Source organism: Lactonifactor sp. BIOML-A5, assembly GCF_009677585.1.
Classification (GTDB): Bacteria; Bacillota; Clostridia; order Lachnospirales; family Lachnospiraceae; genus Lactonifactor.
The window spans coordinates 1-47,488 of the sequence record NZ_WKYV01000033.1 but is presented as its reverse complement, the minus strand read 5'-3'; the positions used below and the strand labels follow the sequence as shown (position 1 = coordinate 47,488).

Genomic DNA, 47,488 nt, shown 5'->3' with positions numbered 1-47,488 from the left:
ATAATTTTCAGGGGCAGGCGTGATTCGTATGAATCACGCCTGCCCCTGTGTAGGGCTATCTATTTCCCGACAGCCCCTTTTAATTGAAAGTAACGTTATACTCGGCATCTTAAAACACACAAAAGCCTAATATACTTATATAAAAAGGCGGAATTATATATGTCATATAATGAGAAACAAAAAAACTCCTGCCCACTCTTCCGGCACTGCAATCCTTCCAATGTCATCCAATATTCGTATTTTCCTTTCGCCAGTAGGCTCACCTTCTTTCTCTATATAGAAAAAGAGCCACTATAGTGTGACTCTGTTCTTAGCCATCATTTCTACATTAAATCTAAAAATTCTTTCTTTTTCTTTTCAAATTCTTCTTCTGTTATTAAATTAATATCTTTCATTCTTTTCAGTTCCATCATTTTTTCAGTTACACTATTGCCAGAATTATTTTTAGTGATATTTATATTTTCATTTTCTCCGCTAATTGGTTTCTTTGTACACCATACAATTAACGCTATCACTCCTACTAACAGCATAACTAGCCCTGCAGCTATACATATTTTGTAACTTAGAATATGTCCAGCCCATATACCAGCTGTATCAAAATTCCCAAATTCTACAGCTATATTATACTGACCTTTGCCTTTATCTAATTGTACAAACCCATAAATTGATACCACAGTTCCAATGCCTGCTGCGAAAGCCCCTATAACCTTTAAATTTGTGTCTTTCATTTAGTCTCCCTCTCTATATACTATTCTTCTATGATACAGTAAAACGCCCTATATTTCTACGAAGCGCCTCAAATAATTTGTTTATGTGGAAGCATAAAGACTAACTAATGCATATTCTAGCCTATTAATAAGCATAGTAAAGGCACCCTAAAGGATGCTTAGTAAATACTACCTCCTCTCTTTTTATCCCATATACAACAAACTGCATAAATAATCGCCTGAAATAATTCCAGAAGAATAAAATATTGTATGTGCATTTTAAATAACATTTTAAGAATTAACCCGATTGCAAAGAAACCACAGTTAAACGACAAAGCCATGCTTATTGCAAGATTGACATTATCCTTACCGCAAAACGAAAATAGTATGGTTACAATATATAGTATACATGCTGGTGTTATTGATATAGAGCACCCAAATACCAGTAATTTTATAATATCCATTCTTTCAAATAACCCAATGTCAAATGCGGCTATGGTTAATATACCAGGTGCAACTATTCCTATGCTTATCAATACTGCTGCACTTAGATTTTTCGTTATATACTTAAAGATTACTTCCATATTTCTCCACCCCCATGGTATATTCTATCAATACCACAAGATAATTGCAATAAAATACGTACTATTTCAGAGATGTAAAAGTACCCTGTATCTCTACTGATCGCTCATGAGAGGGGATAGTGAATGTTTAACCAGACTATTTACCTATAAGTGTACTTCTTTCATATCTTTGGATTATACGGCAGCGTTTTCCATATAAGCCGCCGCCCGTAGATACAATAATCAGGATACACACAGTCGCTCTCTGGTAGTATCATAAAAAGTGTATTATCCGACGCAAAATTACCACGTTAGACTAATGTTAGTCAAATAAAAAAATCGCCCTTTTCAGGGCGGTAATTTTTACTCTTAAACATACAAAAACCCGCATACCTGCGGGCCTTTCGCAAAAGCTGGAAAAGGGACTTGAACCCTCGACCCCTTCATTACGAGTGAAGTGCTCTACCGACTGAGCTATTCCAGCTTGTGTCAAACACAATTGATATTGTATCACATTTTGGAAAAATTTCAACTCTTTTTTTGAAATTCTGCATGACATTTTGGACAGGTGACGCAGATTTTCCCTTTTCCCTTCGGCACTCTTATTTTCTGCTGGCAGGATGGGCAGGTATAAATATGAAAATCCTTTCGCTGGGACATCATATATTTCTCTTTTTTAAACTTTCCGGTAACCTTTCCTTTCAATTCCAGATACTTCTGATTCTCACTGTATCTGGCACTGTAATTTCTGGAAAACATCCTGAAATAACACACTCCCAGTAAAAACAGCCCCGGCAGCAGCAGGATATTTTTTCTGACAAAGAGATCCAAAATTAAAAAAGCCATAACAACAATCAGAATAAACCGGTTCAGTTGATCCGTACCATATCTTCCTGACATAAAATTCCTCAATTTTTCTTTCATAATCAGCAGTTAGCTCCTTCCCCAGACAGCTTCTCAAATACTGAATTCACAAAGACAGCCGCCTTTTCCATGTCATCCCTGTCCGGATGAAGCATTGCCTCATCAAAATTTCGCAGCAGGGCCTCTACCTTAGCGTCATTTTCTCCATTCTTCATAGATTCATAACGCTCCCTTATCTGTATCGGCATCTTTCCCTGGCACATAAAAGCCCCCAGATACTCATTGTCATCTCCGATAAAAGCTTTCACATTCTCCTCAATGCGCTGAAAGTACTTTTCATTTCCGCCAAATCCACAGGTTCCGAAAAGTGCGATTTTCTTATTATGAAGTTCCCCTAAATAATCCAGGATCTCAAAGCTTGCAGTCCCCTTATCAGTCCAATACCCTATAAAATATACGTCTCCCATATCATAATTCTTCTGTCCTTCCAGCCGCTGAATATCTTTATCCGGATCAGGGATAGCTGCATAGATAGCCTTTGCCAGCTTTTCTGTATTACCAGTTTTGCTTTTGTACAGTACCTGCACTTTCATAGAATCCTTCCTCTCCTGTTAATCCTTCTGATACATACCTGTATCATAGCACACAATGAGAGAAAGAGATATTTTTAAACTCTAAAAAATTGTAAATTGTCTATAAAATATAGTAAAATCCAGAAGGAACCGCTTCCTAGTGTCTATCAGTTCTCTGCCTAGTGACGCGGTTCCCCTTTTATTCTTATATATACGTCTTACTCTTCAGAAACAGGCGTCTCTTCCGGAGCATCGGCAGGTGTCAGTTCCATATATATCTCTGACTGAGAGTATTCCGGTGTCTCCGGACTTACTTTTAGAACACCAGTTGCCTCTATTCTGCTGCCATCCTCGTAATCCTCTCCTGTAAGCTGAATCTCTTTAATTTCCGCCACGACAGTATCGCCTGATCTAAAGCCTGCCATCTGATCCAGTACTAAAAATTGCGCTGTATACTGCTGTCCGGAATCCGACCAGGTAACCTCTTTTACAGTTCCGGCTAATGTAGATTCCTGTTCCAGTTCATACTCTGTATAACCTGGGATGCGCTTGCCATCCTTTCCCACATAGGTTTCTTCAATCCACTGGCTGACGGCCATAGAACCGTCTTCCGTAAGATAGTAATCTCCAACCCACCGGGATGTCTGAAGAGCCCCTGAGGCGTGCAGATAATACCAGGTATTATCTACCAGTATCCAGCCCGTAAGCATAACCCCGTTTTGATCCATATAATATCTGGTATTTCCCACATCTGTCCAGCCTACTGCCATAGCTCCGCTTCCCTGGAGATAATACCAGGTGTTCCCCTGCTTCAGCCAGCCCGTCTGCATCGCTCCGCTTCCGTCTGTATAATACCAGGTTCCTCCGTCTTTGATCCATCCGGTCTTCATGGCCCCGCTTCCCGGAGCGAAATAATACCAGCTTCCGCCTGCTTTGGCCCAGCCTTCGGCCATGGCTCCGCTTCCCTGGAGGTAATACCAGGTATTCCCCTGCTTCAGCCAGCCCGTCTTCATGGCTCCGCTTCCGTCTGTATAATACCAGGTCTCCCCGTCTTTTAGCCACCCGGTCTTCATGGCTCCGCTTCCCGGGGTCAGATAATACCAGGTTCCTCCAACTTTTGCCCAGCCTTCAGCCATGGCTCCGCTTCCTTTGAGATAATACCAGGTGTTCCCCTGCTTCAGCCAGCCCGTCTGCATCGCTCCGCTTCCGTTGGCATAATACCAGGTTGATCCGTCCATAAACCAGCCGGTTTTCATACTGCCGCTGCCCGGAGTCAGATAATACCAGGCTCCTCCAACCTTTTCCCATCCCTCGGCCATAGCACCGTTTCCTTTGAGGTAATACCAGGTAGTACCCTGCTTCAGCCAGCCTGTCTGCATGATACCGTTGCTGTTGGAGAAGTACCAGGCAGAGCCGTCTTTAAACCAGCCGGTCTGGAGAACGCCTTTCGAATTCAGGTAATACCAGTTATTGCTTCGTCTCAGCCATCCTCTTAGACGGACTCCGGACGCATCGCAGTAATACCAGCCTCCAGTGGTCAGCACCCAGCCGGTTCTCATATATCCGTTCTTGTCAAACACATACCATTCGCCATTTATGTACTCCCAGGAATTCACAGGCCAGGAACCGTCACTTTTCTTAAACCACCACCCCTTGGAATCCTTTACCCAGGTTCCTTTTGTCTCTGCTGCCCTGGTTTCACTGAGGGCTGCGGGTACAGGCAGATCACCGGCTTCCTGACTGCTGCCGGCATCTTTTTCCACAGCTTCCTTTGTAGTATCTCCAAACACCTGAGCAGGTACGGTACTCATTATCATAGCCGCTGTAAGCGACAGGGCTGCCAGTTTTATTCTTCTATTTTTCATTATTTATCTCCTCACTCCTATGTTTCATCACAGAATTAACAGATTTATTATAACATTTTTTCTTAGAATATCCATGGATTTATGAAAAGATCACTAAAAATTCACACACTGTACCAGAAGTACCCGGTATCCAGCGTGTGAATTCTATTAATTTCCTCCCATCCAGTCGGCGGGATAGGTTACATATAAGAATCTGGCCTTGTCAGCCACGGAAAACTGAATCCTGCTGCCCTTGGGTATCAGAATCATCTCTCCGGGCCCTGCCGTGACAGACGCATTGCCCTTGTTAATCCTAAGACTGCCCTCTATTACATAATCAATCTCGTCATAATTCAGTGTCCAGTCAAAAGTAGTCTCTTTCATCTCCATGATTCCGCAGCCCAGCCGCCTGCTCTCTTCCAGAGAAAGCACATCATGGGTATATACCTGGTGTCCCGGGCTTCCTGTATCCAGTTTATCCCCGGGTGTAACCTGTACTGAGGGCAGAGCCACTTTAATCACTCCGTCTGCGTATTCTTTACAGCTGTCTCCTTCCGGCGTCAGGCCGGACAGCTTTTCTGTCAGGATTCTCTGTACTATTTTTTCTATTTCTGATGCAGTAAATTCCATTGTATGCCTCCTATTACTCAGTCATTCTTCTGGAGATGAATACCGCCAGAATAACAGCTGTGATTCCTCCAACTAGTTTTCCCACAATCATGGGGAAAATCATAGCCTGATGGAATCCCGCGGTAAATCCCAGGTGATCCCCAAATACGAACGCAGCCGATACGGCAAAAGCTACATTAATAATTTTACCTCTCTTGTCCATGTCCTTCATCATACCAAACATGGGGATACTGTTTGCCAGACTGGCAACCATGCCTGCCGCCGCCACATCGTTCATACCGAGCACTTTTCCCAGCTTCATCAGTGGTGTTCTGAATACCTTAGTAATCACATAGACCAGGGGAAACGCCCCTGCCAAAACAATAGCGATATCAGCGACTACGGTAAATCCTTCGCTGATCGGATTCATTCCGGGAATGAGGGTAATGCCTGTCAGCTGTTCTACAATACCTGCGCCCAGTCCAAGGGTAATCACTGCCACAACAAATTTGCCAAAATACGTAAATCCCTTTACCATGGCATCCGGAAATTTCCATAGCCCCAGAGCAATGAGCAGGGCAAAGAGAATAATCGGGATTAAATTGCGGATTACCATCATAACGGAATACCCTGCAACCAGACCTCCCACAAAGGATCCTATGGGAATGGTGATAACTCCTGCCAGAACTCCGGTAGCCAGATACTTCCTGTCAGATTCCTCTATAATACCCAGAGCCACCGGGATCGTAAACACGATTGTGGGGCCCAGCATGGCACCTACAATGAGTCCTCCGAAATCACCGGCATTGGGATCTATCGCCAGAGCCTGTGCAAGGGGAGCTCCGCCCATATCATTGGCCAGTATCGAACCGGCAAACATAGCAGGATCCGCCCCCAGAAAGCCAAAGAGCGGTACAATCACAGGCTTCAGCAGATTTGCTATCACCGGAGCCAGGGCTATGATTCCCACCATAGAAACGGCCAGGGCTCCAATGGCCATAATTCCTTCTTCGAACTTTTCCCCAAGCCCAAAGCGGTTGCCGATAATACGGTCAATTGCCCCAAGAGCCGCGAAAAACACCATAATATAGATAATAATCTCGTTAATGCTCATTTCATGTTCCTCCATCTTCCTTGCTGTCGGATTCCTGCAGCTCCAGGGAATCTATAATGCCTATAATCGCTGCATCTACAGGAATTCTGGAATCTCCCACCGCCTGCCGGGCGGAGTTGCCTTTGCTCACCAGAACCAGATCCCCGATTCCTGCCCCCGTAATATCCGCAGCCACCAGCAGAGAGTCTTTCTTCTGCTGCCGGTTTTTCATAATATTAACTACCAGCAGCTTCTGGCCGCTGATTCCTTCATCCTTTTTCGTGGCCCATACATTTCCTATGACTTTTCCAATTTCCAAAAGCTCACCTCTTTGCAGCTCTTCTCACATACAGGTTGTGATTCGCTATATAGTCTCTGGCTAAAGGTGTGAAAATTGCTTCTCCCCTCACTAGAATTGAGGCGGCACCTCTGGCAGGTGCTTTCATAAGATCGGATTCCCGTATCAGATGAAGCCCTGTGAGATCCAGGCTCTCTCCCTCCGGCTGAAGCTTATGAGGCAGATCGTCTGCTGCAATCTCCGAGATGCTTTCAACAACAGTAACCCCGTATTTAACCAGCTTGTCTTCGTACTCCTGATACTGGAGATAAAGATTTTTATAAGCAGTATCCCTGTATCTGTGATATTCAATTCCTTCCCGCCAGGCAAAGACCTTTTTCCCCCGGAGCAGTGCGGATAGTACACATTTTGCCTGGGGGGAATAGGGGAGACCCAGCGCAGTCTGGACCAGCAAAAGATCCGGGAGCTCCATCAGAAAAATCACATCATACCTGGAGCACTCTACCGCTTCCTTAATGGAATCCCCGAAAAAATGCAGCAGATATTGCGTTTCGAGATAGTTTTTTATCTCCGGTCCGGGCGTTCCCAGGATAAGCGCCTCCGGTCTCTTAAAGGACCCAGACTCTTTCAGCCTTTTTTCCACTTCTCTTACCACCTGCTCCACCAGTTCCTGCTGCCCTGTCATCCGCCGTTCCTCTCTTTGCCTACAATACGGCAGAAGGTGCCCTTCTGAAAACCGCAGGCATTCGCTTCATCATAGTCAATATGGACATCCGTTTGAAAATCCGGGCTGACACGGGCAATGGTGTCTTCAAATATGAGAGGTCTGCTGCCGAACACCTTGATTTTTAAAGCATCCCCATCTCTGACCCCGAACTTTTCGGCATCCTCAGGAGTAATGTGCATATGGCGTTTTGCCACTATGACACCTTTGTCTTTAATCACCTGCCGGTCTTTATAAGAGAATACTGCCCCAGGTGTGCCTTCAATGTCACCGCTCAGCCTGACCGGTGCCTTTATTCCCAGAGCCAGACAATCCGTCATAGAAACCTCTGCCTGGGTCTCCTTTCGTTCCGGCCCCAGGATTACCACATTGTGCAGAGTCCCCTTAGGTCCTCCAAGAGATACTCTCTCCTGGCAGACATATTGTCCGGGCTGAGATAAGTCCCGGACTCTTGTAAGCTGATATCCGGTTCCGAACAGGGCATCGATATCTGCCCTGCACAGGTGGACATGGCGTCCGGAAGCTTCTACCTCAACCATACAGCTTTCCTGTATCTCTTTCACCACTGCATCTACTATGCGGTCGGCTAATCTTTTTTTCTCCTCATCCCGGAGTACTGTACCGTACATTGTCCATCCCTCCATCCTTGGATCTGTCTTTATCAGATATATTATCAATTTCAGTGTACTGCCAAATGATACTAGTATTTGCCGGCGAGATATTTAAACATCATAATCCAGAACAGGGAGGAAAGCCGGTTCAGCACCCGGATAATGTCGTCCCGGGTCACTCCCCCGGATTCTGTCTTAAATGCCTTGTATGCCGCAAGTTCTGTTTCCCTGGTCATGGTCCTCAGTCGGTTCAGGCAGGCAACGATCTCACCGTGCTCACAGGTTGGCAGAAAGTGTCTCATTCCATAATACCGGCTGGGGTGATGGGAATGTTCTCTTAGTTCATCCATGGTCAGCCCCTGGATTTTCTCTGTTTTCACAGCTTCTCCGCTGACTTCACAGCGAAGCAGGCCGCGGATCACCCGGATAATCTCCTCCAGGTCCTGTACCAGAAGATTCTTTTTTTCTTTTGCGGCAGTCAACTGCACAAGAATAATCTCCGACTCCAGAGAATCGATGGCTCCCCGGAATATGATACGGGGATGGTCCTTGTAGACCATCTCATCCCCTCTCAGAGTGGTCATGTGCTCCGGCTTTTTTTTCTTTCCTGTATCCCCTCCCAGAATCTCTGAGAGGGTTTCCGATACAATTTGTTCCAGCTTTTCTGTCGTGATTTCCGCCATTTTTTATGCCTCAGAGGTATAGGATGTGCTGCTTTTCTCCAGCTGGTGAGGCAGAATCACATCCACCTCTGTGTGAGGTCTCGGTATTACGTGAACAGATACAAGCTCTCCTACACGCTCTGCTGCTGCTGCACCGGCGTCTGTTGCCGCTTTGACAGCTCCAACGTCTCCTCTGACCATAACCGTTACCAGACCTGCGCCAATGCTTTCTTTGCCCACTAATGCCACGTTGGCGGCCTTTACCATAGCATCAGCAGCCTCAATTGCGCCTACCAGACCTTTTGTTTCTATCATGCCTAATGCATTTGTATTTGCCATTTTACAATCCCTCCATCTCTTTCGATACAAGATTAGTATTCTACAATTTTCTGTTTTCTATTTATAAATTACGATTTGGATGTCTCCTGCCTTGGAATCTCCAGTTTTTATCCAATCTCCCTCATGATTCTCTCAACAATTGACTGGACGAAAGCAGCATCTGTCCCAAGAGCACAGGCGCCTGACGGTTCCGGCACACTGCCTGCCGCTCTTCTAATCTCCTCCAGTTCTTTGGTCCCAAACCCAACTCTTTTGATATTTATCACATCCAGTGGACCGATGTTGTTGGAGGTTGAACTTCCTCCCACTGCTCCGCAGCCCAGGGTCAGTGCCGGGAACAGACCCGTCGTCGCGCCAATGCCGCCCAGGGCGCCCGGTGTATTTACCAGAATTCTGGAGGCCGGCACTGCAAGGGCAAACCTTTTGATCAGGGACTCATCTTCTGCATGAATGGAAAAGGTATGTCCTGCACCCTCCATATGAAGTATTTCTATAGAACGTCGAAGAACATTTTCCGTATTTTCTTCTACATAAAAGCCCAGTATGGGCGCCAGTTTTTCTCTGGAGTAAGGTGCCCCTTCTCCTACACTGGTTTCTCTTCCCACCAGCACTCTGGTCCCGGATGGAATATTGGAAAGCCCCGCATATTCAGCAATCTGGGCCACACTTTTTCCTACAATCATAGGATTCATGGTCCCGTTAGCTCTCAATATAAACTGGCCCAGTTCTTTGGTATCCTCCTCGTTCAAAAGAAAGGCGCCCTGCCTCTTCAGTTCCTCCGCAACGGGCTGCTCCATGCATTTCTCGACAATAATGGACTGTTCAGAAGCACAGATAGTCCCATTATCAAATGTCTTGGAATCCAGGATACGTTTTACGGCCATATGCACATCTGCGCTTTTATCGATAAAGGCAGGGCCGTTTCCGGCGCCTACCCCGATGGCCGGGGTTCCTGAGGAGTAGGCAGATTTTACCATTGCTCCCCCTCCGGTAGCCAGGATTAGGGATGTATTCTCATGCTTCATCAATTCCTGTGTAGCGGGCATGGTTGGGATGCTGATAGATGAGATAGCCCCTCTCGGACAGCCTGCACGAACGGCTGCCTCTGCAATAACCTCAACGGTTCTGAGAATACATTTCTTTGCCCCCGGATGTGGAGAGAAGACAATGGCATTGCCCCCTTTTAAGGCAATCATTGCCTTGTAGATCACCGTAGATGTGGGGTTTGTGGAGGGTACGATACCTGCTATAACCCCTACCGGCACTCCGATATCCCATACCTGACGCTCTCTGTCTTCATGCAGAATTCCAATTGTCTTCTGTTTCTTCACTGCCTCGTAGACTACCTGAGAGGCGAAGAGATTTTTAATCACCTTATCCTGCCATCTTCCGAATCCGGTTTCCTCATTGGCCAGCTTAGCCAGCTCTGTGGCATGTGCAGTTCCCGCTTCGCTGATTGCCTTTACAATCCTGTCTATCTGATTCTGATCCATCTCTGCCAGCTTTTCGGAAGCCGCTTTTGCCTCTTTCAGCAGGTTCCTGACTTCCTGAACGGACAGCAGATCTTTATCTTTTAAGTCCATAGATAATCTCCTTTTCTCTTATTCAAATTGGCTGGGAGAGTCTGCCACCGCTTTTACCGCCTGGGCAAAAGCTGCGCAGGCTGATTTGCAGGCTGACTGGGTTCCCGTAAGCAGTCCGCCCCCGAAGTTTGTCTCAGAAGGCGGTCCATAAAAGGAAACCATCCTTACGTCGGCAGCCTTTAACGCTGCGTCCAGTCCATAGATTGCCTCGAGAGGAGGGGCTATCAGATATGCCAGGGCCTGCCCTTCCCGAATCCCTGTAGACTTGGAGAGATACGAGCCAGTTCTGGAAACAGTATGGGCATAATAGACAATAGAATCATCCTCATTGGCGCTGACAAAGCAGCTGCCGTTCTCCATAAAATTTCTGATTGACTCTAAGCCGCTGCGCACCTCCGCAGGACTGGGACCACCAATTATACCGATTACCTCCCCGGCTAATTTGGTGGATGCATTGGCAGATCCTGCGTACATGGACTTTGCATATACCACGTCCACATCTGCATCCTTTGTAGCTTCATCCAGAGCGGTATAGAGAACATCATCGGTATCTGCTGTTACAATTCCGAGACTTTTATGCCTCTGCCCCAGTGAAAGTGCTCTTACCAGATCATCGCTCACATTGGAAATCACCCGGACACCAAGAATGTGAGCCCGTAATTCATCATTTCTCATGGCTTGCTTTCCTTTCTGTTATTTCAGATCAATACCGGAAGCCTTCTGCTCCAGCATTTTCATAATAATACCTGAGGCATGCGCCCCTGCTTCCACTGCCGTGGTACCGCCTTTGTGAATATTGCTGATAACGGTTCTCTTAGCTTCTGCCAGCCCATGACGGGGATGGTAGGCAATATAGGCAGACATAGACTCTGCCGTAACAAGGCCCGGACGCTCACCAACCAGCATACAGATAACTTCTGCTCCTGTAATCTCCCCGATGTCATCCATAGCTCCGACTCTGGCATATTTGATAAATAGGATAGGCCCCGTGCTTATCCCTTTCGCTTTCAGCCCCTGGGATATGGCAGGAATCATCTCAGCAGCATTCGCCTCTACCGCAGAGGATGAAAGGCCGTCCCCCACCACAATAATTACCTTAGGGTGATCTTTGTAGGCAGCTTTTATAATCTCTCTTTCCTTATCCGCGAACCTTCTTCCCAAATCGGGGCGGGTCAGATATTCATCCTTATCTTTACATTTTGTTTTTACGAATACAAATTGATGTTTTTTGATAAATTCTTCTGAAACATCAGAGAATACCGCATCCTGAGCAGCCGCATGATCTGCCCGCACACGGAGCATAGTCGCTGTTTTATACCTTGCTCCTGCTCTTCCGATTCCCAGTCTGGCGGGAGTCTTGGCTTTCATGGCCAGATATCCCTCCCTGTCCTTCGGTTTTTTAACCAGCAGTTGTTTTCTCAAATCTATCTGGGTAATATCCGGCAGCATCTGTCCCCCATCGGTGCTTTCCGGCGCTTTCTCAAGTCTGTTATTCTGTCCGCCGGATGCTGCATAGCTGCTTTTACTGTCAGAGGAGGTCTGAAGAGATTTCCCCTTCAGCATATCTTCTACCATTTGTTCTACTAAAGCTCTTACATCTGTATCCTGCATTCACCTTTCCTCCTTTAAAATAATGTGGAGGCATCCCCGGCACGTCCCGTCAGATGACCTCTCTCATCCACATACCCCATACGAAGCAGCCATTCATGGAAAGGCCTGATTGCTGTCAAACCAAAGATTTCCCGAAGAGAAGCTGTCTCCTGGAAACCTGTCGTCTGATAATTCAGCATAACATCATCTCCGTGAGGTATTCCCATGAAATAGTTACATCCTGCTGCTGTCAGTAAGACCGACAGATCCTCGATGGTATTCTGGTCAGCTTTCATATGATTGGTATAGCAGGCATCACATCCCATGGAGATCCCGGTAAGTTTTCCCATAAAGTGATCTTCAAGGCCCGCACGGTTTACCTGTCGGCCGTCATACAGATATTCCGGTCCGATAAATCCTACCACCGTGTTCACCAAAAACGGCTGAAAGTGCTTGGCAAATCCATAGCACCTGGCTTCCATGGTCACCTGATCCGCGCCGTGGTGGGCTTCTGATGAGAGTTCAGAACCCTGACCTGTTTCGAAATACATTACGTTAGGGCCTGTGGCTGTCCCCCTGCTCAGTGCCATCTGGCGCGCCTCTTCTATAGTTGCCGCATTGAAACCAAAAGCAGTATTGCCCAGTTCAGACCCGGCGATGGACTGGAAGATCAGGTCTGTGGGAGCACCCATTTTAATGGCCTCCATCTGTGTGGTTACATGAGCCAGAACACAGGTCTGGGTAGGGATCTCGTACTTTCTCTTGATTTCCTCGAAGCGTTTTAGGATACGCGTCACACTTTCCGCCGAATCATCTACTGGATTCAGACCCAGCAGCGCATCCCCAGCCCCATAGGTCAGCCCTTCCAAAAGAGATGCCATAATGCCGTCCGGATCGTCTGTGGGGTGGTTTGGCTGCAGTCTGGAGGAGAGTGTCCCCGCTTCCCCGATGGTAGTATTGCAGTGGGCCGTGATACGAATCTTTTTAGCCCCATAGATCAAATCCATGTTAGACATGAGCTTTGCCACCGCAGCCACCATCTCAGATGTGAGACCCCTGGATATTCTTTTAATATCTTCTCCGGTATGAGCTTCATCCAGGATCCATTCCCGCAGTTCGGACACTGTCATTCTCTTAATTTCATTGTAGATAGATTCGTTTACATCATCCTGTATGATTCTTGTGACTTCATCCGTCTCATAGGGAACTACAGGGTGATTCCGCAGATCCTCCAGTGTAATTTCAGACAATACAATCTTGGCGGCCACTCTTTCTTCCGCTGTTTCCGCCGCAATCCCTGCAAGCTTATCCCCTGATTTCTCTTCATTTGCCTTTGCCAGCACTTCCTTCAGGGACGAAAATGCATATACATGCCCAAAAAGTTTTGTTTTTAAAATCATGGCTTTCCTCCATTTTCCATTGTTTTCTATGAATGAAATACCAGGGTCTTTACCACCACAGGGAGAACACTTCCCTGGGCAATAGGCCTCCCGATATCAATATAATCTCCTTCCTGGAGCCTTACACCGTCCAGACAGACAACGTCTTTCCCGTACCCCAGGAGAGCGTACATAGACTGCCCCAGTACCTTTGCCATATCTCTCTCCACAATGACAATAACCGGCAGTCCCCGCTCCATCAGGGCTTTCATGCCTAAAAGCAGCTCGCCGGCATAGGTCTGTACTTCCGCAAAAGTAGGGTTCTCTGCCCCCGTCAAAGCTACCGCAACCGGCTGCAGGCTGTCCTCTACCTCAAACCATTCAATCTTCTTTCTCAGACTTTCAGCCAGGTTTTCCTGCTCCTCCCTTGGGCTTATCTTCAGCACCGGAAGGTTTTTTACGGGAAAAGTATCTTTTGTGTAAGTAATTGTGCTTCCGCTGATTTCTGTAGTATGGCTTCCGGCGCCTACCACTGTAGCCCGAATTCTTTCTCTGCTTTCTATCACCTTCATCTTCCTGCAAAGCTCAGACCGTGCAATGGCTTCCCCCAGAAGTATTCCGATGTCCCCATAGCAGAACTTGTCTTCAAACTTACGGGATTGATAAACCGCCTCCGCCACACCCCCGGAAAAGCTGATATAAGGAATTGGTTCTTTGAATTCTATTCCCCTGTGTGTGACCAGAAGCTGATAATATTCCCCCTGGGGCTTAAGCCCCACACTCGCCTCCAGAGCAGAAACCATAATAGCAATCACAGGCGCCACATTTGCCTCTGTAGCGGTATCACCTACCGCCAGAGGCAGATGTTCCCTTTGAATAATCTCCTGCAGCTTTGGGGCAATATAGGTGATTCTGTGAGTGTCTGCATCTGCCTTTATCAGGCGCCCCCCAATATCCAGACATCCGGTATCACAGGTATCTCCCCTCTGAAATACCGCAAGATTACTGGTGCCACCACCGATATCTATGTTAACTACCGTGGTATGGTGTTCCTTGGAATAGTCATCTGCCCCTGCCCCTTTTCCTGAGATAACACTCTCCAGATCCGGTCCGGCAGTAGCCACCACAAAATCCCCGGCAAAATCCCCAAGGGCATTAACCACCTCTCTGGCATTCTCTTTTCTGGCTGTCTCGCCGGTGATAATCACGGCTCCGGTATCAATTTGCTCTTTTCGGATACCTGCCTTTTTGTATTCATCGTCCACAATATCTCTGATTTTTTCAAAATCAATGCGGTTCTGAGATTCTCCCAGAAGTGGCGTAAAATATATTTCACTTTTATAAATGATCTGTTTGTCTGCAATTACCATACGGGGAACGGTATAGCTGCTGGCCATGTTTTCCACAATTAATTTTGAAAAAATCAATTGTGTTGTACTCGTTCCCAGATCAATTCCTACACTGAGCAGCTCTTCCTTCACTGACTTTCCCCTCTTTCTCCAGATAATCAAATAATTCCGGGATTCCCACCCCTGCGGGTGTGTCTACCGTAAATATAGGCCAGGCGCCCCCTGCCTGCAGCTCTCCTTTGGCTTTTTGGATCTGATCCTGGGTTGCTTCCCTGCACTTTGTAATAATCCCAATCACCTTTTTTCCGAATATACTGGCAAAACCAGGGGGAATTGCCTGATAAGAGGAAGTGGGGTCCGCCACAAGGGCAATTATCCGTGCATCAATGGCCGACATAATCAATGCATTGTAAAAATGCCGGTTTTCCAGATATTCCCCTGGGGTGTCAATGGCATCTCCGTAGCGTTCAACTGCCTGTGTCTTTTTATAATTCAGCTCCTGTTCGTGGAGCTTTTGGCACAGTGTCGTTTTCCCGCACCCTGTCTTTCCCATAAAAATTACCTTTTTCATAGCTAAGACCTCGTAACAGGAGCCGGTGCGAATCCCAAATCCTGTTCCAGCGTCCTTAAAATATCCTTAATAGCTGCCTCAACAGAACTGATATCCCCGGTAAATACCAAAGCCCCGCTGAATCTGTCAATGAATCCAAGGGTGATATCCGATGCCTTAGTAGCTATGTCAGCTGCAATAATTGATCCCTCGCTGGGAGTGATTGTCAGGATTCCGATGGCATCCTGCCTTCCAGGTTCCAACCCCAGCTTCACATAGATATCCCTGTCCGGTCCTGCAATCACATGTGCCAAAGTCACCTGTTTGCCGGGTACAAATTCCTGAATTATCCGTTGTTTTTCCTGCTGCTCCATTCCATCACCGCCCTGTCTCTCTCATTACCAGGCCTGTCTGAGAATTTTTATTACATCTGCCCGGGTAACCGGCCTGGGATTTGTTGCCGTACAGCCGTCTGCCAGCACTCCCGCCGCAATTGTTTCTTCTTCCTTCTGGTAGTCCGCCTGTGCTATTTTACAGTCATGAAATCCCTGGGGCATCTTCAGCGCTTTTTCCAGTTTTCTGATATGACTGATAAGATTCCTGACACCCGTGCGTACATTCACGCCTCCAATTCCCAGCAGCTCAGCAAGTCTTGCATATTTCCTTGCCGCCAGGCAGTACTCCTTCTGCTGATAATCCTTCAGATCGGCATTGTATTCTACTATATGGGGAAGCAGAATCCCGTTTGCCCTGCCATGAGGGACCTTGAATCTTCCCCCGATGTTATGGGCAATTCCATGATTCACCCCCAGAGAGGTCTGGTCAAATGCCATTCCTGCCATACAGGAGGCATAGTGCATCTGTTCTCTGGCCTCCGTATCCTCTTTGCTTTCAAAAGAACGGAGAAGATACTGAAAGACCGTAAGGACAGCCTTCTCTGCGAACGCATCTGTAAAAAAATTGGCTTTCTGGGACACATAAGCCTCCAGGGCGTGGGTAAGTACATCAATGCCTGTGTCAGCCACAATCCCCGGGGGAACGCTTTTTACCAAATCACTGTCTAAAATTGCCACATCCGGCAAAAGCTCCGGTGCCACCAATGGATACTTTCTTCCCTTTTCCCTGTCTGTAATCACTGCAAATGAAGTAACCTCCGATCCCGTTCCGCTTGTAGTAGGAACGGCAATGAAGTCCATATCCGGCAGATCCCCAATCTTTCTGGAGAACTGCATAATTGCTTTTGCCTCATCTATGGCTGAACCGCCGCCCAAGGCAATGAGCAGATCCGGGCGGAAGGCAATGACTTCATTAACTCCCTGCACTACCAGCTCCATAGGCGGATCCGGAACCACATTGCTGAAGATACTGACTTCCTTTCCTGTCAGCCGTTCCGTAATCCTGTCTGCCATCTTTGACTCCACCATAAAAGGGTCTGTAACAATGAATATTTTCTGTGCTTTCAGGGTATCTAGATAAGAAAGAGGTGCCTGGCCGAAATGTACTGTTGTTTTCAATCCGAATTCCGTCATATCTCTGTCCTCACATTCTTCTTTTCCTTGCTTTAGTTTCTGTGAGTTTACGGAAATTTATGCAGAATCTGCAAGAAAAAAGAAGAAGGATCCGTGCTTAGGCATCAGATCCTTCTTCTTTTTTAATCATATTCTGTTTTTATCCTGTTTTCCTTATTCATAACGGCTTAAGAACCCGCTGTACTCACTGTGCCCGGTACTGAAGGCTTCTCCGTCCACCAAAATCTCTATAGAGGAAGCCCCGTAGGTATCCAGAAATGTGTTAACCAGAGATCCCATAGTCATATCCTCCCCGGCCGTGCCCATAGACTGTACATACTCTCCGAACCCTGAGGACAGATCCAGACGGAGGGCAGGCTCTCCTTCATTGTCAACCTCTTCAAAATTCTGTACCACCACACTATCCGGCAGGGTTCCGTCACCCACCATCTGACCGATAATCATACCAGGAGATACCTCCTCAAAATCCATTTCCTGCTTGTTATAACCATCTGCATTCTCATTGGGTGAGTAGATAATAGCTTTTCCGTTTTCCGCAGGAATGGAGGATGTCTCCTTCTCTTCCTTAGGTGCCTCCTCTTTGTTCTCTTCCTTCTCTGTCTTTTGGGTATCCTGTCCGTCTTCCTGGGAAGTATTGCTTTCTGCTTCTTGTTCTGTGGTCTTGACCTCGTCTCCTGTACCGCAGCCGGCGATTCCCCCTGTACCCAGACAGAACGCCAAAAGAATTGCCGATAGTTTTTTTGCTTTCATAGAATGCATCTCCTCTCCTGTCACTGTTCCATGTGGCTGACTCTCACATCCAGTTTGTTGTATGGTATTTCGATATCTTCCTCGTCAAATGCAAGTTTTACCTTTTCGTTAAGCCTCCACTTGGTGTTCCAGTACTCTTCCGTCTTCACCCAGGCCCGAAAGCCAATAATCACAGAGCTTTCCCCCAATTCATCCACAAAAACAATCATCTCCTGATCTGACATAATACAGGGGTCCTCGTGAAGCAGACGCTCCAGAATCCCTTTTGCCTTTTTCAGATCCGACTGGTAGGAAATTCCGATTTTAAATTCCAGCTTTCTCTTCTCCTGGGCCGTAACATTGACCACACTCGCCTCTGTAAGAGTCCCATTGGGGATGACAATCCGCTTGTTGTCTACAGTAGAGAGTGTCGTATAAAACATCTCTATCTTGGTAACCGTTCCCTCCTGTTTACTGGTATTTTCAATGATATAGTCTCCCACCTGAAATGGCTTCAGTGCCAGAATAATCACACCGCCGGCAAAGTTTGAGAGCCCTCCCTGCAGGGCAAGGCCAACCGCCACACCTCCGGATGCCAGCAAAGCCGCCACAGAGGATTCCTTAATTCCAAACCGCACTGCTATGGTAACAATAAGCAGAAAATAAAGTCCTGCCCTGGCAATAGAATTCACAAACTGCACGACTCCCAGGTCAATGCCCGCCTTCTCCATAGAGGCTCTCAGCACCTTGCACAGCTTTTTGATTATCTTAGAACAGATAAAGTATACCAGCAGCGCCAGAACTACTTTTATGGCAAAGTTAATCACCGTAGGAAGCATAGCCTCAAAATACGTAATCATCTTGTGTACTTCCACTGTTTCAGTATCCATGCAACATCTCCTGTTTTCTATAACATTTTATCCGCCAGCTCTTTTTTCAGATTTCTCCCGGCTGCAGTCTTTCTCTTTTTCCTGGCAGTTTTGTTATCTACTACCTTATCCACTTCCTTCCTGTATGCAAAAATCTGGAAGCTAAGAGGCGGCACCTTAATCACAATGGAGTTCTTCCGTTCGTCGCACTCCGCTTTTTTAGACATTTTCACCCTGGGATTTACCACCCCCGAACCGCCAAATTCCTTTCTGTCACTGTTAAAAACCTCCTTGTACTTCCCTGCATAGGGAACACCAACCTGGTATCCATCATACTCTACATCTGAAAAATTGCATACAAGCAGCAGAGTATCCGCATTTCTTCTGGTCTTTCTCAGAAAGGTGAGCATATTTTTCTCATACTCCAGCTGGTTGATCCACTCAAACCCATCCGTATCAAAGTCCAGGTAATACAATGCGGGATATTCCTTATACAAATGCCACAGGGCCTTCACATAGTTTTGCATCTGTCTGTGGGGTTCCTCTTCCAACAGTTCCCAGTCAAGTCCCCTCTCCTCTGACCATTCCCGTTCCTGGGCAAATTCCTGTCCCATAAACAGAAGCTTTTTGCCGGGATGTGCCAGCATAAAGCCATAAGCTGCCCTGAGATTGGCAAACTTTTTCTCTTTCTCCCCAGGCATCTTATTCAGGAGAGAGCATTTGCCGTGCACGACTTCATCGTGGGACAGACTGAGCAGAAACTTTTCGCTGTATGCATAAATCATACTAAACGTAAGTTCATCGTGGTGCCCTCCCCGAAAGAGAGGATCGTAGCACATATACCGGATAAAGTCATTCATCCATCCCATATTCCATTTGTAGTCAAATCCCAGTCCGTCCTCCTCCAGGCTGCCGGTAATCCGGGGCCAGGCAGTGGACTCCTCCGCAATCAGCAGAACATCTCTGTGCTTTTTCTTAAATACAGAGTTCAGATGCCTAAGAAATTCGATGGCTTCTAGGTTCTCATTCCCCCCGTAGATATTGGCCACCCATTCTCCGTCCTGCTTTCCGTAGTCCAGATAAAGCATAGAGGCCACCGCATCCATGCGGATCCCGTCCACATGATATTTCTCTGCCCAGAATAGGGCATTGGCAATCAGAAAGTTTGTTACCTGCGGACGGCCGTAATTGTAAATCAGGGTCCCCCAGTGGGGATGCATTCCCTGTCTTGGATCCAGATGTTCATACAGGCAGGTTCCGTCAAAATTAGAAAGTCCAAAGGTATCCTTGGGAAAATGCGCAGGTACCCAATCAAGGATTACCCCTATCCCCTGCCTGTGTAGATAGTCTACGAAGTACATAAAATCTTCACAGGTACCGTATCTGCTGGTAGGGGCATAATATCCCGTCACCTGATACCCCCAGGAGGCATCCAGGGGGTGCTCCATCACGGGCATCAGTTCCACATGGGTATATCCCATATCCTTTACATATGCCGCAAGCTCCTCTGCCGTCTCTCTGTAATTACAGAAAGTATCCCCGGCCTCCGGCCTCTTCCAGGAACCAAGGTGCATTTCATAAATGACCATAGGTTTTTTCTCGTCATTGACCTGCTTTCGCTTTTTCATCCATTCCTTATCTTCCCACTGATAGCTCTCCAGATCTGCTACGATGGAAGCTGTGTCCGGGCGCAGCTGGGCCTGGTTTGCATAGGGATCCGCTTTCAGATAAGTAAGGCCGCCTTTTGCCTTGATCTCATACTTATAAAGAGCCCCGCATTCAATTTCAGGAACAAAAAGCTCATAGATCCCGGAGACATCCAGCCGGTTCATGGGATATACCCTTCCGTCCCACCGGTTAAAATCTCCCACAACACTGACTCTCATGGCGTTGGGTGCCCACACCGCAAAGTACGTTCCCTCTACCCCGTTCAGGGTCATTCGGTGAGCTCCCAGCTTTTTGTAGATGTCGTAACAGATTCCTGCATTAAACTTTTGCTCCTCCTCCGGAGTAATCTGCGTGGGAAATGCATACGGGTCATAAACCTCCAAGGTCTCTTCCTTATTCTCCACAACCAGACGATACAGAGGAATATTCTTTCCGGGTATCAGCACGGCAAAGTATCCCCCTTCATCCTCCATCACCATTTCATACCTCTTGCTATCCTTTATTACATGCACGCTGACTTTTTCTGCCTGCGGATAAAAGCACTGAATCAATATCCCTTCTTCTGTAACCCGGGGACCTAAAAGATTGCGGGGGGTACTCTCCTCAGAGTAAACCACAGCTTCAATCTTTGGCCAATCCATCATCTGATATAGCTTGTCTTCCATTGTCATGCCTCCTGTCCTCGTTTTAAAAAGGTATTCTTTTGTTCATTTTATCATTTTTATAATAGAAAGTAAATAAATGTACAGTATAAGTCTAAAACCTAAGAATTCTGAACAAATTATAAATATTATAAAACAAGCATAAAATTAGCACTCACCTATTGACAGTGCTAATAATATGTGTTATAAAACATATAGAACAAATAAAACAGCAACTGTTATGAAGGCAGACAATTGCCAGGATAACATAAAGAGGAATAAGGAGGAATGACCTATGTTATTTAGAAGACCTTTTGATTTATTTGATGAAATGTTCAGTGACCCATTTTTCACTACACCTTTTGAAACCGCTGGCCGTTCATCTCTGATGAAGACAGATATCCAGGAAAAAGACGGCAGCTATGTGATTGACATGGAACTTCCGGGATATACCAAGGAAGATATCCAGGCAGAACTGAAGGACGGTTATCTGACAATCTCTGCAAACCATACAGAGAACAAAGACGAGAAAGATAATAAAGGGAAATATCTTCGCAGAGAACGCTTCCAGGGAACCTGCAAGAGAACCTTCTATGTGGGCGAGGATATCAGACAGGAAGATATCAAAGCCGCGTTCCAAAACGGCGTTCTTCGTCTGGCAGTTCCCAAACAGACACCTCAGGTTTTGGATAAGGAACAGCCCAAATTAATTGAGATACAGTAATTTACAAACTCTTTCGATATTGTTTTCCTATACTTCTCTATTCCAGGGCAGCTGCGGCTGCCCTGTTTTTCATTACATAAGAACTCTGCTTAAAATAAGTTTTTTACTTTAAAGTCTCTCTCGGCCTCCCGCCTCTGATCCTTCTTTGCAATATCCTGTCTCTTATCGTAAAGTTTTTTCCCTTTTGCAATCCCTATCTCTACCTTTACAAGACTCCCTTTAAAATAAACCTTCAGGGGCACCAGAGTATATCCCTGCTCTGCGATCTTAGCTGCAATTTTCCTGATTTCATAATCATGAAGCAGAAGCTTTCTCACGCGCAGAGGATCTTTATTAAAGATATTACCTTTTTCGTAAGGACTGATATGCATCCCGTAGATATACACTTCTCCCTGTTCAATCCTAAGAAAAGACTCCTTTATACTGCATTTACCCATGCGCAGGGACTTCACCTCCGTGCCAGCCAGGGCAATCCCTGCCTCATAGCTGTCCTCAATAAAATAATCATGATAGGCTTTTTTATTATTTGCAATCAGACGGCTGCCCGATTCCTTGCTCATTCTCCTCATCCTCCTTTCCTTCCTTTGCCAGTACAAAATCTATGGTCTTGGTTATCATATCAGCATCCTCTACCCGTACGGTCACTTTCTGGCCAAGTCCATAGGTCTTTTTCGTCACCTCTCCCACAATCCGGTAGTGCTCCTTGTCAAATACATAGTAATCATCTCTGAGTGTGTTTACATGAACCAGGCCTTCCACTGTGTTGGGCAGTTCCACATAGATTCCCCACTCCGTAACCCCGGAGATAATTCCCTGGAACACACAGCCGATCCGGGATGACATATATTCTGCTTTCTTCAGCTTATCTGTCTCCCGCTCAACCTCCTCTGCCCTGCGCTCCATGGCGCTGGACTGGACAGATACGTCTTCCAGGATGTCCTGATAATGGCGGATTTTCTCTTCGTTCATTCTGCCCCGGAGTGTTTCCTTAATGATTCTGTGAATCTGCAAATCCGGATACCTGCGGATAGGCGAGGTAAAATGACAGTAATATCTGGCCGCAAGCCCAAAGTGCCCGGTACACTCCGGCGTATATTTCGCCTGCTTCATAGAGCGGAGAAGCAGCCGGGAAAAGAGAGGCTCCTCCGGTGTTCCTTCTATTCTCTTTAATATTTTCTGAATCTCCTTAGGATGAATCTTCTGCTTGGACTTTACAGCCGGAATGCCAAAGTTATGAATCATCTGAAGAACTGCTTCCATCTTTTCCTCATCCGGTTCTTCATGTACCCGGTACACGAAGGGTATCTCTGCACGGCAGAATTCCTCTGCAACTGTCTCGTTGGCGATCAGCATAAAATCTTCAATAATCTTTGTAGCCACATTATGCTCATACGGATAGATCTCCACCGGTCTGCCCTGACTGTTCAAAAGGATCTTGCTTTCGGGGAAATCAAAGTCAATCGCTCCCCGTTTTTCCCTTCTCTTTCTCAGAAGATCGGATACCTCCTTCATCAGGAAAAACAGCGGAACTAACTCTTCATATTCTCCGGCTGCAGATCCATCCTCCTGATCCAGAATCTTTTTCACATTCGTGTAAGTCATTCTCCTGCTTACCCGGATCACTGTCTCCGCAATCTGATGGGAAACTACTTGTCCGGTTTCGTCGATATCCATCAGACAGCTCAAAGCCAGCCGATCCTCTCCCTGATTCAGGGAACAGATACCATTTGACAGACGGGGCGGCAGCATTGGAATTACGCGATCTACCAGATATACGCTTGTCCCTCTTTTCAGCGCCTCTCTGTCCAGAGCGCTGTTATACTGCACATAATTGCTGACATCCGCTATATGGACCCCCAGATGATAGATATCCCCCTCCTTGGTAAGGGATACGCCGTCGTCCAGATCTTTGGCGTCTTCTCCGTCAATTGTCACTATCGTCCACTCTCTCAGATCCATCCTGCTGTCAAAATCTCCCGGAATCAGATACTCCTTCACCTTTGCCGCCTGATTGTTTACTTTTTCCGGAAATTCCATAGGCAGATCATACCCTTTGGCGATAGAAAGGACATCCACTCCAGCCTCATTAAAGTGACCCAGTATCTCCACAACCTTGCCTTCCGGGCTCTTATTCTTTGTCCCGTAATCCGTAATTACCGCTACCACCTTGTCCCCTGTCACAGCGCCTTTCGAGCACTCCATGGGTACAAATATATCCCTGGAAAACTTTGCATTATCCGCTATCACAAACCCAAAATGACTGTTTCTCTGATATGTCCCAACCACCTGGACTGTGCCGTGTTCCAGTATCTTAACAATACTGCCTTCCCGTCTTCTTCCGTGAGATTCCGGTCCCGGGGAAAGAAGCACTCTCACGCGGTCCATATGCACCGCATTCTCTACCTGGGATTCCGGAATAAAGATATCCTCTGTATCCCCGGAAACCTCTACAAATCCAAATCCCTTGGGATGGCCGATAAAGATGCCCTCAGCATACTCCCTTTCCGGTTCCCCTTTCTTCGTTTCCTTCCGCACAGGGCAGACTGCATCTGCTTCTCTCCTGCCGTCCATTCTCTTTCCGGTTGTCCCATCCGCTGCCCTGTTTGAATCCGGCTTTTTGCCGGACCTTTTCTGATATCTACCCCGTTTAGTAATCTCAAGGATGCCTTCCTCTACCATCAAATCCAAAACCTCATGGAGTTCCTTCCTTTTCCCTTTCGGCAGCTCCAGTAAAATAGCCAGCTCCTTTGCCCTCATAGGCTCGTATTCCTTACAGCTTATTATATCATAGAGCATTTTCCTTCTTTTCTTTAATAATTTAGTATTCACTTCTTCTCCTATCTATCTTTCCCCTGAGGCTTCAAAAGAAAAAAACACTCTTGTTCCTTCACAAGAGTGTCATCTGTTAAAACTTCAGGTTTAATACTAATGCCAGTACAAAAAATAAAAATCCTGTAATCTTCGTAGCGCGAACCAGGTTTCCTTCCATAGATCTTCCTTTGTTCTTGCCCCAATACGTATCGGCCATACCTGCAATGCTGCCCAGACCCTGCTGCTTTCCCTCCTGCATCAATACAAGAACAGTAATGGCTATACAATCAATAACGAAAATTATGGTCAGAACCATACGTAAAATATCCACGATTACACCTCCTAATTGTCAAACAAGATAATTTTACCATAGAGGTAAAAGTTTTTCAACTTGTTTTTCGGAAATATAACAAAAATCAGGAGGAGAGGGGATACGCTTCCCTCTTCCCCCTATACTTCTCAGATAAAAGGTGTGTCGTACTGGGCTATATTTCCCAGAGTATCCTCTATTCGCAGCAGCTGGTTGTATTTTGCCGTCCGGTCAGTCCTGCAGGGGGCTCCCGTCTTAATCTGTCCCGCATTTACGGCAACCGCCAGATCTGCGATAAAGGTGTCCTCTGTCTCTCCTGAGCGGTGTGAGATCACAGCCCGGTAGCCTGCCTTATGGGCCATCTCCACGGCATCCAGAGCCTCAGATACTGTCCCGATCTGATTCAGCTTGATGAGAATCCCATTGGCTACCTCCAGCTTTATACCGCAGGCAAGCCTCTTTATATTTGTCACAAAAAGGTCGTCCCCCACCAGCTGCACCCTGTCACCCAGCTTTTCCGTCATTAGCTTCCAGCCGTCCCAGTCATCCTCGTGCAGTCCGTCTTCAATTGAGACAATTGGGAATTCATCCATAAGCTCCTTGTAATAGTTTACCATCTCCTTTGCCGTTCTTGTGACGGTATCTCCCTTCATCTCACTCTCTCCAGGGAAATAATAGTAATCCTTTTCTTTGTCGTAGAGTTCACTTGCAGCCGCGTCCACTGCAAAGCAGATGTCCTCACGAAGCTTATAACCGCTCTTTTCCACTGCCTGACACATAAGCTCCAGGACCTCCTTTGACCCCTGAACATCCGGGGCAAATCCGCCTTCATCACCCACCGCAGTAGCCAGATTTTCCCCCTTTAGTATCACCTTCAGATTATGGTAAATCTCAGCGCACATCTGCAGTCCCGAGGAAAAACTGTCTGCACCCACAGGCATAATCATGAACTCCTGAAGGTCTACCGTATTATCTGCATGCTTTCCGCCGTTCAGAATATTCATCATAGGCACGGGCATTCTTCTTGCGTGGCAGCCCCCGATATACTGATACAGAGGAACCCGCAATGCCTTGGCCGCAGCCCTGGCCACAGCCATAGAAACACCCAGAACCGCGTTTGCCCCTATATTCTCTTTATTTTTAGTTCCGTCAGCCTGGAGCAGCAGATAGTCGATGTGACTCTGGTTTAAGGCATTTTCCCCTAATACAGCATCGGCCAGTTTTGTATTAACATTTGAAACTGCCTTCTGCACCCCCAGTCCATAGTATCGTTTATCTCCATCCCGCAGCTCTGCTGCCTCAAATCTGCCCGTAGAGGCACCTGACGGAACCAGAGCCCTCCCCAGATATCCCTCTCTTCCTACTATTCCTTCTCCTACGGTAACCTCTACCTCAACAGTGGGATTTCCTCTGGAATCCAGCACTTCTCTGGCGTATACACGGCGTATTGGCAAATAACGATACATATGCGTAACCTCCTTATTTTTTATTCTGTATTTTTATTATTTACCAAATTGCCGGTCATAATGTATATAAAATTATTGTTTGAGGCGAAATCTGACCGGTGCATACCGATAAACCAAAAACAATGCGGCACCGATATAAAGCGCAGAAAAAAGAATCGTCAGACTTGCAAATATGATGGTTGGAGCCTGAATTTTAATGCACATATAACACAAAAAATATGTTGCCCCGTTTACAATAGAATACGTACTGCTTTTCGCCTCCATATTCACGTTGTAGGGCTGGAGCAGATAATAGATCACCAGGTGATGTACGGAAAAAAATACCGCCATAGCCAGGACAGATACAAACAGCAGCCCATAATTCAGAGGATTATCTGTCCCTCCTGTGATAAAGAGGAGAAGCGGCAGACCGCAGGCAATCACCGCCGCAGGTATCATATTAATCTTAATCAGTGTTAGCAGCCGTGCTTTAAAAAGCTTAAGAACAGCATCCGGCTGCCGGTAGAACCGGTATGCCAGCATACTGTGATCACAGTTCATAAACATAGCCTGTGTTACCACCGCCCCCTTATTCACCAGATACATCACAAAAATAAAATAAGGGAGAAAATTAAGCATCACCTCATTAATGCCCCGGGAAGCTTTGTGATTGACCTGTGAAAGAAGGAGCATTCCGGCCAGAATTATCACAAGTATATATGCTGTTTTTCTGGCTGAATGGGTAAGAATCTTCCTGTGTCTTTGTATAAACAGTTCATTGAAGTAATCGTATCCTTTTTTATTTCCTGTTCGGACTTCCTCTGAAGAAATTTTGGAGAGATAGGCTCTCTGCTGTGTGGCAGCTGCGTTTTCCTGTACCCCGAAAATAAGGCCATTAAGATTCAGTATTTTTTTATAAAGCCTTTTGTAGCTTCTGCTCTTAATAAGAAATCTCAGGGAACATACCGCACACGGAATCAGGAGGACCGCTGCCAGATAAAAGCCCTGCACAGGGAGACCTGCATGCACCCAGGGGAGACCATACCCCAGCAAAAGCCCTGCCCCGGTCACACTGAAGAAAAGCTTCAAATTATTTTCTGATACCTCACGGCCGGTTCTGTCAAAATACTTCAGCATCAGTGCGCTGCCCACAAGCTTCCATTCCGTCATCACAGCAGGAACCAGAAGGCAGACGCCCAGAGGGATACCTGCCTGTCTGCCCAGGGTCAGAACCACGGGTATCCAGGTCACAATATTCTTAGCCAGGAACCACCAAAGGCTGGAAAGAGCATAGCTTTTTGCATCGGTCCGCATAAGTACAACCGTATAGTACTTGGCTTTTGTGGGATTAAACAGTTCCGTGTTTGTAAATGCTCCCATTGCTGTAAGGAAAAAGAAAATATTTACAAAGTTTCCTGTCTTATCTCCCGGCAGGATACTTAGAGGCAGTAAAATCATTAGTCCCAGATACAAAAATTTACCGCCAAAGGCAAATATAGTTTTCAGGATAACATACAAAATATAAGCGAACTTTTTCAGCCCCCCGCAGCCATACAGGCTTGCAGGGATTAGTTTCTTAATCAGCGGCAGGCGGCGAAGCCTGTAGATCCAGGTATTCGCCCCATATGTATTGCTCAGGCGGAACGACAATAAAAGTGTTTTCATCCTTCTTCTCCCCTTAAGGTATCAATAATTTTGTCTTTGAACTCTTCATTATCCAGATTTTCCTTAGGAATCTCTTCCAAAATTCCTTGGTTTAGAATCACAATCTCATCACACAAATCCAGAGCCAGCTCCATGATGTGAGTTGAAAAGATAAGAATGTGATCCTTTTTTATCTCCTTCAGCATCTTTTTCATCTCATCTGCCACAACTACATCAAAGGACGTCAGTGGTTCATCCAACAAGAGAATGGCGGGACTGCCTATGATATTCACCAACATCTGCATTTTATTCTTCATGCCGTGGGAATAGTCTTTCATCAGCTTATCCCTGTCCTCTTCCTCTATCTTCATAAAGTCAAAATACTCATCCAGACTTTTAGCTTCTTTCATCTTCTGTCCGTTGATCTCTACGAAAAACCTTAAAAACTCTCTGCCTGTGAGAAACTCAGGTACCACAGGCGTAGAAAGCACATATCCGATATCCTCTGAGATAATCGGTCTTTTAATTCCCTCCTCCTCAATATAAAAGCTCCCCCCGTCAATTTCAATATCCTCATTGATACAGTTGAACAGTGTGGTCTTTCCCGCACCGTTTCGTCCCAGAAGTCCATAGATTTTTCCCTTTTCAAAGGTAAAACCAGCCCCCCGCAGCACTTCTTTTTTGTCGAATTTCTTTTCTATTTGTTCCAGTATTAGTTTCATAATGCCCTCCATTTTCTCTTATCTATTAATGTATCTCAGCGCCAAACGGCAGAAGAGCCAGCTTAGCAATCTTAAAATGCTGGATTCCGAAGGGAATCCCCACAATGGTAACGCAGAGAACTGCTCCCAAAACCAGAGACTCCAAAGCCATTGGTACCCCTGTCACAATGAGCCAGATAATATTGAGGAGCAGAGATCCGGCCCCTCCGCCGTAGCTCACCTCTTTGCCAAAGGGGAAAAAACTGAGCTCTGCAAATTTAAAGCACTGTTTCCCAATGGGTATTCCAATAATTGTAATGCACCACAGACACCCCAGGAAAAGCCAGGAAAGTCCGCTTAAAAATCCCCCGCAGATAAACCAAAGTAAATTTCCAAGACATCCCATATACTATCCCTCCTATTCTGCTATATTTATTCTATGCTCCATCTGTTCCAAATCCTCTAGTACGGTCCGAACCATAATAATGCCGTCCTCTACCTGTTCCCTTGCTGCCTCCAAACATCTGGTTGCCTTGTCCAGCCTGGAATGCTTCATAATATCTGCCAGAAGTCCTCCTCCCAGCATATCCCAGATGCCCATATTTCTGGCACTCTGAAGAAAATCCTCTGCTTCCTCCAGCGCTTCCAAAGCCTGTCTGCCGGCTGTCTTTGCCTCTTGGATCTCATTTTGATTTCCTGTCCTATACATATAAACTCCTTTCCTGCCTCTCGGCAACTGCAAGGTTTTTGTTTGTGGCAGATGATATAAGAATGATTGCGCGAAAGCGCAGTCTCCGCCTGCGGCGGGCTGTCGCTAACAGCATCTTCCTTTCCGCCACAGTGTGATCTCCCGGAGGTTTTTTATTACATAAGGAACGAAGTTTCCTATGTAATAAAAAAAGACTCCTATCATGACATCACTGCCACAATAAAAGTCTTGCACATCTCATTTGATACGGGTACTTCTCAGTACCGGGTGACGGTTTCAAACCCACCTTTCGGTGTTCGGCTACTCCCTTTTATTTGCTTGATAATAATTTATCATTTCTTTACGGATTTGTCAAGAATTTTTATAAAATCCTAAGATTTATTTCCCAATCAGAAGAGATTTGCCTGTCATCTCTTTTGGCTGCTCCATTCCCATAAGTTCAATGAGTGTGGGCGCGATATCAGCCAGACAGCCCCCTTCTCTCAAACCATAGGAAGGATCTGCATTCACCAGGATAAACGGAACCGGATTAACGGTATGGGCTGTAAATGGTTCCCCTGTCTTATAATCTACCAGCTGTTCCGCGTTGCCGTGGTCCGCACAGATAAACATCTGGCCGCCCACTTTCTTCACTGCCTCTACTGCACGGCCCACACACTGGTCAACTGCTTCCACAGCTTTCACTGCTGCCGCTTCAATTCCTGTGTGGCCTACCATATCCGGATTGGCGAAGTTAATAATAATAACATCGTATTTATCTGCCTCAATAGCCTCTACCAATTTATCACAAACCTCAAAGGCACTCATCTCAGGTTTTAAGTCATAGGTTGCAACTTTAGGGGACTTCACAAGGATTCTGTCCTCCCCCTGGTTGGGTTCTTCAATTCCCCCGTTAAAGAAAAAGGTTACATGAGCATATTTCTCTGTCTCAGCGATACGCGCCTGGGTCATATGGTGGGAAGCCAGGAACTGTCCGAAGGTATTCTCTATGGACACTTTGTGAAAGGCTACTCCCACATTCTGAATGGTAGCGTCATACTCAGTAAAGCAGATAAACACAAGATCCAGCTTTTTCTCCCGGGAGAAGCCCTGGAAGTCATCATCTGCAAAAGCTCTTGTAATCTCTCTGGCTCTGTCCGGACGGAAGTTAAAGAAGATCACGGAATCTCCGTCCTGCATGGATGCCACAGGGACTCCGTCCTTTTCCACCACTGTGGGGAGCACAAACTCATCGGTTTTGCCTTTGTCATAGGAGGCCTGTACCCCGCATGCTCCGCAGGCTGCCTTTTCTCCTTCTCCTTTTGTCATAGCGGCATAAGCCTTTTCCACCCTGTCCCACCGGTTATCCCGGTCCATAGCATAATAACGTCCCATAACCGTGGCAATCTGGCCCACACCAATCTCCTCCATCTTGGCCTGCAGTTCTTCTACATAGCCTTTTCCGGAAGACGGAGGTGTATCACGGCCGTCCAGGAAGCAGTGAACGTATACCTTCTCTACCCCTTCCCTTTTGGCCAGCTCCAGAAGACCGTACAAATGTGTATTATGGCTGTGGACACCGCCGTCAGACAACAATCCCATAAAATGAAGAGCTGTATCCTTTTCTTTTGCATTTTTGACTGCTTTTAAGAGAGCCTCGTTGTGAAAGAAATCTCCGTCCTGAATTTCTTTGGTGATTCTGGTGAGTTCCTGATATACAATACGCCCTGCACCCATATTCAGGTGACCCACCTCGGAATTTCCCATCTGGCCTTCCGGAAGTCCCACTGCCATCCCGCTTGCGTTTCCCTTTACAAAGGGACACTGAGACATCAGCTGATCCATCACCGGAGTTTTTCCCTCGCACACCGCGTTGGCTTCACAGTTATCGTTCAGTCCATATCCATCGAGTATCATTAAAACAGTTGGTTTTTTCATTTTTGTTCTCCTCATTTTGCTTCACATGTTCGTCTTGTTCCTACAGAACCTTGGAAAGGAATTCCTGCAGGCGGGGATTCTCCGGATGTTCAAAAAAATCCACCGGATTATTCTCTTCTTTTACCTTACCTTCATCAATAAACAGCACCCTGGTGGCCACTTCTTTGGCAAATCCCATCTCATGGGTTACCACTACCATTGTCATTCCTTCCATAGCCAGTTCTTTCATGAGACTTAATACCTCACCAACCATCTCCGGATCTAAAGCTGAGGTAGGTTCGTCAAAAAGCATGACATCAGGATTCATCACCAGTGCTCTGGCAATAGCAATCCTCTGCTTCTGTCCTCCTGACAGCATATTGGGGTAAGTATCTGCCTTTTCCGGAAGTCCCACACGTTCCAGGAGTTCCTTTGCTTTTTTGTCGGCCTCTCCCTGGTTCATAAGTCCCAGTTTGGTAGGAGCCAGGGTAAGATTCTGCATTACAGTGAGATGGGGAAACAGATTAAACTGCTGAAATACCATACCCATCTTCTGGCGGAGCTTGTCAATGCTGCAGGAAGGATCTGTTATGTTATTGCCCTCAAACCAGATCTCTCCCCCAGTGGGCTCCTCCAGCCGGTTCAGGCAGCGCAGGAAGGTAGATTTTCCGGACCCCGAGGGACCGATGACTACAACTTTCTCTCCCTTTTCTATCTTCTGGTCTATGCCGTTAAGTACCACGTGATCCCCGAAAGATTTCTGAAGATTTTTAACCTCTATCACTCTGAGCCAGCCTCCTTTCCATAACATTCAGCAGCTTTGTCAGCCCCAGTACCATAATCAGATAGCAGACAGCAGCGATGAACAGCGGAGGCAGGATGCGGTATGACATATTTCCCACCAGCTGTGCGGCCTTCGTAAGCTCTGTAACAGCAATCATACCTGCCACAGAGGTTTCTTTAATCAATACAATAAACTCATTGCCCAAAGCCGGCAGAATATTTTTTATAGCCTGGGGAATAATAATATAGCGCATGGTCTTTATATAATTCAGGCCCAGACACCGGCCGGCCTCCATCTGGCCGATGTCAATGGACTCGATACCGGCACGTATTATCTCAGCTACATAAGCTCCCGAGTTAATCCCAAAACAAATGGCTCCAACCACCACCTCATTGGTATTTCTCGAGGTAAATATCAGGTTATAAATAATCAGCAGCTGTACCATCACAGGGGTTCCCCTGATAATCGTTATATAGAGATTACATATGATATTCAGCCACTTCAGATGCTTATTGTTTGAACTGGCCACCTTACATACAGCGATCACAAGTCCAATGGCAATACCGATAATAATCGCAAGCAGAGAGATCTCTATGGTTTTTACAATACCATTTACGTACAGCAGATACCTGTCATCCTGTATCAAGGCCTGATATAGAGCAGACTGAAAATTCTCAAAAAACCCCATCTTTAATTACCTACATGATTTGCTGTAAACTCTTCTATCTTTCCGTCATCTTTTAACTGTTTGATCACTTTGTTGATCTGATCCAGCAATTCCTGATTTCCTTTTTTCACAGCAATAGCATATTTATCCTCAAATAATGTACCGTTCAGAATAGTGAGCGTATCGTTGGAAGCAACCATCTCTTCCGCAGGATACTGATCAATGATAATCCCGTCAATTTTTCCATTCTTTAAATCTTCTACTGCCTGTGCGAACTTAGAGTAACGTTTGATTTCCTTGGGATTGGCATTGTCTTTATTGGCTACCCAGATATCAGCAATGTTTCCCTGCTGCACACCTACGATTTTTCCTTCCAGGTCTGTGCCGGCCACTTCACCGCCTGCAGGTGTAATACCCGGATTTTCTTTGTTTACCACAACCACCTCTGTGTTATCCACATATTCATCGGAGAAATCCATCACCTGTTTTCTCTCTTCATCAATGGAAACACCGGCGGCAACCATGTCTACTTTACCGCTCTGTACCGCTGCCAGGGCGCCATCAAAGTCCATGTTTTTAATCTCCAGCTCTTTTCCCATATCATCGGCAATAGCTTTGGCAATATCCATGTCTATACCGACAACTTCTGTTCCCTTCATATATTCATAGGGAGCAAATCCGGCCTCTGTTCCTACAATCAGCTTGTCACCGGATCCACCCTTAGTTTCTTCTTTTGCAGTATCCTCTTTCTTTGAATCACTGCTTCCTGAATTACCGCATGCTGCCAGTGATACCATCATCACAGCTGCCATTAATACTACTAACTTCTTCTTCATAGCTAATACCTCCTGCACCTTTTTATACATTATATTTTATAATTATTCACAACCATTAATTATATCGGCTTTTCCTCCAAAATACAAGCTAAATATGCATTCTTCTGCGCACTTCCTCCCGCAGCCGGCTAATCCTCATGATGGTAAACAGAGTTACCGCAATGATCAGGCTGCATGTCATAACAATGGCTGACCAGGTTATGCCCGGAGCCCCTGTAATAAAGTTCTTAATACTGGCATCGATCCCCACACAAAAAATCCCCAGGGCAAGTACTACCGCCAAAGCCATAAACAGAATAGATCTGGAGAGAAAACGATAGCAGAGATTCACCGCCATGATAAGCACCACACCGATTATTATAATAGGAAGGGCAATCAGACGATACCACTCTCCCCCGTCAAACAGATACGCGATGATTCCGCAGTACATGGCAACCGCAGCTCCGTCAAAGAGGAGCATGAGGAAAAAGGGAAGTTTTCGGTATATCATGGCGGGTATAAAGAAGATCCAGAACACCACACACAGTCCGATAATATACAAAGACCAGGCATTCATCTGAAATATAAATAAGTTTAGAAGGCCGCAGCCCAGAGCCGTACAGGTTAATATTACGGTAATGAGTATTGCAAGGTCCGTCCGCTTTACCCTGGCAACCTCACCCCGAATCCCAGGATAGGGGGAAGCAGGTTTGCTCTTTTCTTCTTTTACCGGATGATATACCGGAGTATTACACAGGGGACACTTCTCCAGCGAAGCCTCCAGCTCCACACCACAATTCACGCAGTATGCCATAGTCTCACCTCCTGTTTGATTGAATCTTTACATGAATTCCGTCTTTTACTAGTTTCCGAAAAAAATATCGTTCCACGTCTGCCTCAATAATTGAGCTTGCAAAATTGACAGATGTCACTCCCTGATAGCTGACAATGGCACAGTTGGTCCTGGATGAAAATGGCTGCCCCATCAGCACATCAAAGCCCTCAATATACTTTTCCATATCACCGGGCACTTTAGCGATGCCTAGATTCGTAAGGCCTGCAGAGGACTGTTTATTCTGTACTTTAATATAAAACTGGCGCACAATAAGATCCTTTATCAGCAGAGGAACCATACGGATCCAGATGCTCTGCTGCGTATTGGCATTCTTAGTGATATCTGCATTCAGAAATTTAGGGTTGATATAATACTGCATAAAATGATGCACCTGCTTTACTATCTCTTCAAAGGTATATTCTCCCAGGCGGGGATCAATCCCAGGGTACAGCATAGTTATAAAATTTCTCATAGTCCTGGAAGGAAAGAAATTTCTGAGATTAACAGGCATGGCAATCTTTACCGGCTTCTCTTTCCATACCCTGTCCGCCCTCTGTTTCTCCAGAAGGGCATATAGCAGTACCGCATTCAGATATTCCGTGATTGTCACCTGATAGCCCTTGGCCACTGCCTTGAGGTTAGTGACGTCCATAGTGCCCTTTATAATATTCAGCGTATAAAAAGGTTCCTGTGTCCCATGTATCCGATAAGCATTCCCCTGGCTTCGCTTGGACGGCACCCTGGAGTTCGCATATTTAATATACGCATCCTCCAGCTCCTCCGGATCCGGCTGTTCTTCTATATTCAGAACACCCTCTCCGTCCGGTATCTCATATCCTTTCATCCTGAGATATACCGCTGTCATTGTTTTCAGGAAGCAGAGTCCCCCATTACCGTCTGCAAGAGAATGGAAAACCTCAAGTGATATCTGATTTTTGAAATAATATACTCTGAACAGGTACCGGTCTTTGCTCTTAATCCGGATAGGCATACAGGGATTTTGAATGTCTGGCTGTACTTTTGGCGCAGGATTGGTATTGGGTTCCAGATATCTCCAAAAGAGACCTTTTCTCATGGCCACCTTCATGCTTGGAAATCTGGGCAGAGTTACATCCAGTGCTTTCTGCAGAAGCACTGGATCTACATCCTCTTTCAGGGCAACAGAGATTCGGAATAACGATGAAAATTTACGTTTCTGTAAAGTTGGGTACACATTAGCCGACAGATCCAGCTTGTACCAGGTTTCTTTTTTATTCATTAGCTTCTCACCTCTTATGGGTTCTTTTTATTATAGAGGTTCAGAAGCCATATTACAAGGGGAAGAAGAGCTTTCTTCTCCTTGCTCTCTTTGGCCGTTAATGTTACTATATAGAAAATATCGAAAGAGAGGACACCTCTATCCATGCCATTTATGAGCAAAAGCAACCAGAATTTTATGAAACTTATCAAAGCCGTTCACAGTCTTGTGGTAACGGATGACCTGGATAAAAACCGCCAGTCCCAGGACAGCATAGGCAAGATTCTGGGAACCAGAAGCAAAGAGGCCGCATATACCAATCTGACCATTGACTCAGTCCCTGTGGAAATTGTGAGTGTAAACCGCCCTCACAGTACCCAGAAAGTTATCCTGTACTGCCACGGAGGCGGCTATATTACCGGCAGTCTCCACTACGCAAGAATACTTACCACCAAAATAGCCATGGCCACCTCCATGGATGTTATCAGCTTTGATTACCGTCTGGCTCCCGAGTTTCCCTTTCCGGCCGCATTACACGATGTGGTCAAAATCTGGGATTATCTGATGATGCTGGGCTACGGAAGCAAAGATATCATAGTCATGGGGGATTCCGCAGGAGGTAATCTGGCCCTCTCCCTGGGCCTGAAATTAAAGGAAGAGGAACGCTTTCTGCCGGGAGCCTTTGTTCTCATGTCCCCCTGGACCGATCTCACCACCTCCGGCAAATCCCATGTCACCAAGGAAGCATTAGATCCCATTCTGGATCATGAATATATGGACAGGGCCCGCTACTCTTATACTACCGAAGAAAACTTTGAGAATCCCCTTGTCTCCCCTCTGTTCGGAGACTTCACAGATTTCCCCCCGGTTTATATTCAGGTGGGAAATAATGAGATCCTCCTAAGTGACTCCGTCAGGCTGCACAAGCAGCTTATAAAGCAGGGCGTTTCTGCAAGGCTGGATTTGTATAAGGGAATGTGGCACGTGTTCCAGATGTCGAATTTTAAGACAGCGAATGATGCGGTGGATGAGATCGCCAGGTTTGTGTTTGAATTATAGTTTTGTGTATGTGAAGCTCGAGGTGAAATAGTCGGGGAGCGGAGGGTTGCAGACGGACGGTCAAGGGAGGAGGTCTTGGGGCCAGGGGTACTGTGTGGATCTGCACAGACTACGGAGTGCGTCCGAAGATCCACTGCCGGCGGTCACTTAGGAGCGAAGGCTTTCCTGAGCTTCTTAGTGAACGGCCAGGCAGTTAGCTAAGGAGAAACGCAGTAGCAAGCAGATCCACACAGTACCCCTGGCCCCAAGACCTCCTCCCTTGACCTGGCAGAGACTCACTTCACATTCACGGAAAACGGGGGAAAGGTTGAGAGTTGTACACTTTTCCTCTTATTTCGCACTATTGTCCGCTTGATGTTTTGGATAAATAGCGCCCCCCCCCGGAACTTCCCCTTACCCAGGTGAGAGGAATCCTGCGGTGGTGGGCTGGCTGGTTCGGACAGGAGGAAGGCTTAAGTTCCGGGGACGATTCCGGAGGAGTGAGTAGAGAGTCTTAGGCAAAACCGGGATTCACGCTGGAGATTTTTTCGGCAGTCCAAGCCGAAAAAAAGTGAGCATGGGCAGAGAATGCACATCAAGCATTCTTTGCACATACGAACGGTGCTCCGGCGGGGATTCCGGTTTTGTCTTAGACTCTCTTCACGACGGAGGTGTCCCCGGAACTTAAGCCTTCCTCCTGTCCGAACCAGCCAGCCCGCTGCCGCGGGATTTCTCTCACCGTCCCCCCGCCATCCAAACCTGCCGTCCTGAATCACCTTGAGCCGAAATCCAAGCGCTACAACACTAATTCCCAATTTAATAACAAAAGGGACCGCCCCACAGCAGTCCCTTCTTTCACAAATACTATTTGTAATTTACAATCTGTCCAAACTCAGCCTTCAAAGAAGCGCCTCCCACTAATCCTCCGTCGATGTCAGCCTGTGCAAACAATTCCGGTGCGGTCTTGGCATTTACTGATCCGCCGTACTGAATGCGGATAGCTTCTGCGGTGGCTTCGTCATAGATTTCGGCGATGCATGCGCGGATTCCTGCGCATACTTCCTGGGCCTGTTCGGTAGTAGCAGTCTTTCCAGTTCCGATTGCCCAGATTGGCTCGTAGGCAATGACTGCTGTCTTAGCCTGATCTGCTGTTACTCCCAGGAACCCTACCTTAACCTGCTGACGGATAAAGTCCATAGTCACTCCCTGCTCTCTCTGTTCCAGAGTCTCACCACAGCACATAATGGGTGTAATTCCATGCTCAAACGCTTTCAGCATCTTTTTGTTTACTGTCTCGCTGGTCTCTGCGAAATATTCTCTTCTCTCAGAATGGCCTAATACAACGTATTTTACGCCTGCATCTGTGAGCATATTCGGGGAAATTTCTCCCGTATAGGCACCTTTTTCCTCATAATACATATTCTCAGCTCCAACCTGAATATTGGTGCCTTTTGTAGCTTCCACTACCGGGATAATATCAATTGCCGGTACACAGAACACCACATCAACCTCTTCGCTTTCTACCAGAGGTTTTAATGTATTCACCAGCTCTACCGCCTCGCTGGGAGTCATATTCATTTTCCAGTTGCCGGCTACAATTTTTCTTCTTGCCATAATGGGATACCTTCTTTCTTTTTCTTTTATAATTATTTATCGTTTGCTGCTGCCACACCAGGAAGCTCCTTGCCTTCAAGGAATTCCAGGGAAGCACCGCCGCCAGTAGAAATATGAGTCATTTTGTCGCCATAACCCAGAATATTTACTGCTGCCGCAGAATCTCCGCCGCCAATGATCGTAGTAGCATCCGTATCTGCCAATGCTTTTGCCACTGCTTCCGTACCATGTGCAAAGTTCGGCATTTCAAAGCAGCCCATAGGTCCGTTCCATACTACTGTCTTCGCATCTTTCACAGCATCACAGAAAATCTTTTCCGTCTCAGGTCCGATATCCATACCTTCCCATCCATCCGGAATCTCACCTTTGGGAGCCACCTTGATATTGCAGTCATTTGAAAATGCATCCCCAATGAGATTGTCAACAGGAAGTAAAAGTTTTACTCCCTTATCTTCTGCCTTTTTCATCATATCCAGAGCATACTGCAGGTAGTCGTCCTCACAGAGAGATGTACCGATTTTTCCTCCCATGGCTTTGGAGAATGTATAAGACATTCCGCCGCCGATAATCAGAGTATCTACCTTATCTAACAGATTGTCAATAACAGAAATCTTGCTGGATACCTTAGCTCCGCCCAGGATTGCCACAAATGGTCTCTCGGGATTGTTGACTGCGTTGCCCAAAAAGTCAATTTCTTTCTGCATCAGATATCCTACCACTGCAGTGTCAACAAACTGCGTCACACCTACATTTGAGCAGTGAGCTCTGTGGGCAGTTCCGAATGCATCATTGACAAATATGTCACACAGAGAAGCCAGATCTTTGCTGAAGGTTTCTCCGTTTTTCGTTTCCTCTGCGCGGTAACGGGTGTTCTCCAGTAAGATTACATCTCCGTCCTTCATAGATTCTGCCGCTGCTCTTGCGTTAGGTCCCACCACTTCAGGATCTGCTGCAAATTTTACTTCCTGTCCCAGTAACTCTGTGAGACGCTTTGCAACCGGTGCCAGAGAGAGTTCCGGCTTAGGTTCTCCCTTTGGTTTGCCCAGATGTGAGCAGAGAATCACTTTTCCACCGTCGGCAATCAATTTCTTGATGGTTGGCAGGGCTGCCACCAGACGATTCTCATCTGTTATTCTGCCTTCCTGTAAAGGCACGTTAAAGTCACAGCGAACCAGGACTTTTTTGCCTTTCACATTAATGTCATCCACTGATTTTTTATTAAGCATTACATGTATTCCTCCTATGATTAAGTGTATATAGACAAAAAGGTCCGGTCCATAATAGACCGGACCCTTATATGAGTCTTTATTCTTCTTAATTATTTCTCTAACAATTTACCAAAATATTTGATTGTTCTTACCATCTGGCTTGTATAAGAATTTTCATTGTCGTACCAGGAAATAACCTGAACCTCTGTGGTTCCGTTATCCAACGGCAGAACCATAGTCTGTGTTGCATCGAACAGAGAACCGAATCTCATGCCAATGATATCGCTGGATACGATTTCGTCTTCATTGTAACCGAAGGATTCATCTGCTGCTGCTTTCATAGCTGCGTTGATCTGCTCAACAGTTACATTGCCGTCTACAACAGCTGTTAAAATAGTTGTAGAACCTGTTGGTGTAGGAACACGCTGTGCGGAACCGATTAATTTACCGTTCAGTTCAGGAATAACCAGGCCGATTGCCTTAGCAGCGCCTGTGCTGTTAGGAACAATATTCACTGCTGCTGCACGGGATCTTCTCAAGTCACCTTTTCTCTGAGGTCCGTCCAGAGTCATCTGATCGCCTGTGTAAGCGTGGATGGTACACATAATACCGGATTTAATAGGAGCAAGGTCATTTAATGCTTTTGCCATTGGAGCCAGGCAGTTTGTTGTACAGGAAGCTGCTGAAATGATGTGATCATCTTTTGTCAGAGTATCATGGTTTACATTGTAAACGATGGTAGGAAGATCGTTGCCGGCAGGAGCAGAGATAACAACTTTCTTGGCGCCTGCTTTTAAGTGAGCTTCTGCTTTTGCTTTGGATGTATAGAATCCAGTACATTCCAGAACAACATCTACACCGATTTCTCCCCAAGGAAGCTCTGCAGCATCTGCTTTTGCGTAGATTTTGATTTCTTTTCCGTCAACGGTGATGGAATCATCTCCTGCTGTTACTGTATCTCCAAGTGCGTATCTTCCCTGTGTTGAGTCATATTTCAGTAAATGGGCTAACATTGTAGGAGATGTTAAGTCATTAATAGCTACTACTTCAAATCCTTCTGCCCCGAACATCTGTCTGAATGCAAGACGTCCAATACGTCCAAAACCATTAATTGCTACTTTTACTGCCATGTTATTTATTCCTCCTATTGGTACTAAAAATTTTTGAGTTTCTCAGATTGTTAAAGAAACATCAACCTACAGAGTATTCTACATAATATATGGAAAAAATTCAAGCATAATTTAAATTTTTATTCTTATTTAATGGAAAGAATGTTATAATAAAATCACGTAATTTATTGGTTAAAAAGGAGAATTTTATGTACTCAGACTATCATTTACACACAAACTTTTCAGGTGATTCTGATGCTCCAATGGAAAATATGATCGAAAAAGGTATAGAAATGGGCCTAAAGATTATGTGTTTTACCGAACACTATGACCTTGATTATCCTGAGATTGGCATCAATTTTGAAGTAAATACCAGGGAATATTTGTGCAAATTTTTAAAACTAAAGGAACAATATAAAGAGCAAATTACCCTTTATTTTGGGATCGAGCTGGGTCTTCAGCCTCACCTTGCTGAAGCATACCACAATTATCTCAGGGAATACCCCTTTGACTTTGTCATCGGCTCTTCCCATCTTGTGAACCATATGGATCCCTATTTCCCTGATCTCTTTCAAAACAGAGACGAAAAAGCAGCCTATTATGATTATTTCCAAACCAGTTTGGACAATGTTTCTGCTTTCTCTGAGATGGATATTTATGGTCATCTGGACTACATAGTACGGTATGGTCCCAACAAAAACAGAGATTATAATTACCATAAGTATAGGGAAATTATTGATGAATTACTGAAAGCTTTAGTGGAAAAAGGGATCGGCCTTGAGTGCAATACTGCCGGTTTTAAATATGGCCTTGGACATCCCCACCCCACCGAAGAAATCCTTGTCAGATACCGGGAATTAGGGGGAGAAATCATAACCCTTGGCTCTGATGCTCACAGTCCCGAACACATTGCGTTTGCTTTTGATAAAGGGGCCGAAATTCTGAAAAACTGCGGATATCATTACTACACAGTTTTTGAAAAAAGGGAGCCAAAATTCATAAAATTAGAGTGATTTTTAAAGAAAAAGGAGTGATTTTTAACCATTTTTTATGGTTAAACTCACTCCTTTTTATCAGCAAATTGTTCCCCCGCCTGCCACATATTCATTCTCATAAAACACAACCGCCTGCCCTGGCGTAATCGCCCTCTGAGGGGTGGGAAAGGAACAGGTAATTTCATCCTCACCCGTTCTTTGGATGATGCAGGGAGACCCCTTATGGTTATACCGAATCTTAGCTGTCACTTCTTTTTCCTCACCTGCCTTCAGTTCCTCCATAGCCATAAAGTTCAGATTGCAGCAGGTCAGACGGCTGGCAAAGACCTCCTCACTGTTCCCAATCACTACCTCGTTGGTGTCGGGCCGTATCTCGAGAACAAATACGGGATGTCCCATAGAAAGATTCAGACCTTTTCTCTGCCCGATGGTATAGTGGGTAATTCCTCTGTGACGCCCTACCACCTCACCCGAGGTTGTCACAAAATTACCTTCCTCAATTTTTTTCTCCGTGTTATCTTCAATAAATTTGGCATAATCATTGTCCGGAACAAAACAGATCTCCTGGCTGTCCGGCTTATTAGCCACCGGAAGGGCCAGCTGCTTGGCCATCTCCCGAATCTCCTCTTTGGTATAGGCTCCAATCGGCATCAGGGTTCGGGACAGCTGTTCCTGTGTCAGATTGTACAAGGCGTACGTCTGGTCCTTTGCAGCTGTCGCTGAAGTCTTCAGGGTATATCTTCCGTTCTTCAGCCTGGCAATCTGGGCATAGTGGCCTGTGGCAATATAGTCCGCACCGATATCAAGGCTTCTCTTCAGAAGGGATTCCCACTTTACATACCGGTTGCAGGCAATACATGGGTTGGGAGTTCTTCCCCGCAGGTATTCAGCGACAAAATAATCCATAACCTTATCCTTGAATTCTGCTTTGAAATTCATGACGTAGTATGGAATATCCAGAACCTGAGCCACCCTTCGGGCATCATCCACAGCACTTAAACCGCAGCAGCCTCCGTTTTCCTCCAGTGCGGCTTCCTCCTCATCCTGCCAGATCTGCATGGTTACCCCAATCACCTCATATCCCTGCTCTTTCAGAAGCCAGGCAGCCACAGAAGAATCCACCCCTCCTGACATGCCCACTACCACTTTTTTTCTGTTCATTAATACTCTTCCTCTTCTTCCTCCTCAGAAATATCGGTTTTTGGTTTTTCCAATCCCTCGATTTTAATATGATTTTTTTCTGCATAATCCCAGAGGGCTGCATGGATGGCTTCTTCTGCCAACAGGGAACAGTGTACTTTTACAGGGGGAAGACCGTCAAGAGCCTCCATTACCGCTTTATTCGTAACCTCTAATGCCTCCTGGATGGTTTTTCCCTTCACCAGCTCTGTGGCCATGCTGCTGGTGGCCACTGCCGCCCCGCAGCCGAATGTTTTGAATTTACATTCATTGATAACCCCTTTATCATCAATATCCAGGTACATTCTCATAATATCTCCGCACTTTGCGTTCCCCACGGTACCTACACCGCTGGCGTTTTCAATTTCTCCTACATTTCTTGGATGTTCGAAATGGTCCATTACTTTTTCACTATACATATTATTTTCCTCCGTTATTCCATCATTATTTTATCTCATTTCCCGGATGCTTTTGCAAGTTTTTTCATGTGATCTTCATATAAAGGCGACATACTTCTTAACCGGGCTACAATTTCTTTGATTTTTTCTATTACAAAGTCTGCATCTTCCTTTGTTGTCTCCTCACTTAGCGTCAGTCTAAGGGAACCATGGGCAATTTCATGGGGCAGCCCGATGGCCAGAAGCACATGGGACGGATCCAGGGAACCGGACGTACAGGCAGAACCGCTGGACGCTGCAATCCCTTCCATATCCAGCATAATCAAAAGGGACTCTCCTTCAATAAACTGAAAACTGATATTTATATTATTGGGCAGACGTTTCTTCGGATCTCCGTTCAGACGGGTATAAGGCACTTCGGCCAGAATCCTGCGTATCATGTAATCCCGAAGTTCTGCTTCTTTTCCTGTCCTTTCTTCCATCGTCTGTGCAGCCCGCGCAGCGGCTACACCGTATCCCACAATACCCGGTACGTTTTCGGTCCCGGCCCTGCGTTTTCTCTCCTGGGCACCTCCATGGATGAAGGAGCGTATCTTAACTCCCTTGCGGATATAGAGGAATCCAATTCCTTTGGGTCCGTTAATCTTATGGGCGCTGGAGCTTAACATGTCAATGTTCAGTGCATCTACATCTATGGGCACCTGTCCGAATGCCTGTACCGCATCTGTGTGAAAAAGGATTCCATGCTCCCTGGCAAGCATTCCAATCTCACGGACCGGCTGAATAGAACCAATTTCATTGTTGGCAAACATAATAGAAATCAATATAGTCTCCGGAGTTATCGCCTTCTCCAGCTCCTCCATCTTTACTATGCCATTCTCATCCACATCCAGATATGTGATTCTTGCTCCCCGTTTCTCCAGGTACTCGCAGGTATGCAGTATGGCATGGTGTTCAATTTTTGTAGTTATAATATGATTGCCTTTGCTGCTGTAAGCTTCAAACGCAGCTTTTAACGCCCAGTTATCTGATTCGCTTCCTCCGGCTGTAAAATAAATATCCCTGGAGTCGGCTCCCAAAACCTTGGCTATCTTTTCTCTTGCTTCTGTAATAGCCTCTTTGCTTTTTCCTGCAATTTCATAGATACTCGAAGGATTTCCGTAATTTTCAGAGAAGTATGGCAGCATTGCCTCTACTACCTCCGGTGCCGTTTTTGTTGTTGCTGCATTATCCAAATATATCATTTTTCCCATTGTCCCATCTCCTAATTCTCACATATTTGAGCGCTTACCTGCCCTTTGCCCCGAATCTTCCGGCTTTCCTCTACCAGCTGATCCAGCATGATTGTATCTACCGCATCTTTAATACTGTCATTAATTCTCTGCCACACGTACCTGGTAACACAGAGATCCGCACCCTCACAGGAGCTGTTTTCCTGATTGCCCGGGCAGGTAACTGCTTCCAGGTTACCTTCCAAAGCCCTTAAAACATCCCCTACCGAGATTTCTTCTGCAGGCTTTGCCAGCATATAACCGCCCTGAGCGCCTCTCACACTGCTCACCAGTCCGGCCTTTCTGAGCTTTCCCACCAGCTGTTCCAGATAGCTGTAGGATATGCTCTGGCGGTCCGCTATGCTTTGAATGGATACTGCCTCATTCTCACTGTATAAAGCCAGATCGATCAAAGCCCGAAGGCCATACCTTCCTTTCGTAGATAATTTCATTTGTACACCCTCTTTTTAATTTCTGCTTTAAATCATACTTATTTAATTCCTACTTATTTAATTCCGATTGTTTTACTCTGATTTCAATTGTAGATTAGCACGATTCCCAGGTTCTGTCAAGATACTTTCAGGAATATATTTATGAAAAGAAGATAGGTCGTCATCTATGAACAATAAACAATTCCTGCTGCGAGGCACAATCATTCTTACGCTCACCGGTTTCTTAAGCCGGATCATAGGATTCTTCTATAGAATATTCTTATCACAGACAATTGGTGCAGAGGGAATGGGAATCTATCAGCTGATTTTTCCCATTCACTCTATTTGTTTTGCGGTGGCTGTAGGCGGTATCCAAACCGCCATCTCTCGTTTTGTCGCTGCCAGAATAGCTTTAAAGGATGAACAGGGTGCCAGAGATATATTCTTTATAGGTACATTTCTCTCTGTGCTTCTGTCTCTTTTTATGTCCTGGCTTGTATATCACAACAGCCCCTTTATCGCCGTCCGGCTTCTGGGAGAGGAGAGATGTGTCTCTTTGCTGCAGCTTATGGCTTTAAGTGTTCCCTTCGGCACCTTCCACTCCTGTGTGAACGGATATTACTACGCCAGAAAAAGTACAGGGATTCCTGCCGCCACGCAGCTGCTGGAGCAATGTGCCCGTGTAGCGGCATCCTACCTGTTTTATCTGGTTCTTCTGAGGGACGGGCGGGCTCTCACGCCTATGATAGCTGTCATCGGTATCCTTGGAGGAGAACTGGTCTCTATGCTTGCTGCTGTTCTGTTTATCCTCTGGGATTTTAACAAGGCATCCTACCAGCTTTCAAAAATGACAGCACCCTTTCACCATTTAAAAGAGATTGTCACGCTTGCCGTCCCACTCACGGGAAACCGGCTGCTGATTAATCTCCTCAACAGTGTGGAGTCTATCTTAATCCCCGGCAGACTTCGGCTTTTTGGTCTGGACAATACGTCCGCACTTAGTATTTACGGCATTCTTACGGGTATGTCACTCCCTCTGATCCTGTTTCCCTCCGCCATCACAAATTCTGTTTCTGTAATGCTTCTGCCTGCAATCGCGGAAGAACAGGCGAAAGAAAACCATGCAGCCATCAGTAAAACCATAGGGATGACAATAAAGTACTGTCTGATCTTAGGATTTGTCTCCACCGGATTTTTCTTTTTTCTGGGGGATACACTGGGCATACTTCTGTTTAAAAATGAATTTGCGGGGACATTTATCAAAACTTTATCCTTTATCTGTCCCTGCCTTTACCTTTCCACTACCCTGACCAGCATCCTAAACGGCTTGGGAAATACCACGCTTTCTTTTATCCAAAATACAATCGGGCTGGTCATCCGCATCCTTTTTGTTCTATTTGTTATTCCCATCTACGGAATCCAGGGGTATTTATGGGGACTGCTGGTAAGTGAACTTGCCATATCCGGATTAAGTCTTTTCTTTTTGCGGAAATATATCGACATTTGAATTTGAATGTATTATAATCGTTTTGGCGATATTGTATACACACAAAGGAGAATATATCTATGAGTTTTGAATTTATAAAAAAGCTCCCCACCCCCAATGAGATCAGGGAGCAATATCCAATGACGGAAAAAATGGCTCAGGTAAAAGCACAGAGAGATGATATGATCCGCAAAGTAATCACCGGGGAATCCGATAAATTTCTGGTGATCATAGGTCCCTGTTCTGCGGACAACGAGGATGCGGTCTGCGATTACACCTCCCGTCTGGCTAAAATGCAGGAAAAGGTAGCCGACAGAGTGGTTATCGTTCCCCGCATTTATACCAACAAGCCCCGTACCACAGGAGAGGGCTACAAGGGCATGGTACACCAGCCAGATCCTGGTGCAAAACCTGATATGCTGGCCGGCATCCTGGCGATCCGAAGAATGCACATGCGTTCTATAGAGGAAACAGGCCTGACTTCAGCAGATGAGATGCTTTATCCGGAAAACTGGCGCTATCTTTCAGATATCCTTTCATACGTAGCTATCGGCGCCCGCTCCGTAGAGGACCAGCAGCACCGCCTCACAGTCAGCGGCATGGACGTACCTGCCGGAATGAAAAACCCCACCAGCGGAGACTATTCTGTGATGCTTAATTCTGTTGTGGCAGCACAGCACGGCCACGATTTCATCTACCGGGGCTGGGAAGTAAAAACCTCCGGCAATCCCCTGGCTCATACCATCCTGAGAGGTTCTGTAAACAAACACGGAAATGCCATTCCCAACTATCACTATGAGGATCTTCAGCTGCTTCTGGAAATGTACGGGGAAAGAGATCTCCAGTATCCTGCTGCCATTGTAGATGCCAACCATTCAAACTCCAACAAGCAGTACGAACAACAGATACGTATTGTTAAAGAGGTTCTTCACAGCAGAAAATCTTCTGCCGATATTAAGAATCTTGTAAAGGGAGTTATGATCGAAAGCTATATTGAACCAGGCTGTCAGAAAATCGGAAAAGACCAGGTGTATGGGAAATCCATTACAGATCCCTGCCTGGGATGGGAGGAGTCCGAAAGACTGATCGAGGATATTGCGGAATTGTGTTAAATGATAGTTTTGTGTATGTAAAGTTCGAGATAAAATAGTCGGCGAGCGGAGTGTCGCAGACGGACGGTCAAGGGAGGAGGTCTTGGGGCCAGGGGTACTGGGTGGATCTGCTTGCTACTGCGTTTCTCCTCTGCTAACTGCCTGGCCGTTCACTAAGAAGCTCAGGAAAGCCTTCGCTCCTAAGTGACCGCCGGCAGTGGATCTTCGGACGCACTCCGTAGTCTGCGCAGATCCACCCAGTACCCCTGGCCCCAAGACCTCCTCCCTTGACCTGGCAGAGACTCACTTCACATTCA

Annotated in this window: 49 protein-coding genes and 1 tRNA gene; 5 read left to right on the top strand and 45 right to left on the bottom strand. The window is 46.0% G+C overall.

Features of this window, described 5'->3' with window-relative positions:
- Nucleotides 1-323: 323 nt before the first annotated feature.
- The 24 genes from GKG41_RS19920 to glgB form a co-directional block, all read right to left on the bottom strand.
- Complete coding sequence (locus GKG41_RS19920) at nucleotides 324-728, bottom strand: hypothetical protein (protein WP_154261586.1); 405 nt, start codon at nucleotides 726-728, stop codon at nucleotides 324-326.
- A gap of 158 nt (nucleotides 729-886) precedes the next feature.
- The gene (locus GKG41_RS19915) at nucleotides 887-1,291 is read right to left on the bottom strand and encodes a hypothetical protein (protein WP_154261585.1); all 405 of its coding nucleotides are present in this window, start codon (nucleotides 1,289-1,291) and stop codon (nucleotides 887-889) included.
- Nucleotides 1,292-1,681: 390 nt separating this feature from the next.
- A tRNA-Thr gene (locus GKG41_RS19910) sits at nucleotides 1,682-1,754 on the bottom strand.
- A gap of 44 nt (nucleotides 1,755-1,798) precedes the next feature.
- Complete coding sequence (locus GKG41_RS19905) at nucleotides 1,799-2,194, bottom strand: hypothetical protein (RefSeq protein ID WP_173015663.1); 396 nt, start codon at nucleotides 2,192-2,194, stop codon at nucleotides 1,799-1,801.
- 2 nt (nucleotides 2,195-2,196) lie between these two features.
- Nucleotides 2,197-2,727, bottom strand: a complete 531-nt coding sequence (gene bilS, locus GKG41_RS19900; RefSeq protein WP_072849840.1) for a flavodoxin family protein BilS — start codon at nucleotides 2,725-2,727, stop codon at nucleotides 2,197-2,199.
- A gap of 197 nt (nucleotides 2,728-2,924) precedes the next feature.
- Nucleotides 2,925-4,571, bottom strand: a complete 1,647-nt coding sequence (locus GKG41_RS19895; RefSeq protein ID WP_154261583.1) for a hypothetical protein — start codon at nucleotides 4,569-4,571, stop codon at nucleotides 2,925-2,927.
- Nucleotides 4,572-4,718: 147 nt separating this feature from the next.
- A complete protein-coding gene (locus tag GKG41_RS19890; RefSeq protein ID WP_154261582.1) occupies nucleotides 4,719-5,180 on the bottom strand; it encodes a cupin domain-containing protein in 462 nt (153 codons plus the stop codon).
- Nucleotides 5,181-5,193: 13 nt separating this feature from the next.
- The gene (gene eutH / locus GKG41_RS19885) at nucleotides 5,194-6,273 is read right to left on the bottom strand and encodes an ethanolamine utilization protein EutH (RefSeq protein WP_154261581.1); all 1,080 of its coding nucleotides are present in this window, start codon (nucleotides 6,271-6,273) and stop codon (nucleotides 5,194-5,196) included.
- A gap of 1 nt (nucleotide 6,274) precedes the next feature.
- Complete coding sequence (locus GKG41_RS19880) at nucleotides 6,275-6,571, bottom strand: EutN/CcmL family microcompartment protein (RefSeq protein WP_154261580.1); 297 nt, start codon at nucleotides 6,569-6,571, stop codon at nucleotides 6,275-6,277.
- Nucleotides 6,572-6,575: 4 nt separating this feature from the next.
- A complete protein-coding gene (locus tag GKG41_RS19875; protein ID WP_154261579.1) occupies nucleotides 6,576-7,235 on the bottom strand; it encodes a hypothetical protein in 660 nt (219 codons plus the stop codon).
- Entirely contained in the window at nucleotides 7,232-7,903 is a 672-nt protein-coding gene (eutD, locus tag GKG41_RS19870) for an ethanolamine utilization phosphate acetyltransferase EutD (RefSeq protein ID WP_072849852.1), read from the bottom strand. Before eutD ends, GKG41_RS19875 begins: the two co-directional genes overlap by 4 nt.
- 71 nt (nucleotides 7,904-7,974) lie before the next feature.
- Nucleotides 7,975-8,568, bottom strand: a complete 594-nt coding sequence (locus tag GKG41_RS19865; RefSeq protein ID WP_154261578.1) for a cobalamin adenosyltransferase — start codon at nucleotides 8,566-8,568, stop codon at nucleotides 7,975-7,977.
- Between the two features lie 3 nt (nucleotides 8,569-8,571).
- On the bottom strand, nucleotides 8,572-8,886 hold the full coding sequence (eutM, locus tag GKG41_RS19860; RefSeq protein WP_154261577.1) for an ethanolamine utilization microcompartment protein EutM: 315 nt from the start codon (nucleotides 8,884-8,886) through the stop codon (nucleotides 8,572-8,574).
- A gap of 107 nt (nucleotides 8,887-8,993) precedes the next feature.
- The gene (locus GKG41_RS19855) at nucleotides 8,994-10,469 is read right to left on the bottom strand and encodes an acetaldehyde dehydrogenase (acetylating) (RefSeq protein ID WP_154261576.1); all 1,476 of its coding nucleotides are present in this window, start codon (nucleotides 10,467-10,469) and stop codon (nucleotides 8,994-8,996) included.
- A gap of 18 nt (nucleotides 10,470-10,487) precedes the next feature.
- Nucleotides 10,488-11,144 carry an ethanolamine utilization microcompartment protein EutL gene (gene eutL, locus GKG41_RS19850; RefSeq protein WP_154261575.1) on the bottom strand — a complete coding sequence of 219 codons (657 nt, stop codon included), beginning with the start codon at nucleotides 11,142-11,144 and terminating at the stop codon, nucleotides 10,488-10,490.
- A gap of 18 nt (nucleotides 11,145-11,162) precedes the next feature.
- Nucleotides 11,163-12,080 carry an ethanolamine ammonia-lyase subunit EutC gene (gene eutC / locus GKG41_RS19845; protein ID WP_154261574.1) on the bottom strand — a complete coding sequence of 306 codons (918 nt, stop codon included), beginning with the start codon at nucleotides 12,078-12,080 and terminating at the stop codon, nucleotides 11,163-11,165.
- 14 nt (nucleotides 12,081-12,094) lie between these two features.
- Entirely contained in the window at nucleotides 12,095-13,459 is a 1,365-nt protein-coding gene (locus GKG41_RS19840; RefSeq protein WP_154261573.1) for an ethanolamine ammonia-lyase subunit EutB, read from the bottom strand.
- A gap of 26 nt (nucleotides 13,460-13,485) precedes the next feature.
- Nucleotides 13,486-14,919 (bottom strand): ethanolamine ammonia-lyase reactivating factor EutA, encoded by a 1,434-nt coding sequence (eutA, locus tag GKG41_RS19835; protein ID WP_226904421.1) that lies wholly within the window; start codon nucleotides 14,917-14,919, stop codon nucleotides 13,486-13,488.
- Nucleotides 14,888-15,358 (bottom strand): EutP/PduV family microcompartment system protein, encoded by a 471-nt coding sequence (gene eutP / locus GKG41_RS19830; protein WP_154261571.1) that lies wholly within the window; start codon nucleotides 15,356-15,358, stop codon nucleotides 14,888-14,890. The genes eutA and eutP overlap by 32 nt, the downstream gene beginning before the upstream one ends.
- Nucleotides 15,359-15,360: 2 nt before the next feature.
- Nucleotides 15,361-15,711, bottom strand: coding sequence for a BMC domain-containing protein (locus GKG41_RS19825; RefSeq protein ID WP_072849869.1), 351 nt, complete (start codon nucleotides 15,709-15,711; stop codon nucleotides 15,361-15,363).
- 24 nt (nucleotides 15,712-15,735) lie between these two features.
- A complete protein-coding gene (locus GKG41_RS19820; RefSeq protein ID WP_154261570.1) occupies nucleotides 15,736-16,866 on the bottom strand; it encodes a 1-propanol dehydrogenase PduQ in 1,131 nt (376 codons plus the stop codon).
- Nucleotides 16,867-17,019: 153 nt separating this feature from the next.
- Nucleotides 17,020-17,616 (bottom strand): GerMN domain-containing protein, encoded by a 597-nt coding sequence (locus tag GKG41_RS19815; RefSeq protein ID WP_173015662.1) that lies wholly within the window; start codon nucleotides 17,614-17,616, stop codon nucleotides 17,020-17,022.
- Nucleotides 17,617-17,636: 20 nt separating this feature from the next.
- Nucleotides 17,637-18,485 carry a mechanosensitive ion channel domain-containing protein gene (locus tag GKG41_RS19810; RefSeq protein WP_154261568.1) on the bottom strand — a complete coding sequence of 283 codons (849 nt, stop codon included), beginning with the start codon at nucleotides 18,483-18,485 and terminating at the stop codon, nucleotides 17,637-17,639.
- Nucleotides 18,486-18,502: 17 nt separating this feature from the next.
- On the bottom strand, nucleotides 18,503-20,797 hold the full coding sequence (glgB, locus tag GKG41_RS19805; protein WP_154261567.1) for a 1,4-alpha-glucan branching protein GlgB: 2,295 nt from the start codon (nucleotides 20,795-20,797) through the stop codon (nucleotides 18,503-18,505).
- Nucleotides 20,798-21,068: 271 nt separating this feature from the next.
- Here glgB and GKG41_RS19800 point away from each other — a divergent pair, with 271 nt between their 5' ends.
- Nucleotides 21,069-21,497 (top strand): Hsp20/alpha crystallin family protein, encoded by a 429-nt coding sequence (locus GKG41_RS19800; protein WP_154261566.1) that lies wholly within the window; start codon nucleotides 21,069-21,071, stop codon nucleotides 21,495-21,497.
- A gap of 89 nt (nucleotides 21,498-21,586) precedes the next feature.
- Here GKG41_RS19800 and smpB read toward each other — a convergent pair whose 3' ends face one another.
- The 14 genes from smpB to GKG41_RS19730 all read right to left on the bottom strand — a co-directional run bounded on the left by smpB (nucleotide 21,587) and on the right by GKG41_RS19730 (nucleotide 35,372).
- Nucleotides 21,587-22,057, bottom strand: coding sequence for an SsrA-binding protein SmpB (gene smpB / locus GKG41_RS19795; protein WP_154261565.1), 471 nt, complete (start codon nucleotides 22,055-22,057; stop codon nucleotides 21,587-21,589).
- Nucleotides 22,020-24,326 carry a ribonuclease R gene (rnr, locus tag GKG41_RS19790; protein ID WP_347563278.1) on the bottom strand — a complete coding sequence of 769 codons (2,307 nt, stop codon included), beginning with the start codon at nucleotides 24,324-24,326 and terminating at the stop codon, nucleotides 22,020-22,022. The genes smpB and rnr overlap by 38 nt, the downstream gene beginning before the upstream one ends.
- Nucleotides 24,327-24,402: 76 nt before the next feature.
- Complete coding sequence (gene secG, locus GKG41_RS19785) at nucleotides 24,403-24,639, bottom strand: preprotein translocase subunit SecG (protein ID WP_226904416.1); 237 nt, start codon at nucleotides 24,637-24,639, stop codon at nucleotides 24,403-24,405.
- A gap of 128 nt (nucleotides 24,640-24,767) precedes the next feature.
- Nucleotides 24,768-26,084, bottom strand: a complete 1,317-nt coding sequence (gene eno, locus GKG41_RS19780) for a phosphopyruvate hydratase (protein ID WP_154261564.1) — start codon at nucleotides 26,082-26,084, stop codon at nucleotides 24,768-24,770.
- A 72-nt stretch (nucleotides 26,085-26,156) separates the two neighbouring features.
- Nucleotides 26,157-27,728 (bottom strand): hypothetical protein, encoded by a 1,572-nt coding sequence (locus GKG41_RS23650; RefSeq protein ID WP_154261563.1) that lies wholly within the window; start codon nucleotides 27,726-27,728, stop codon nucleotides 26,157-26,159.
- Nucleotides 27,725-28,429, bottom strand: a complete 705-nt coding sequence (locus GKG41_RS19770; RefSeq protein WP_154261562.1) for an ABC transporter ATP-binding protein — start codon at nucleotides 28,427-28,429, stop codon at nucleotides 27,725-27,727. Before GKG41_RS19770 ends, GKG41_RS23650 begins: the two co-directional genes overlap by 4 nt.
- A 25-nt stretch (nucleotides 28,430-28,454) precedes the next feature.
- On the bottom strand, nucleotides 28,455-28,814 hold the full coding sequence (locus GKG41_RS19765; protein ID WP_154261561.1) for a YccF domain-containing protein: 360 nt from the start codon (nucleotides 28,812-28,814) through the stop codon (nucleotides 28,455-28,457).
- A 12-nt stretch (nucleotides 28,815-28,826) separates the two neighbouring features.
- Nucleotides 28,827-29,117, bottom strand: coding sequence for a hypothetical protein (locus tag GKG41_RS19760; RefSeq protein ID WP_154261560.1), 291 nt, complete (start codon nucleotides 29,115-29,117; stop codon nucleotides 28,827-28,829).
- 378 nt (nucleotides 29,118-29,495) lie between these two features.
- Nucleotides 29,496-31,034, bottom strand: a complete 1,539-nt coding sequence (gene gpmI / locus GKG41_RS19755; protein ID WP_154261559.1) for a 2,3-bisphosphoglycerate-independent phosphoglycerate mutase — start codon at nucleotides 31,032-31,034, stop codon at nucleotides 29,496-29,498.
- A 40-nt stretch (nucleotides 31,035-31,074) separates the two neighbouring features.
- On the bottom strand, nucleotides 31,075-31,797 hold the full coding sequence (locus tag GKG41_RS19750; RefSeq protein ID WP_072849898.1) for an amino acid ABC transporter ATP-binding protein: 723 nt from the start codon (nucleotides 31,795-31,797) through the stop codon (nucleotides 31,075-31,077).
- Nucleotides 31,784-32,485, bottom strand: a complete 702-nt coding sequence (locus tag GKG41_RS19745) for an amino acid ABC transporter permease (RefSeq protein ID WP_154261557.1) — start codon at nucleotides 32,483-32,485, stop codon at nucleotides 31,784-31,786. The genes GKG41_RS19750 and GKG41_RS19745 overlap by 14 nt, the downstream gene beginning before the upstream one ends.
- Before the next feature lie 2 nt (nucleotides 32,486-32,487).
- Nucleotides 32,488-33,300 (bottom strand): transporter substrate-binding domain-containing protein, encoded by an 813-nt coding sequence (locus GKG41_RS19740; RefSeq protein ID WP_154261556.1) that lies wholly within the window; start codon nucleotides 33,298-33,300, stop codon nucleotides 32,488-32,490.
- 88 nt (nucleotides 33,301-33,388) lie between these two features.
- The gene (locus GKG41_RS19735) at nucleotides 33,389-34,093 is read right to left on the bottom strand and encodes a DUF6320 domain-containing protein (protein WP_154261555.1); all 705 of its coding nucleotides are present in this window, start codon (nucleotides 34,091-34,093) and stop codon (nucleotides 33,389-33,391) included.
- Between the two features lie 4 nt (nucleotides 34,094-34,097).
- Entirely contained in the window at nucleotides 34,098-35,372 is a 1,275-nt protein-coding gene (locus GKG41_RS19730; RefSeq protein ID WP_154261554.1) for an alcohol acetyltransferase, read from the bottom strand.
- A gap of 144 nt (nucleotides 35,373-35,516) precedes the next feature.
- On the opposite strand from GKG41_RS19730, the gene GKG41_RS19725 reads away from it, so the two are divergent.
- Nucleotides 35,517-36,410, top strand: coding sequence for an alpha/beta hydrolase (locus GKG41_RS19725; protein WP_154261553.1), 894 nt, complete (start codon nucleotides 35,517-35,519; stop codon nucleotides 36,408-36,410).
- A gap of 843 nt (nucleotides 36,411-37,253) precedes the next feature.
- Here GKG41_RS19725 and tpiA read toward each other — a convergent pair.
- The 3 genes from tpiA to gap all read right to left on the bottom strand — a co-directional run bounded on the left by tpiA (nucleotide 37,254) and on the right by gap (nucleotide 40,341).
- Nucleotides 37,254-38,003 carry a triose-phosphate isomerase gene (gene tpiA, locus GKG41_RS19720; protein WP_154261552.1) on the bottom strand — a complete coding sequence of 250 codons (750 nt, stop codon included), beginning with the start codon at nucleotides 38,001-38,003 and terminating at the stop codon, nucleotides 37,254-37,256.
- A gap of 32 nt (nucleotides 38,004-38,035) precedes the next feature.
- Nucleotides 38,036-39,229 carry a phosphoglycerate kinase gene (locus GKG41_RS19715; protein ID WP_154261551.1) on the bottom strand — a complete coding sequence of 398 codons (1,194 nt, stop codon included), beginning with the start codon at nucleotides 39,227-39,229 and terminating at the stop codon, nucleotides 38,036-38,038.
- 92 nt (nucleotides 39,230-39,321) lie between these two features.
- Entirely contained in the window at nucleotides 39,322-40,341 is a 1,020-nt protein-coding gene (gap, locus tag GKG41_RS19710; protein WP_154261550.1) for a type I glyceraldehyde-3-phosphate dehydrogenase, read from the bottom strand.
- A 188-nt stretch (nucleotides 40,342-40,529) separates the two neighbouring features.
- Between gap and GKG41_RS19705 the strand changes: the two genes are divergently transcribed.
- Nucleotides 40,530-41,333 carry a histidinol-phosphatase HisJ family protein gene (locus GKG41_RS19705; protein ID WP_154261549.1) on the top strand — a complete coding sequence of 268 codons (804 nt, stop codon included), beginning with the start codon at nucleotides 40,530-40,532 and terminating at the stop codon, nucleotides 41,331-41,333.
- 60 nt (nucleotides 41,334-41,393) lie between these two features.
- On the opposite strand, the gene mnmA is transcribed toward GKG41_RS19705, so the two are convergent.
- Genes mnmA through GKG41_RS19685 form a run of 4 tightly spaced genes read right to left on the bottom strand, consistent with a single transcriptional unit; the run spans nucleotide 41,394 to nucleotide 44,615 of the window.
- Complete coding sequence (gene mnmA, locus GKG41_RS19700; RefSeq protein WP_154261548.1) at nucleotides 41,394-42,476, bottom strand: tRNA 2-thiouridine(34) synthase MnmA; 1,083 nt, start codon at nucleotides 42,474-42,476, stop codon at nucleotides 41,394-41,396.
- The gene (gene nifU, locus GKG41_RS19695; RefSeq protein ID WP_154261547.1) at nucleotides 42,476-42,913 is read right to left on the bottom strand and encodes a Fe-S cluster assembly scaffold protein NifU; all 438 of its coding nucleotides are present in this window, start codon (nucleotides 42,911-42,913) and stop codon (nucleotides 42,476-42,478) included. Before nifU ends, mnmA begins: the two co-directional genes overlap by 1 nt.
- 35 nt (nucleotides 42,914-42,948) lie before the next feature.
- The gene (nifS, locus tag GKG41_RS19690; RefSeq protein ID WP_154261546.1) at nucleotides 42,949-44,145 is read right to left on the bottom strand and encodes a cysteine desulfurase NifS; all 1,197 of its coding nucleotides are present in this window, start codon (nucleotides 44,143-44,145) and stop codon (nucleotides 42,949-42,951) included.
- Between the two features lie 11 nt (nucleotides 44,146-44,156).
- Nucleotides 44,157-44,615, bottom strand: coding sequence for an Rrf2 family transcriptional regulator (locus tag GKG41_RS19685; RefSeq protein WP_154261545.1), 459 nt, complete (start codon nucleotides 44,613-44,615; stop codon nucleotides 44,157-44,159).
- 166 nt (nucleotides 44,616-44,781) lie between these two features.
- Here GKG41_RS19685 and GKG41_RS19680 point away from each other — a divergent pair, with 166 nt between their 5' ends.
- Nucleotides 44,782-46,101, top strand: coding sequence for a polysaccharide biosynthesis protein (locus GKG41_RS19680; RefSeq protein WP_154261544.1), 1,320 nt, complete (start codon nucleotides 44,782-44,784; stop codon nucleotides 46,099-46,101).
- 59 nt (nucleotides 46,102-46,160) lie between these two features.
- Entirely contained in the window at nucleotides 46,161-47,192 is a 1,032-nt protein-coding gene (locus tag GKG41_RS19675; RefSeq protein ID WP_154261543.1) for a 3-deoxy-7-phosphoheptulonate synthase, read from the top strand.
- Nucleotides 47,193-47,488 lie beyond the last annotated feature (296 nt).

What these genes read in the sequence shown, in the direction of transcription:
- GKG41_RS19920 (WP_154261586.1), bottom strand. Translation starts at nt 728, where the DNA reads ATGAAAGACACAAATTTAAAGGTTATAGGGGCTTTCGCAGCAGGCATT.
- GKG41_RS19915 (WP_154261585.1), bottom strand. Translation starts at nt 1,291, where the DNA reads ATGGAAGTAATCTTTAAGTATATAACGAAAAATCTAAGTGCAGCAGTA.
- GKG41_RS19905 (WP_173015663.1), bottom strand. Translation starts at nt 2,194, where the DNA reads ATGAAAGAAAAATTGAGGAATTTTATGTCAGGAAGATATGGTACGGAT.
- bilS (WP_072849840.1), bottom strand. Translation starts at nt 2,727, where the DNA reads ATGAAAGTGCAGGTACTGTACAAAAGCAAAACTGGTAATACAGAAAAG.
- GKG41_RS19895 (WP_154261583.1), bottom strand. Translation starts at nt 4,571, where the DNA reads ATGAAAAATAGAAGAATAAAACTGGCAGCCCTGTCGCTTACAGCGGCT.
- GKG41_RS19890 (WP_154261582.1), bottom strand. Translation starts at nt 5,180, where the DNA reads ATGGAATTTACTGCATCAGAAATAGAAAAAATAGTACAGAGAATCCTG.
- eutH (WP_154261581.1), bottom strand. Translation starts at nt 6,273, where the DNA reads ATGAGCATTAACGAGATTATTATCTATATTATGGTGTTTTTCGCGGCT.
- GKG41_RS19875 (WP_154261579.1), bottom strand. Translation starts at nt 7,235, where the DNA reads ATGACAGGGCAGCAGGAACTGGTGGAGCAGGTGGTAAGAGAAGTGGAA.
- eutD (WP_072849852.1), bottom strand. Translation starts at nt 7,903, where the DNA reads ATGTACGGTACAGTACTCCGGGATGAGGAGAAAAAAAGATTAGCCGAC.
- GKG41_RS19865 (WP_154261578.1), bottom strand. Translation starts at nt 8,568, where the DNA reads ATGGCGGAAATCACGACAGAAAAGCTGGAACAAATTGTATCGGAAACC.
- eutM (WP_154261577.1), bottom strand. Translation starts at nt 8,886, where the DNA reads ATGGCAAATACAAATGCATTAGGCATGATAGAAACAAAAGGTCTGGTA.
- GKG41_RS19855 (WP_154261576.1), bottom strand. Translation starts at nt 10,469, where the DNA reads ATGGACTTAAAAGATAAAGATCTGCTGTCCGTTCAGGAAGTCAGGAAC.
- eutL (WP_154261575.1), bottom strand. Translation starts at nt 11,144, where the DNA reads ATGAGAAATGATGAATTACGGGCTCACATTCTTGGTGTCCGGGTGATT.
- eutC (WP_154261574.1), bottom strand. Translation starts at nt 12,080, where the DNA reads ATGCAGGATACAGATGTAAGAGCTTTAGTAGAACAAATGGTAGAAGAT.
- GKG41_RS19840 (WP_154261573.1), bottom strand. Translation starts at nt 13,459, where the DNA reads ATGATTTTAAAAACAAAACTTTTTGGGCATGTATATGCATTTTCGTCC.
- eutP (WP_154261571.1), bottom strand. Translation starts at nt 15,358, where the DNA reads ATGAAAAAGGTAATTTTTATGGGAAAGACAGGGTGCGGGAAAACGACA.
- GKG41_RS19825 (WP_072849869.1), bottom strand. Translation starts at nt 15,711, where the DNA reads ATGGAGCAGCAGGAAAAACAACGGATAATTCAGGAATTTGTACCCGGC.
- GKG41_RS19820 (WP_154261570.1), bottom strand. Translation starts at nt 16,866, where the DNA reads ATGACGGAATTCGGATTGAAAACAACAGTACATTTCGGCCAGGCACCT.
- GKG41_RS19815 (WP_173015662.1), bottom strand. Translation starts at nt 17,616, where the DNA reads ATGAAAGCAAAAAAACTATCGGCAATTCTTTTGGCGTTCTGTCTGGGT.
- GKG41_RS19810 (WP_154261568.1), bottom strand. Translation starts at nt 18,485, where the DNA reads ATGGATACTGAAACAGTGGAAGTACACAAGATGATTACGTATTTTGAG.
- glgB (WP_154261567.1), bottom strand. Translation starts at nt 20,797, where the DNA reads ATGGAAGACAAGCTATATCAGATGATGGATTGGCCAAAGATTGAAGCT.
- GKG41_RS19800 (WP_154261566.1), top strand. Translation starts at nt 21,069, where the DNA reads ATGTTATTTAGAAGACCTTTTGATTTATTTGATGAAATGTTCAGTGAC.
- smpB (WP_154261565.1), bottom strand. Translation starts at nt 22,057, where the DNA reads ATGAGCAAGGAATCGGGCAGCCGTCTGATTGCAAATAATAAAAAAGCC.
- eno (WP_154261564.1), bottom strand. Translation starts at nt 26,084, where the DNA reads ATGTATCGTTATTTGCCAATACGCCGTGTATACGCCAGAGAAGTGCTG.
- GKG41_RS23650 (WP_154261563.1), bottom strand. Translation starts at nt 27,728, where the DNA reads ATGAAAACACTTTTATTGTCGTTCCGCCTGAGCAATACATATGGGGCG.
- GKG41_RS19770 (WP_154261562.1), bottom strand. Translation starts at nt 28,429, where the DNA reads ATGAAACTAATACTGGAACAAATAGAAAAGAAATTCGACAAAAAAGAA.
- GKG41_RS19765 (WP_154261561.1), bottom strand. Translation starts at nt 28,814, where the DNA reads ATGGGATGTCTTGGAAATTTACTTTGGTTTATCTGCGGGGGATTTTTA.
- GKG41_RS19760 (WP_154261560.1), bottom strand. Translation starts at nt 29,117, where the DNA reads ATGTATAGGACAGGAAATCAAAATGAGATCCAAGAGGCAAAGACAGCC.
- gpmI (WP_154261559.1), bottom strand. Translation starts at nt 31,034, where the DNA reads ATGAAAAAACCAACTGTTTTAATGATACTCGATGGATATGGACTGAAC.
- GKG41_RS19745 (WP_154261557.1), bottom strand. Translation starts at nt 32,485, where the DNA reads ATGGGGTTTTTTGAGAATTTTCAGTCTGCTCTATATCAGGCCTTGATA.
- GKG41_RS19740 (WP_154261556.1), bottom strand. Translation starts at nt 33,300, where the DNA reads ATGAAGAAGAAGTTAGTAGTATTAATGGCAGCTGTGATGATGGTATCA.
- GKG41_RS19735 (WP_154261555.1), bottom strand. Translation starts at nt 34,093, where the DNA reads ATGGCATACTGCGTGAATTGTGGTGTGGAGCTGGAGGCTTCGCTGGAG.
- GKG41_RS19730 (WP_154261554.1), bottom strand. Translation starts at nt 35,372, where the DNA reads ATGAATAAAAAAGAAACCTGGTACAAGCTGGATCTGTCGGCTAATGTG.
- GKG41_RS19725 (WP_154261553.1), top strand. Translation starts at nt 35,517, where the DNA reads ATGCCATTTATGAGCAAAAGCAACCAGAATTTTATGAAACTTATCAAA.
- tpiA (WP_154261552.1), bottom strand. Translation starts at nt 38,003, where the DNA reads ATGGCAAGAAGAAAAATTGTAGCCGGCAACTGGAAAATGAATATGACT.
- GKG41_RS19715 (WP_154261551.1), bottom strand. Translation starts at nt 39,229, where the DNA reads ATGCTTAATAAAAAATCAGTGGATGACATTAATGTGAAAGGCAAAAAA.
- gap (WP_154261550.1), bottom strand. Translation starts at nt 40,341, where the DNA reads ATGGCAGTAAAAGTAGCAATTAATGGTTTTGGACGTATTGGACGTCTT.
- GKG41_RS19705 (WP_154261549.1), top strand. Translation starts at nt 40,530, where the DNA reads ATGTACTCAGACTATCATTTACACACAAACTTTTCAGGTGATTCTGAT.
- mnmA (WP_154261548.1), bottom strand. Translation starts at nt 42,476, where the DNA reads ATGAACAGAAAAAAAGTGGTAGTGGGCATGTCAGGAGGGGTGGATTCT.
- nifU (WP_154261547.1), bottom strand. Translation starts at nt 42,913, where the DNA reads ATGTATAGTGAAAAAGTAATGGACCATTTCGAACATCCAAGAAATGTA.
- nifS (WP_154261546.1), bottom strand. Translation starts at nt 44,145, where the DNA reads ATGGGAAAAATGATATATTTGGATAATGCAGCAACAACAAAAACGGCA.
- GKG41_RS19685 (WP_154261545.1), bottom strand. Translation starts at nt 44,615, where the DNA reads ATGAAATTATCTACGAAAGGAAGGTATGGCCTTCGGGCTTTGATCGAT.
- GKG41_RS19680 (WP_154261544.1), top strand. Translation starts at nt 44,782, where the DNA reads ATGAACAATAAACAATTCCTGCTGCGAGGCACAATCATTCTTACGCTC.
- GKG41_RS19675 (WP_154261543.1), top strand. Translation starts at nt 46,161, where the DNA reads ATGAGTTTTGAATTTATAAAAAAGCTCCCCACCCCCAATGAGATCAGG.